Here is a 57,671-nt window from a genome sequence, read left to right as displayed (position 1 = left end):
ACAGCGCTATCGAGTGGTCACAGGATAACAATGCGCCGATCATGGCATACAAGAAAAGCAGCCGGAGCGCCGCAGAATACATGGAACTGGCGGCAGAGATTGCAGAACAGCAATAGGAGTACGGCAAAAAGAGTACAGAAGTCAGCGTACAGAAATGGAAAAGGTGAGTGTATGCATCCGGAATTGATCAGAGAATTGTCTGTGATCACGGAAGAAGAACAGATGATATTGGACGGAAGAGAGGGAATCGACCAGCACCTTTATACGGAGAAGAAGGAACTGATCGTGGACTGTGAGAAGCTTTTGAAAAAGGGGAAGCTGATCCAGGTCAGACCGCACACCCGTTTTGTAAATTTCCCAAAACACAGGCATAATTATGTGGAAGTGATCTATATGTGCCAGGGGACTACCACGCATATTGTGGATGGAAACCGGGTGGTTCTTGAGCAGGGTGACCTGCTGTTCCTCAATCAGAACGCAGTGCAGGAGATACTGCCGGCGGGAAAAGAAGATATTGCAGTTAATTTTATCATTCTTCCTGAATTTTTTAATATGGCGTTTTCCATGATGGAAGAAGAGGACAATATGCTGAAGGAGTTTCTGGTGGGGACGCTCTGTGGTAAAAATGAGAAAACCTCTTATCTGTATTTTCATGTGGCGGACGTGCTTCCTATCCAGAATCTGGTGGAGAACATGGTGTGGACCATTTTCTATGACCTGTCGAATAAACGCAGCTGCAACCAGATTACCATGGGACTGTTATTTCTTCAGCTTCTGAATTACATGGATAAGATGGAGACGGGCAGCAGGCAGTTTGACAAGGAACTGACTGGAGTTGTGCTGAACTATGTGGAGGAGCACTACCGGAACGGAACACTGTCTGAGCTGGCGGAAATGCTTGGTTACGATGTGTATTGGCTGAGCCGGGAGATCAAGAGACGCACAGGCAGAAACTATAAAGAACTCCTGCAGGCGCGGCGCATGAGCCAGGCCGCCTACCTGCTGTCCAGTACGACACTGCCGGTTGCTGATATTATAGAGTCTGTAGGCTATGACAATACCAGTTATTTTTACCGGAAATTTAAGGAAAAGTACGGTATGAGCCCTAAGGAATACCGCGAGAGACAATAGGCGGGGATGAAGGTCCCTGCTTTTCTTAATGGTAAAAAGCTGTTTTTATGAAAGAATATATTTATTGTAAGAAAGGAAAAGAGGCCGCTATGGAAAAATGTAATTATGCCTGCGATCTTCATACGCATACGACACGTTCAGATGGAGCAGATACCCCGCCGGAGGTGATCTGCCGCGCTGCCGCCCTGGGAGTCCGGGTGCTGGCCCTGACAGACCACGATGCCGTTCCGGAGCAGAGATATATGGATGAGGATGGACATCAAACTGATCTCCTGGAACTTGCCGAAACGTTAGGAGTAAAGCTGCTGTTGGGCACCGAGATTTCCTGCGAGACAGATGTGGAGGACGTGCATATAGTCTGTCTTGGCTGCAGATGGGAGGATGCATGGTTTGCAGAGCTAGAGCGGGAACTTTCCAGATCCAGAAGCGAGGGATATCAGAAACTGCTGAAACGTCTCCGGGAGGACGGGATGCATATTACCTGGGAGGAAGTTCTCGATAACGGAGGGCACCCGGTGAGTGAGGCGCATGTCCTGAAGAAGATGATATTTGAACAGATGGCAAGGAAAGGCTATGCAAAGGACTGGAAGCAGGCTAAGCTTATGGTAAGAAATACGCCGGGATACCAGATAAAGAGGAAGAAGCCGGATCCTGCTGCATTGATCCGGGAGGTGCATCGTGCGGGTGGGATTGCGATATTGGCACACCCACTGCTTATTGCGGAACAGCCCGAAACAGACGGAACTATCATGACAAGGAAAGCGTATATCGACCGGCTCGTAGAGGCAGGACTGGATGGAATTGAGGCCTGTTATACCTATGACAAGACCAGCTATGAAGGCGTTTTGACCAAGAGCGAGGCGGAGGCTTATATCCGGGAGAATTATGCGGATCGGGTAGCCATTATGTCGGGCGGATCGGATTACCATGCGGATCAGAAAAAAGGAGCGGCGCATCCGAGGGAACTTGGAGAATGCGGGGTTACAGAGGAATATTTTTATGGGAACCGGACGCTGGCTGCGCTATTACAACGTAATATATAAAGCATTGGCCCTTCGGGAAGATCCGCAGTTAACTGATAATAGAAGCTAGATCTCGTAATGAAAAAGAAGGCGTCGGGAAACCAGAGCCATTGACAGGAAATTTGACAGAATTTTGGAGCAGACGTATGAATGACAAAAACAGGCTAATATATAAGATAGATGAAGAAAATGTATATATATTAGCCTGCCGCTATCATTATGGTGAGAACTAATCAGCTAGTTGGAACAGGAAATGAATCTGCCGGGCCTTTTACAGTGGAAAAGCCAACGGCTGTATTCAGTTATTTGCTGGCAGCCACAGCTTTTGTTTCTATTTCATCGTCGCCTTTATGTAGCCAGTCGGTAAGCGGTTTCCCAAAAGGCTTGGTCAGAAGTTTCACAATCTGTCCGATAGCAATGGCCGCAATGACCGTCCCTTCACGTACAACGACTCCGTCGCCGATAAAAGAGCTAAGGCCTCCTAAAAATGCGATCTGCAGGATGATAGCGATCACAACCATAGAAGTGTCTGCGATAGACTTACAGTTTCCAAAAGGTTTTCCTGTAACCGTTGCTATGGCTCCGGCAAAGCCCTCCGCCGGCATAGGAGGCCACTGGGGACGCAGGTATATAAAAACACCAAGGGCGCTGATGACCAGGCTGATTGCCAGATACAAAAGCTGCATGGGGTAATTCTGAGGGCGTGGGAAGTTGAGCAGCAGATGGCCGAAGGCATTTGGGTCAGTGCCTGTAAAGTCTATCAGCCAGCTAAAAATGAATGTAACAATAATACCCAGTGCGTTTGTTACTTTAAAGCGTTTCCGCAGGATAATGAGCTGCAGAACAACTAACAATATATAAATAATCATTGTTGTAACACCAAGGGTAAATCCCCAGATCTGTTCACATGCCCGGGGAATGGAACTTACCGGAGTAATTCCCAGATTTGACATCTTGGAAAAATTTACGCCTATAGAGATTAGAAATAAGCCAAATATATAACAAACAAATTGTTTTACTAAATTAACCGGTTTGGATTTTATCATACCGGATCCTCCTTTATATTTTCATTCATAAATAAATACACATTACCCGCGATTTCCTTTAAGCCTTCTTTGTCTAAAATATTAATTTGTTTTCCGGATTTTTCAATCAGCCCTTCATCACAAAAATTTTTAATACAATAGAAGAACTGCCGCTTGCTGATATTCGTCTGCAGGCAGATACTCTCAGCTTTTTCTTCAATATTAGTTCCATCTTTCGCTAGTTTTAAAATCCAGTAGGCCAGTACCTCATTCGAAGGGAACAGCATACGGAGCATCGCCAGCTTGTACATTTCGTACACACGGTCCGATGTCTTCAAATAGAAATACAGGGAAAAGTTCTTGTCACTTAACAGCTCCTTTTTGCAGGGGGTAAGCCTCAGCAGCTTACAGTCGGTGGCTGTCCGGACGCCGCAGTTAAAATTCATATTGCGCATTTGGGAGAATTTTCCTATAAATTCTCCGGGCCCTAATGAATCGACTAAGAATTCCCGTCCGTTAAAGTCCACAGTAAAGCACGAAACTTTACCCTCTAATATATAATACAATTCAATATCTTTCTGCTCCTCTAAAGGAATAAAAACAACTTTCTTTTTTAACTCAACAACTGTCAGCATTTCTAAAATATGCCTGGGTATAATTTCCTCTAATATATTCCCCGTGCTCATACTTAAACCTCACTCTCATACAAGTATAAAAACGAACCCTTATGAAGTACTGCAAAGCTATCTGTTTTTCGGGTCATTTTCAACTCGAATACAATAAATAGTTTCACTTTAGGAAAATGAAGTTCATTTTCCTATACAACCATACCCCTCACAAACTTCTGCGCCCATTATTTTGCAGCTTGCTGCGAACCCGCCCTGCAGGGGTATGCAATACGGGGGTGCACATTGGGTATATAATATTTGTAAGGGAACTGTATACTTATATTTTACACCAACAGCCAGACTTTTTGAAGCCCAGTACCTGCCGGCATATATACGCCGAAAGGCACTGGCTGTTGATTTTTTCGGTTTATTTAAATGGCAGCCTATAAGGAGAATTCCTGTTCTGATCGAAGAATCAATTCATCGTGAATTGTATCGGTAAGGTCTGTCCAGTACGCACTGTAACCTGCTACACGAACGATCAGATCTGTATAATTTTCCGGATGCTGTTTGGCGTCCTTCATAATTTCATTGCTGATCACATTGAACTGAATGTGCTTACCGCCTAGGTCATGTAAGTAAGTTCGAATCAGAGCATGCAGTTGTTCACGGCCTTCCATAGTCTTTAGAGACTCAGGAGTAAACCTCATATTGAACAGCACACCATATAACTCGGTATGGTCTACGCGGCCCGCTGATGCAATAACAGCCGCCGGGCCTTCGCAATCCGTTCCCTGTTTGGGAGATACAGCACCATCTGACATAGCTTCCCATGCGCAGCGTCCATCCGGAAGAGCTCCAGTCTTAGCTCCCGTTCCTGCATGGAATCCAAGGGAATGAGGCGCGACTTCAAAATGGTGCCCAAATGCGGAAGGAATCTGATACCATACATCTTCAATGATTCTGTAACCTTCATCTACAAGGTCGTCAACTTCAGCGATATCATTGCCATATTTAGGAAGAGCAGACAATTTTGCATGAAGCTCTTCATAACCTTCCCAGTTTGCATCAATAGCTGCCATTAATTCTTCTTTGCTGCAGATAGGATCCTCACAGAAGATATAATTTTTAAGAACATAAGCCACATTGCCGAAGTCCTGAACGCCTACCGGAACGATATACTGTGTATTATCATTATGAACCGCACCGCCCAGGCTGGTTACTTTACCACGCTTGATACAGTCATCTGTAAATGCAGACATCATAATATCCGGGAAGGATTCTACATGCTGGATACGGCATTGGCGGTTACTGCTTGCAGAATAATCCCCCCAGTATGCCCACTGTGCCTTGTATGCTTCAATAAACTCTTCATATGTCTTCATCTGAAAGAAATCACCTGTTTTAGGCCCGAGCTGCTTATTCATGCGGACATCATAACCGTTACGGAGTGCATATTCAAGCATCTTGCCACAGTTGATTACAATTGGCCATACAGAGCTGGTCTTACCGGGAACCCCATGAAGCACACATCCGCCGATGGCATAATCGCGGGCTTCCTGTACCGTGTACCCACGGCTGAGCAGATACTGAATACTGTTATCATCACCCATAAATGCCGGGAATCCCATGCCAAGTGCTACAATTTCCAGCGCACGTTCCATGAATTTTCTGTCAATGTTTGCATGGTAGCGGACGGAAAGGGTTGGGTGCGGTGTATGAACGCGCTCAGCAGCATCAAGCCACAGATAAGATAAACGGTTTGTTGCGTCGCGTCCTGTGATCGGATCAACACCACCAAGGATACAATTATGGAAATGTGACTCTGAACTTAAGTTTGGTGTCATGAGATCCGGCCAAAACTGGCGCTTGCCCATGACCTTGCACCGGAAGCATTCGAGAAGCTGTGTGGCATATTCTTCATCGATGTAGCCTGTTTCAATATCTGATTGGAAGCAGGGATATAAGAACTGGTCAACACGGCCAAAGCCCATTCCATATGTACGGGTATCATAGAAGATCATCAGGATTCCAAAATAGAATGACTGAAGAGCCTCCTGGAATGTTTCTGCCGGATACTCCGGAACCCGCATGCACACCCTTGCAATTTCCTCAAGTTCTGCCTTACGAATCGGATCTTTCTCCGCTGCCGCTTTTTCTGAAGCAAGTGCTGCATAACGATGTGCATATTCAATACTTCCTTCCAGCATTAACTTAAGTCCTAGCCAGAACTCATGAGCACGGTAATCCTCATCTGTTAAGATCACAAGTTTTTCAAGCTGCTCATCAATATCGGCAATTAGTCCTTTAACACCCTTTGATACGATTCTTGATATATCCGGTACATTCCATGCCTTTTCAGCATACACCTCTGATAGGAAGTTGCAGACCCACGCACCCTGCTCACCGACACTCTCTGCAAAAGCGACCTCCTCTTCACCAAGATACTTATACCACATTTCTTTACCGCCCGCATTTTGGAACTTATGGGCGATGTCTTTTGCCTGCTGCGCCTGTTCAGGGCTTTCGAATGCAAAGAATTTTCCGCTTCCCTTCCACCCATATTTATCGACATAATCACTGACCCATGTGGCAGCCAGGTCCGGGAACCACTCAGGCCCCATTGGCTTAGCACTGAAATCACCAACTAATAACTGCTCATCATCAATATAAATTGGGATATCTTTCAGTATTTTTGCAATGGAATATCCACGTTTACGATAAAATGAATATCCGGCGTATTCTTCATAGGCGTCTGCAAGAAGCTGGGCGCGTGCCATAGACATTGTCTGTGTATAGCGCAGAGGATTTAATCTTTCCCAAATAGTTTCACCACGAGTTTTTTCATGATATTGCTTATAGGTAACTTTTGTCATTTCATTTCCACCTTTCTCATATTGAACATTAATATCTATATTCTTACCTGACCAAGGGCCCTTTCGATCTGGCAAATAGAAACTGAATGGAATCACGCGTTTAAATAGATTCACGTATTGCATTTAATTCGGCCAGATATTCCTCTGACTGACGTTTATTTTTCGGACAGATTCCCGGCATATCAAGACGGTCATATTTGTCTTCGCCAAGATTGTTATATCCTAAGAGTTCATGGCATTCTCCCGGGCTAAGTCCAAGCTCATCCCTAATGAAATGGGCAATTGCTGCAACTGATTCCGGAGAATCATTGAAGCCGGGGATCAGCGGTGTACGGAATTTCAGCTTTTTTCCCATCTTTACAAGACGCTTTGCATTTTCTAAGATTCTTTCGTTTGAAACTCTCGTCCCCATCATGTGTTGATCCTTGTCCATATGTTTCAAATCATACATGATAAAATCACAATGTTCTGCAATCGCCCTTACCGTTTCCCAGGGGAACGCCCCTTCCATTTCTACAGCAGTACGTATGCCTTCATCATGAGCGGCCTTTAAAAGATTGATTGTAAAATCCGGCTGCATTTCACAGGCTCCGCCTGAAATTGTCATGCCGCCCCCGGAATTACAAAATAAGTTGTAATCTCTCCTGACCTTATCGATGACCTGTTTCACGGTCATTGGTTCGCCTGCTACTGAGCGGGCTTTGTTGAAACATGCATCGACACAACTTCCGCATACAGTACAGAGTGAACGGTCTGTTACGACAGCGCCATCTGTAAAATAGACTGCTTTCTGCGGACAGGCCTGCACACATCGGCCGCATCCCGTGCACCGGTCCTTTTTGACCATTAGCACTGGTTTCAGGCTCTGCGATTCCGGATTCTGACACCAATAACAGCGAAGGGGACATCCCTTTAAGAAAACTGTTGTACGTACCCCCGGGCCGTCATGTGTAGAATACCTCTGAATATTAAAAACCTGCCCGACGAGTTCTGCGTTATATATCGTACTCATGTCACACCTCCTTTCTCTTAAAATTTATTTCTATTTTATTTACGTAATTATGCTGTTTTTAAGTTTAATTAACTGCTGCAATTGATTTGTATGTATGGCAGCATCAAAATTTTTTATGGTCAAAGTGCCTTATGTGTTTCCGGATATTAGGTGTATTCTATAAGATTTAAACAAATATAAGAAGTGCAAACTGCGTCGTTCTGTATTTTTTTAAAAATTTTTTTCGGTCAATTGTTCAATATTATTAATCCTGCCGTTCATTTAATTCCATTTACTTATTTACAAACGAAAGCTAAAATAAACATAATGTAAATGAAAGTTCCGCGGAATATGAATGTACTTCGAAAAAACAGATTTTTTATAAGGAGGAAAGAGTTATGAAGAAAAAGTTAATGAAGGTTGCCGGAATGCTTCTGGCAGTGTCCCTTATAACCGCAGGCTGCGGTTCTTCGGCCGGCAGTTCTTCGGATGAGGGAAAAGAGAGCAGTGGGAATAAGAAGGCAGAAAGCGTCACCCTGACCGTGGAGGCAAGCCAGGAGATCGTAAATAATATCCCATATGCTTTCAGCGAAGAAAATATAGCGGCCTTTGAGGAACAATATCCGGAGATCAAGGTAGAGCTGGTGCTGAACCCGGATGCGCAGAACACATCGATCATTCAAACAAAGCTGGCTTCAGGACAGCCGTCAGATTTAGTTTGTTACAATAAGGTTTCCGCAGAGAATGAACTGGAAGTTGCGAAAAATTGTGTTGATTTATCGGACGAGCCGTTCGTGGAGAACCTTGCAGACAAAGAAATCCTGACGGCACCGGACGGGAAGATCTATGGGTTTGCATTTGCAGTGAAGACCGGCGGCATGGGGGTTGTATATAACAAAGATCTGTTTGAGGAAAAAGGGGTGCAAATTCCCAAGACATATGAGGAATTTCTGGCAGTCTGCGAAAATTTAAAAGCACAGGGAATTACGCCGTTTTACGGGCCATTTAAAGATGTGTGGACATTCCAGATGTGGACGACCTCAACCTGGGGTTATTATGCAGCCAAATCTGAGCCGGATCTGTGGGACCGCCTGAATGCTAACGAGATTGGCTGGGACGAGGTACCCGCATTCAGGGAGAGCCTGGAGAAAGCATATGATCTGTATAAAGACGGATATATGCAGAGCACGGTACTTTCCGACGATTACAACAGCATACCGGCGGCAATGAGCAGCGGCGATTATGCCATGACAGTGGGCTCAAATACCACGGTAAGGGATTTACTGAATGCTTATCCGGATATTCAGTTTGATATGTTCCCCTATCCTGTATATGAGGGGGAGGACGAATATCTTACCATCAGCCAGCTGGATGCAGAGTTCTTTATTCCAAAAGATGCAAAGCATATCGAGGAGGCAAAGAAGTTTCTGAACTTCATGGCACAGCCCGAGCAATGCGATACGGCTCAGAAGGCAGCCTCTTTTGTTCCGAACGTAAAAGGTGCCAAGGAACCTGAATTTGACGAATTTGAAGGACGTTTATATGAAGAATACAATAAGACAGGGAAGACAGTATTGGAAATGAATGCCTATATGAAGGTTGACTTAAACGATCTCTGGGTATATTTCCAGGATATGTTTGCGGGAGCGAAGACACCGGAAGAAGTGCTTTCTTCCTGGGATGCTACTTTTGAAGAACTGATGAAGTCAAAAGGCATAGAAAATTTCTAAACCGAAAAACGAATATAAGGCACCGGACAGTCCGGAAGGAGCGTATGAAAGGCGGGCTTCTGTCAGACTGGGCGGTGCCTTTCTTCTTAATTTCCTTCGATATAATCATGATAGAAAGGCAAGGTGCATCACAATGCGACGGACCAGACACTTATATACATATCTGCTAATCCTGCCGGCACTGCTGATATTTGGAATCTTTTTTGTGGTACCCAGCATCTACGGAATATACTATTCCCTGACAGACTGGACGATAGGGAAGGATACCATCAGTTTTGTGGGGCTTGAGAATTATAAGACGATTTTTCAAAGCGGTGAACTGAAACATGCCATATATAATACCTTCGTATACGCCATTATTGTGGTGATCGGGAAAAATGTCAATGGGCTTCTGCTGGCGCTGGCGGTAAACACAAAGACAAAACTGCGCGGATATTTCCGGGTGATTTTCTTTCTGCCATGCGTGATCTCTACGATCATCATTGGGCTTGTGTTTGTGCCCATTTTACATCCTAACGGAATTCTGAATGAATTTCTGGGGCATGTGGGCCTTCAGGCCCTGCAGCAGGAATGGCTGGTGGATACCAGGATCGTGATGGTCTCCATAGCGGGGGTGTCAATCTGGCAGTGGAGCGGGTATCATATGGTTGTTTATCTCGCCGGCCTGCAGGCAATACCGGCGTCTTATTATGAAGCGGCGAAGATAGACGGGGCCAGCGCCCTGCAGAGGTTTACGAATATTACGTTTCCGATGCTGGCCCCTGCATTTAATATTAATATGCTGTTAAGCCTGATCGGGGGGCTTAAGGTATTCAGCGAGCCTTATGCACTTACGAACGGAGGACCCGGAAATGCGTCTCAGGTAATTGCACTGGAAGTGTTCTCTAAGTTTGGAAGAGGCCAATGGGGGCTGGGCACCGCATTGAATGTTACGCTGGCGGTTTTCGTCTCGATTATCTGTATTCCGGTGCTATATAATATGCGGAAAAGGGAGGTGGAGGAATAATGTATGGCAGAAAAAAAGAGAAAATAACGAAGGTACTTCTGCAGATCGTGCTGATTCTGATTTCTTTGGTTATTGTGATTCCGCTTCTGATTATGCTGCTGGGGGCTTTTAAGAATTCGGCAGAAGTAACAGCGTTTGATCTGACACTTCCGGAGCAATGGCTGGTGGAAAATTTTAAAACCGTCTTTGAACAGGGGAAATTACTGCTGGCATTTAAGAACAGTATTCTGATCACCATAGCTTCCACCGTGATCACAATATTCACAAGCTCACTGGCATCCTTTATTCTTGCCCGGCGAAAGACCAGGTTTTCCAGATTCTTGTATTATTTTTTCTTTATCGGCACGATTATCCCGATGCAGATTATGCCTACGATTCGTTTATTTACGGTGCTGGATATCTATGGCGGTTATCTGAATGTTATCATTTTATATACGGCGATCAACATCCCCTTCAGCTGTTTTCTGTACACCGGATTTATACGGGGGATTCCGGGGGTGCTGGATGAATCCGCATTTATCGAGGGGGCATCCACACTGCAGACGTATTTCTATATCATACTTCCGCTCCTGAAATCATGTAATATCACCGTATTGATTCTTCTGTTCACAGGAATATGGAATGAAATCAATATTCCGCTTTACTTCTTAAACGACCCGGCAAAGAGGACGCTGCCCCTTTCTGTGTATCAGTTTTTCGGAATGTATGGGGGGAGTAACTGGAATCTGGTGTTTGCAGACCTGACACTAGCGGCGCTGCCGGTGATCCTGCTGTTTTTGTTTATGCAGAAGCAATTTATCAGCGGTCTGACAGAAGGAGCGGTAAAAGGCTGATGTTTGACTTTTCAGTGTTATTTGGGATAATAAAGGAGGAACAGTCATGCAGACCAGGAGGAGAGAGATCAGTATGAATTTTAAGTTCAGGACAAAACTATATGTCGTATTTTCTGTTATTATCTTATTTGCAGCAGCATCTTTCAGCCTGTTTATCCGAATGCACATCTTTAAACAGATGGAAGAAGAGTCAGCCCATAATGATATGCAGCTATGCATAAAAATATCCGAAAATGTAGACACCTATATCGAAAAAATGGATGATATTACGAAAAAACTGATCTCAAATCCGGGACTTCTGCAGATTATGCGGGAGGTGAAAAACAATCCCAAAGCACTGTCGGACTATGAGGAATTAAAGAGGAACCGAGAAATCGCAGCCATTGTTTCCAATGCGATTACGCTGACCTCTTTTCCTCATGTCAATGTATATCTTTACAGTCAGGATGGTTCTTTTTCTTATATATACAACCAGCACAAAAGCAATTTTGAATCTGCCCTTACAATGGAGGATAATGGAGAAAAACTGGGGAGGAAGGAGCTTGTTATCTATGCGGATCATGACAGCGGCGCCCCGGATGAACAGGGTGCAACGATATCATTTATCCGTGCGGTCTTTGATGTAAGCGCCAACAGATATGGTTATATTGAGGTGCAGTCAGATTATAAGAAGCTGGATGAAATCTGCAACATTAACCATATAGGCAATGTATTTCTTTTGAATGATAAAGGCGATATCGTATATCCGTCCAGTTCCGTTTCTGCAGAGGAGAGCGGTTTATTAAAAAGAAATTTGGCACAAAAGAATAAAAGCGGTGTATTTAGCCTGGAAAACCATATGTACTTTTATGCCTCATCAGATTATTCGGGGATCACGACTTATATACAGTATCCAAAAGATACGATATATTCCTCAATGAAATTACTGCAGCATACTACAATTATCTTTTTTGTGTGCGTGACGGCTGCTGCAATTCTGATGGTAGTTGTATTTTCGCGGATGCTGGTAAAGCCTCTCCAGGAACTGCGCAACAGCGTATTGAAGGTTACCTATGAGAATATGGGGCTGAATCTGGAGGATGTCTCTAATAATGAAATTATCGAGCTTAAAGATGCGTTCCAGAAGATATTGGATGATCTGAAATTAGCGGCTTTCAGAGAAATCGAGTCCAATAAGGCGGAGGCAGGGGCGAGGCTTTCTGCCCTGCAGGCGCAGATTTCCCCGCATTTTATCCATAATGTTCTGTATTCGATCAGCATCTCTGCAAGAGAAGGCCGCACAGAGGACGCACAGGCCATGTGCAAACAGCTTTCGGACATGCTGCGCTATACGGTGAATTCCAATGCACATACGGTAACACTTGGAGAGGAGATACAATACATTACAAATTATCTTGCACTTCAGAAGCAGTACTATGAAGATTTCCTGCAATATCAGATTGAGGTGCAGGAGGAGGCGCGTTCCATCCTGATCCCCAGGCTTTGTATACTTCCATTTGTAGAAAATGCCATACAGCATGCTTTTGAGGGACAAAAGCCGCCCTATCATATCTGTGTAACGGCAATCGCCAGCGACGGGAAATGGAGAGTTGAGGTCAGAGACAATGGGAGAGGATTTTCAAGGGATAAAATTAAAGAGATCGAAAACAGGATGAAAGAAGAAAGCCTGGTCATCAATATGGAAGACAGCCCTGAGGGGGAACCAGGCATGGGAGGATTGGGGATTCTGAACACACTCCTTCGGCTGAGAATCTTTTTTGCGGGAGATTTTGAATTCAGTATCAAGAATAATTCTCCGGCAGAAGGCGCTGCAGTCTGTCTGGGCGGCAGATTCATATCTGAGGATGAGTAGTGTCTAATAAGTTATGGAAAACGCAAATACTAACAAAAGGGGTCTGACCCCTTTGCACAGGGGGAGGGATGAAACATGTATAAGTTTCTTGTTGCGGAGGACAGCAAAGTCATCTTAAGAGACATTGTCCATCTCATAAATGAAGCGGGCTATGATTCCGTTATTAAAACGGCATATGACGGGGAAACTGCTCTGGAGCTTTTAAAAGACTTTGAGCCGGATATCATCTTTACGGACATCAAAATGCCGGTCATAGACGGGCTGACACTCATCCAGAAGGCCAAGGCGCTTTATCCGGGGGTTAAAAGCGTTATTATCAGTGGATATGCAGACTTTACCTTTACCCACGAGGCTCTGATGCTGCAGGTAGACGACTATATCATGAAGCCTGTGGATGCAGGGGAGTTTGCAGTGATTTTAAAGAAGCTGACCATGAAGGCGGACAGCAAAAAGGTAGAGGAGGAAGAATCCGCCCTGCAAAAGATGATTCAGGAAGGCATTGGAGCAGAGGAGAGCGGATTCCCGGGACGTTACATGCTCTCTTTGGTACGGGTAGGGCTTTTTCAGCAGTATGCGGCGCCCTTATCAAAGGAACTGGTCAAAGAAATCATGACAGAGAACAAGGCGGGGCCGGATGTTCGGACAGCAAACACCAGACTGAACAGTGAAAAAATCTTGATGTTTAATCTGGAAAGGAGTTCCCCAAAGAGGATTATGCTGTTAAATAATTTACTTTTATCGGAACTGCGGAAGAAGTATACACGCGTTAATATTATCTGTTCGGGCTGTCTTACGGATATTACCCAGCTTCATATGCAGTATACGCATCTCTCTAACCGGCTGGGAAGAATGGTGATGCTGGACTGCAGCAAAGTCTTTGAGGATGAGAAGTATACGGAGGTGAGAGAGCGCTATATCCGGCAGAAAGAGGAGATCGAAGTATTCCGCAGGAAAATAGAATGGATTCTGAAAAATAAGGCTGCAGATGATTACCACAAAGAAATCCATAAGAATATTCTTTCCTGGGAAGAAAAGCATTATACCGTGGTGGTACTGCGGAAATTCCTTTTGGCGCTGCTGGATGAAATGTTCGCGGCAGCAGGCGGGAATGGAGAACTGGCGGATGAGCCGGGTACGTTGGCGGATCAGATACTGAATGACTGCAGAAGGTACGGGGAACTGGAAGAATGCCTGCAGGGGTACGGCGAATTTATGTCGGCCTCAAAAGAGGACAAAAGCGGAGTATCGATGGAGGCTGCGTACAAATTGGCCGAATATATGCAGGCGAATCTGTATAAGAACTTATCTCTGCAGGAAATAGCGGATTATTTTGATATCTCGCCGTCCTATATCTGCAGGCTGTTTAAAGTATATTACAGTGATACCCCGATCAGTTATTATAACAGGCTTAAAATCAATGAAGCAAAAATGATGCTGGAGGAATACGAGAACATACGGGTGAAGGATATTGCAGAGATGCTGGGGTTCAGTGATCAGTATTACTTCAGTAAAGTGTTTAAACAGCAGTATGGAGTCAGTCCAATCGTGTATAAGTCGCAGATGCAAAAGGATATTGCGGACGAAACGGGCGGCTGAAGATAAAGCTTGAGACTGCCGGAAAAAGTGGGCCTTAGCGCAGTGGGCCGATACGTTCAAAATATTCCCTCCCTCAGTCTATGATATTCCATTTACCATCAGCCCTGCGGGACGTATAATCTGTTCATAAAACCTAGCGATCCATCCGGCATCGGACGCCGGCAGGCACGAGAGGAAATTCTGAATCATATGAAGAGAGGACAAGGAGGATTTTATGAGCAGTTATGGTATGAAAGCAGTGGAATTTGCCCTGAAATATCCACCCATGGGAATTGAAAAAAGACGAGAGCTTCTCCCTTATAAAAGTGTGAGCAGCCTGTATCCGGCTAAGGCGGATGAAGATGTTCTGGTGACTGCAAACGGGAGGCAGAGAATTGATATTGTGGGGGACCCTTATCATGAACGCGTAATTTACCGCCGTGAAAGGATCATGGATATGCGCTGGAAGGACACTCCAGAGCCGCCGGATGTGGCTTATGCGATCCCGGAAGCGAGAAATTATCTGAAACAGGGGAAGTTTGAAGAGGCTGCAAGGGTGATGGACGAAGCAACGAAAGCAGCGGGGTATGATCAGTGGATAGACAGCCGCCCCTTTGGCGTTGAATTTCCGCGCCTGCATCCGCGTCTCCATTCGGTGATTGAGCTGCTGACCGAAATCGAAGAAGGAAAGGAGCGCTGCGATTATCTGCGGTATCTTGATATGATGTCGGGAGAAGCAGTGGTGCGCATACAGGACGAAAAAGGAGGCGTTCTCCGCAGGTCTTTCGTTTCCTTTGATAAAGAGGCGGTTGTGCAAAAAACAGAGCGCCTGAATAAAGAGCAGTTTGATATGAACATACGCTTTGTTGCACCGGGGGGGTACGATCTTCCCGACCATTTCGACCAGTTTGTGCTTGTTACCTATAACGATATGTATCGGATAGAAGGCAGCGATGTGGAAATCAAGACAACGCCCGAAAGCTGCACGGTATCATTGGCATATGACCCGCAGTTCGGTGAACGTGGGTACTGCTGCTGTTCTGTGATCCGCACGGATGGAAAGGTGTCCTGCAGAGAGGGCGGTTATCTGCAGGTGGAGGGAGCAAAGGAGATCACCATTATTTCCCGGACCGTAAAATATGAAGAAGCATACCGCCATTCTCTGGCAGAGCAGGTGCTGGAGGAAGTGAACCAAATCCAGGATTCCTATGAAGATATGCTGGCGGCAAACCGGGCATATCTGGAGCCTTTGATGGAACGCTCCGTGATACGGCTTGACGGGGATTGGGCTATGGCGGCAGAGGAACTGCTCAACGAACAGCACGGCGGCGGTGAGTTAAGTGCTATGATGCTGGAAAAGCTGTACGATATGGGACGTTTCTTTATGATAACGGACACCGGAGATGATCCGCCGTCCCTGTTCCAGCATAATATTAATACCAACCTGCAGGTGTGTTCCGGGAACATGACAGGGCTGCCTGAAATCATGGATACATATTTCAAATTCTACGAGGACAAATTCGATGACTTCCGCCTGAATGCAGAGCGTTTCTACGGAGCGAGGGGTGTACTTGGAAACATTCACTGTGATTATAATTCAGGTAAGTTCTATCAGTTTTCAATTGTATATCCACATTACTGCTGGACCGCATGTCTGGGATGGATATATAACGAGTTCTGGGGGCACTATCTGGTGACAGGTGACAAAGAATTCCTGCGTGAACGTATTGTCCCGGGACTGAAGGAAATCGCATTATTTTATGAAGACTATCTCTCTGATGTGGATGAAAATGGAAAGGTAATGTTCTATCCGAGTTATTCGCCGGAAGATCCTTCTATGAATGATTATCACGTACCCTTCCCGAAGGACGTCTATGCAATGAATGTGAATTCGCTGATGGATGTGATGGTATGCAGAGAGGTACTGGATAACCTGATGGAGGCGTGTGAGGTTCTTGGCCTGGACGAACCGGATCTTCCGAAATGGAAAGCGCTCAGGGGCAGGCTGCCGGACTATCTGATGGATGAGGACGGGGCGATTAAGGAGTGGTCCTTCAAGTATTCAGGGGAAAACTATGATCACAGGCACGTCTCCCACCATTATGATATCTGGCCGGGGAGGGCTGTCTCACCGGAGAAAACGCCGGAGCTTGTAAAGCCGTTTATCCTTTCCAACCGGAAACGGGGGCATCAGGATGATTCTGCCCATGGCGTCATCCATCGGTATTTTACGGCGGTAAGGCTGGGCGATCTGCCGGATGCCATGCATAACCTCCGTACCCTGATGGAGCACGGCTACGTAACACGTACATTGAACACTGTGCACTATCCATACCGGGTATTCTGTCCGGACCTGCTGGGGGCTATGCCGGCAATTGTCCTGGAAATGCTGGTATATTCCGATGAAGGTTTTATAAAGCTGCTGCCTGCAGTTCCCGGGGATTTAAGCAAAGGAAATCTGGAAGGAATGTGGCTTTATACATTTGCTAAGATTGAGAAGATGAGCTGGGATATGGATGCCGGAAAAGCGGAGGTTGAAATATTTAGTATGGAAGACCAGGTGATTTATGTTTCTTTCCCGGTGGGCTACAAGGAGATGCGGGTTGACGGGAAGCTGTATGATAAAGACGAAAATGGAGCCGATATAGAATTTAAAAAGAATGCAGTGGTTCATTTAGAATATTTATTCTGAGCAAAGGGCACCCCGTAATGCATGCCCCTGTGGGGCGGGTTTGCAGCAAGCTGCAAATTAATGTATGAAAAAGGAGGCGGAATATGGAACGGCTGGAAATATGCAGACCGGCAGAAATAAAAGAGGTACAGATTCAGGATACTTTCTGGTCACAGTATATGGAATTAGTAAGGGATACGGTGATTCCCTATCAGTGGGAGATTCTGAACGACCGGGTGCCGGACGTTGAGCGAAGCCATGCGGTTCGGAATTTTAAAATTGCAGCAGGCATGGACAAAGGCTGTTTTTATGGGGAGGTGTTCCAGGACAGCGACCTGGCAAAATGGCTGGAGGCTGCGTCATACTGTCTGGAGAGCGCTCCGGAGCCTGAGCTGGAAGCCGTCATGGATGAGGTGATTGATCTTATAGCCGCGGCCCAGCAGGAGAATGGGTATCTGGATACCTATTTTTCGATAGGGAATCAGGAAAAGGAATGGACCAATCTGTATGAATGCCATGAGATGTATTGCGCCGGACATATGATGGAGGCGGCGGCTGCCTATTACAGAGCGACAGGAAAGAGAAAGCTGCTGGACGTGATGTGCAGATGTGCGGATCATATTGCGGAACATTTCAGGAAAGGGGGACAGAAGGGGTATCCGGGCCATCAGGAGATAGAACTTGCGCTGGTTAAACTATATGAAGCGACGGATAACAGGGAGTATCTGGAGCTAAGCTGTTATTTTTTGGAGGAGCGTGGCAGGGAACCGAATTATTTCGTATGGGAATGGGAGAATTTACGCCAAAAATGTTCCTTTAAGACAAACCTGCCGGTGGAGAGTCCTGACCTGGTTTATAACCAGTCACATTTGCCTGTGCATGACCAGACTTCGGCAGCAGGCCATGCAGTCAGGGCAATGTATATGTATGCGGCAATGGCGGATGTGGCAAGGGCCGCAGGCAGCAGGGAAATGTACCAGTCATGCAGACGGCTCTGGGAAAATGTGGTGGAACGGCAGATGTATATTACCGGGGCGATAGGCTCCACGCGGACAGGAGAGGCTTTCACCGCGGATTATGACCTGCCCAATGAGACAGCATATGCGGAGACGTGCGCCTCCATCGGATTGATCTTTTTTGCGCATCGAATGCAGATGATAGAGGCAGACGGGATATATGGGGATGTTATGGAAAAGGCATTATATAATGTAGTTCTAAGCTCCATGTCGCGTGACGGAAGACATTTCTTCTATGTGAATCCGCAGGAAGTCTGGCCTCTGGCTAATGAAAAGAATCCGGACCGGAGGCATGTGCAAACAAAACGCCAGAAATGGTTTGGCTGTGCGTGCTGTCCGCCTAATATCGCAAGACTGCTCTCTTCTCTGGGAAAATACGTGTATTCCTATGGAAAACATACGCTGTACGTCCATCTCTATATAGCCGGGGAAGCAAGGATAAAAACAGGCCATGGTGAATTCTTCGTACGGCAGAACGGCAATTATCCGTGGGACGGTGATATCCGGCTTACGTTGTGTTCAGTGCCGGATGCGGACAGCAGGATTGGGGTGCGGATCCCGGGATGGTGCCGTGAGTTTGAAATACGGCAGAATGGAAAAAAGGTAGAATGCCGGGTGGAAAAGGGGTATGCATATCTTGAAAATGGCATCCGGGCGGGAGATGAGATACATCTGCTGTTCTTTATGGCCGCAGAACTGATCCAGGCAAATCCAAAGGTTCGGGCAGATGCCGGAAAGGCTGCAATTCAAAGAGGGCCGGTTGTGTACTGTCTGGAAGAGGAAGACAACGGAAGCAATCTTTCGGCAATTCGGTTAGATACGGACTGTGGACTGCAGATTGCTGAAACTGTACTGCCCGGCGGCATACCAGCAATTACGGCAAAGGGATATCGTACGGAAGAAGACGGATGGGCGGCGGGGCTCTACCGGCCATATATACGGCAGGAGAACGAAGTGACAGTAAAAGCGGTACCCTATTTCCTCTGGGGGAACAGAGAGCCGGGCGAAATGCTGGTGTGGGTGCGCGTGTAAAGGAGGAAGCCAATGATACATTATCGGAATCCAATCATCCCGGGATTTTACCCTGACCCGAGCATTTGCCGGGTGAAAGAAGACTACTTTCTGGTGACCAGTTCCTTTGAATACTTTCCAGGAATCCCTCTGTTCCACAGCCGGGATCTGGTTCACTGGGAACAGATTGGGCATGTTCTGACCAGAAAAACGCAGGCATTGCTGGAAAAGTGTCCGGCTTCCGGAGGCATATGGGCGCCTTCAATACGTCACCATAAAGGCAGATTCTATGTGTCAGCCACGAACTTCAGCCATGGAGGAAATTTCTTTGTCTGGACAGACGATATTTATGGAGAGTGGTCTGACCCAATGTGGATGGAGCAGGGCGGGATCGATCCTTCCCTGTTCTTTGACTCTGACGAATGCGTATATTTAACAAGCACCTATGACCTGCCGGACAGCCAAGCGATTGGGCAGTGCCGGATGGATATCGATACCGGGAAGAGGCTTTCCGATACGAAGATCATCTGGGAAGGGAGCGGAGGCAAATATCCCGAGGGCCCCCACATGTTTAAGCGGGAGGGATGGTACTACCTGCTGGCAGCGGAAGGTGGAACGGAGTACGGTCATATGGTTACGATTTCAAGAGGAACCTCCCCATGGGGTCCGTTAGAAAGCTGTCCGCATAACCCGATACTGACCCACCGTGATACGATGCTGCATCATTTTCAGGCAATCGGGCACGGGGACGTAACCGATACAAAAGAAGGGGACTTCTGGATGGTATTCCATGGGATTCGGACAAGCCAGTATATGCTCCATCATCTGGGCCGGGAAACCATGCTTGCCCCTGTTACATGGGACGAAAACGGATGGCCTGTGGTGAATCAGGGGGAAAAGATTCTGAAAAACATGGAGGTCATGCGGCTTCCGGAGGAAGATTATGAGATCAGATTGGAGGATCCGGATTCCTTTTATGGTTCTGTCTTGCCTAAGGTGTGGAATTATTTGAGGAACCCGGATCTGAGCCGGTACAGCCTTACTGACAGGAAGGGAAGCCTTAAGCTGGCCGGTGGGGATGAGACATTGGATGAACTATGTTCACCTGCATTTGTGGGGCGGAGGCAGCAACACTTTTGTATGCGGGCTGAGGTATGGCTGGATGCCGAACCGCAGGGCCTGCAGGAGCGTGCGGGATTAACGGTTTATCATACGAATGAGCACCATTATGATCTTGCTGTATCATGCAGGGAGGGGAAACGGTGTGTAATTCTGTATAAAAGGGTGGGCGATATGCAGACGGAGAGCCAGCCCTTATTTTTGTACGGTCCGGGAAAAGTGCTTCTGAGGATTGAATCTGATGAACTGGAGTATCGTTTTCTTGCGGGAAGAGATGAGAATCATCTGCAAATGGCAGGCAGCGGGAGGACACAGCTTTTATCAACAGAGTGTATGCCCATGACCTTCACCGGATGCTATGTGGGGGTGTTTGCTGAAAAAACAGACGCTTGGTTTGAGCGGTTTCAATACCGTCCGATATAGAGGATGGGGGAAAAGCATTGCTATGCACGGCCTATAGCCCGTACAAAGTTACAAATAAACCACCCCGCCCATGATATGAAAATCAACTAGCCCCTATTCATATATTTTCTTTCCATAATATGGTATAATTAGTTGAAAAAAATATTAAAGTCAGTAGTATAGAGGAGGATTCTTATGAGATTTGCATTTATCATTATGGGAGAGGATTTTGATTCACTGAAAGATTGTGCCAGTATACACGAGGGAGCGGTGCAGACAATAGGCGTATCAAGTGTGGAAGAAGCATGCGAAGTATCAAAAAAGCTATATGAAGAAGGGATAGATTGCATTGAACTCTGCGGTGCTTTTGGAGAAGCGGGAGCTAAATCAATTATTGATGTTACAGAGAATAAGATTCCGGTCGGATATGTGACTCATCTGCGGGAACAGGATGAGATTTTTGAAAAGGTGTTCAGCGGAATGTTATGATAACCAAGGTGCAGCCCATAACTCATGCTCTTCGGCAATGCTGCAGAAGAAGGTATTTAATAGATTTAGAATGAGTATATGAGAATAATTTAAGGAGTGCAAATAAGGACGCTGTGATAAATAAATAGCGTCCTTTTTTTGTACCCCGTTACCAACTATAATAGACTTACAATTGAAAAAGTATGAAGAAAATATAAGGAGGCACAACATGGAGAAATGTTATTTGGCCGTTGATATCGGGGCATCCAGCGGACGCCATATGCTTGCATATATGGCCGAAGGCAGGATGCGTCTCGAGGAAGTGTACCGCTTTCCGAATGGCATGGATAATAAGGACGGTACCTTGTGCTGGGACGTAGAGCGTTTATTCAATGAGATCAAAAACGGGCTGAAAAAGTGTAAAGAGCTCGGAAAGATCCCGGTTTCGATGGGGATTGATACCTGGGGCGTTGATTATGTGCTGCTTGATAAAGAAGATAAGATTCTGGGAGATACCGTAGGATACCGTGACAGCCGTACCAATGGGATAGACAAGAAGGTATACGAGAAGATCACTCCGGAGGATTTGTATGCAAGAACAGGAATCCAAAAGCAGGTCTTCAATACCATTTACCAGCTGATGGCGGTGAAGGAGAGTCATCCGGAACATCTGGAGCAGGCGGAGGCAATCCTTATGATTCCGGATTATTTCCATTTCCTGCTGACCGGTGTTAAGAAGAATGAATACACCAATGCCACAACAGGGCAGCTGATTAATCCTACGACAAACGACTGGGATTACGAGATGATCGATATGCTGGGATATCATACAAAAATGTTCCGTCCGGTATCTATGCCGGGCACTGTGGTTGGCAATTTCACAAAAGAAATCCAGGAAGAAGTTGGCTTTGACTGTAAAGTCATACTTCCTGCCACTCATGACACCGGCTCAGCAGTACTGGCCGTTCCGACCAACGATGATAATGCAATCTACATAAGCTCGGGTACCTGGTCACTGATGGGGATCGAAAGAAAAGAAGCAGACTGCTCTATGGAAAGCATGCAAGCCAACTTTACAAACGAAGGCGGCTATGACCACAGATTCCGCTTTCTAAAGAACATTATGGGATTATGGATGATCCAGTCAGTAAAAAAAGAGTTTGCGGAGGATCTGTCCTTTGCAGAAATCTGCGACAGGGCGTCCAAAGAAACGATTCCATCCATAGTAGACTGTAATGACGACTGTTTCCTGGCACCTGAGAGCATGATAAAGGCAGTGCAGGATTTCTGCAGCAGAACAGGACAGCAGGTTCCGCTGACCGTTGGAGAGATTGCGGCAGTCATATACAACAGCCTTGCAAAATGCTATGGCGATACCGTGAAGGAGATCGAAGCAATCACAGGCAATACATACGACACGATCTACGTAGTGGGCGGTGGCGCCAATGCCGGATATTTGAATGAGTTGACTGCAAAATATACCGGAAAGAAAGTTTCGGCAGGCCCCACCGAGGCAACTGCAATCGGCAATGTAACCGTTCAGATGATGCATGATGGCGTGTTTGCAAGCCTTCCAGAGGCGCGGATATGTATCGATCGGTCATTTGATATAAAGAAGTACGATGAAAATGGAAAACAATTCTGACAATGAGATGCAAAGGGGTCAGACCCCTTTGAAAAATGAAGGAGGATTTACGATGACAACGAAGGAAAGATATGAATCAGCGAAAGAGATCTATGGGAAAATTGGTGTGGATACTGATAAGGTTCTGGAAACATTAAAGTCTGTTCCGATTTCTATGCACTGCTGGCAGGGGGATGATGTTGGTGGGTTTGACAGTGAGGGGGCGCTTACAGGCGGTATCCAGGCTACAGGAAATTATCCTGGTAAAGCAAGAACACCGGAAGAACTGATGGCAGATATCGACAAGGCTTTGAGCCTGATACCAGGAACACACAGAATCAATGTTCATGCAAGTTATGCTATTTTTGAAGAAGGCGAATGGGTAGACCGTGATAAGCTGGAGCCAAAGCATTTTGCTAAATGGGTGGAGTTTGCTAAGGAAAGAGGTCTTGGATTGGACTTCAACCCGACCTACTTCTCACACCCGAAGGCCGATGAATATACTCTGACAAGCCCGGATGAAGAGATCCGTAAGTTCTGGATCGAGCATGGAAAAGCCTGCATCCGCATCTCTCAGTATTTTGCTGAGGAACTGGGAACGCCTTGTCTGATGAACATCTGGATTCCGGATGGTTTTAAGGATATTCCGGCTGACAGGCTTGGACCGAGAGCGAGATATAAAGATTCTCTGGATCAGATTCTGGGAATTGACTATGATAAAGAAAAAGTGCTGGTATGCCTGGAGTCTAAGGTGTTTGGTATTGGCCTGGAAGCTTACACAGCAGGTTCAGCAGAGTTTACGATGAATTACGTGATGAACAAGGGGATTGTGCCTCTGATGGACAATGGACATTATCATCCGACAGAAGTAGTTTCTGATAAGATTTCATCTATGCTTCTCTTCAATGATAAGATTGCTCTTCATGTAACAAGACCAATCCGCTGGGACAGTGACCATGTAGTACTGCTGGATGATGAGACAAAAGAGATTGCAAAAGAGATTGTAAGAAATGATGCTCTAAACAGAGTGATCATCGGCCTTGACTTCTTTGATGCAAGTATCAACAGAATCTCCGCATGGGTAGTGGGAATGAGAAATATGCAGAAGGCTCTGATGTGTGCGATGTTAAGCCCCAATGCACGGCTGAAAGAACTGCAGGATACACAGCAGTTTACAGAGCTGATGGCAATGCAGGAAGAACTGAAATGCTATCCGTTTGGCGATGTATGGAATTATTTCTGCGAAATCAACAATGTTCCGGAGAGAGAAGACTGGTTTAAAGAAGTTCAGAACTATGAGGCGGAAGTACTTTCTAAAAGAGCCTAACCTTAGATGATCTTTAGCAAAACTGTTGCTTTTGTGGAGATTTTCCTCCACTTAGAATCAAAAATAAATACCTTACCAAAGAAATGGCTCAGATACCGTTACTATGCGCGGCTCCTGTGCCGTGAACAGTAACGACAGCGGTTCGGTATAAGAAGAAATCTAAAATTGACATTTAAAGCAAATTTGTTATAATATACTTAACAAGACAGCCGGGATTGATAGATGAAGTCTATCCGTACCGGGTAAGATGTTATTTCAAAGAGTAATCGCCTATCCTACCAAGACGGGGCGATTACTTTTTTTGCTTATCATAGAAACTTTTCACAAGCGTAATGATAGCAATAATCATCAATACAAATGTAAATAAGTTATCGTATGTAACATACATAAGCACCACCCCTTTCGTTATACTCCGAAACGGATGGATCCGCCCTCCCGGCTGCCTGGGTAAGTATACTATTTTTGATGGGGTTATTCAGGACTGCCCGGCTGATCTATTCCTTAAGCCGCTTCAAATCCAGATAAAGTCCTTCTACCGTATGCACACGTATTCTGTCAGAAAAGCCGTATTCCTCCATTGCCTCTGTTTCATTCAAACGAAACAGGCAGACTGTTACCGTCTGTTTCTGTCCGTCAATAATCCAGTACTCGCGGACTCCCAGCTCTCTGTACAAATGAACCTTTTCAGAACAATCCAGCTCTTTGCTGTCAGGTGAGACGACTTCCGCAGCGAAAACAGGAACTTCTGTAATCTTATATCCAATGATTCTGCCGGGATGCAGAATTATGGCAATATCGGGAATCAGTATAGTATTTCCTCCATTGAGGTAAAAACGAATGGGAAAGGTAACAGCTTTGCAGGGAGAAAAAGATTCTTTGCCATATGATACAATCTGACAGAGTAATTCCGTGATGACAGCCTGATGCATAAATGAAACAGGAGGTCGGGTTAGAATATATCCGTTCATTAGCTGGGTATGAAGAGAAGAAGGCAGCAGTTCATAATCCTGGCGGGAGCACTGCCCCTGCTTTTGGGCAATCCAGTCAGGTAAACAGCTTTCCGATTGTGCGCCATTTAACACAGGCTTCCTAGCATTATCATTTGTCTGGCTGTCCTGGGAAAGATCTTTAAAATTACTCATGGAGCGCCTCCTTTACAGTTGAGAGTACTCTTGATATAGATCCATTTTACATGCAAAGGCAGGCAGAGTCATGCAGTTACAAACTGCTTGACATACTAAGCAGTAGCTAAATTTGTGCCGCCTGTGTTATGATGGAAAGGGAAGGAAGTGAGGACGGATGAAAGAAAAACAGAATAAAGCGGGAGGCGGTTCGGCGGAGGGGGAACGAAAAAAAGAAGATCTATCCAAGATAAGCCGTTACCCCGGGATTCAGATGGCAAGAACAGGAAAGTGGCTGCGTTTCGTCTGCAAGATTCAGAACATACCCGTAAAAAAGATCTGCGAATGCCTTGGCCTGGGATGCCCCCAGTCGGTCTATGGCTGGTTTGGAGGGAGAACACTGCCATCTCTGGATAACTTCTACACGTTAAGCCAGATGCTGCACATGCCCCTCGATGAGCTCATCATAAACTGGGATGAGCAGCTGCCCGGAGGGTTTTGCAAAAGGGTGGGGAAGGCCGGCATAAGAATCCTGTCATACCGCCTGAAGCTTTAGTATGCAAGATAACTGATGTGACCGGCTGAATGTTCCATAAAGAGTTCAAGATGGAACACTCAGCCGATCACATAATTCATCAGACATCCTGACGGGATCTCTCCAGAAAACATTTGAAAGCCTTCAAAGAATAATTCATGATCAGAGAATCAGGCATCCCGGCAAGCCGCGCCAGTTCCAGCGAAAAGGTAAAGTCTCCGACATGCTTTGTGCCGTGGCTGTCACTTGCGAATATAACCGGGTAATGATAATGTCTGCATAGATTTAAGATCATCAGATCGTTAAACCGGGTATCTCCCCGGTAGCCGTCAGGGCTTAAGGAACTGTTGTTTATCTCCAGAAGAACATCATATTTCATGGCCGCCTTTACAATTTCCAGATAATCAACCGGATACTTTACATCATCACAGTGTCCGATAATACGGACATAGGGATTTTTCATGGCGGCAATGTATGCGGCTGTATTCTCCTCCATGGTGCCGGGTTTTTTAACCGGTTTATGAATGCTGGCGATTACATAATCCAGTTTTGCAAGTATGGAATCCTCCAGATCCAGCTTTCCTTCATTATTTAAAATATTTGCTTCCGCACCATAAAGCATCTCCACTCCCAGACGCTCCTTTTGGGCATAGAACAGGCTGCGAAAATAAGATGGCTTTCCGCCGCCGCAGGTGGCAGGGCCGTGGTCGGATATTCCGAGCATTTTCAGATTCCTGGAAGCAGCGGCTTTTGCCATGTCTGTGATGGTTGCAGTAGAGGCATGTCCGCTTGCTATTGTGTGCGTATGTATATCAAATTGGAAAGAAGACATAATCATTAGGCCTTTCTATCTATAATTAATGAACACTTTCATCAAAAAAATCCTAATATATAGTATGCGCGATGCTCTTTGGTTTGTCAATAAAAAACTAAAATAAAAAATGAAAATACCAATAAAAACAACAAAATTAGTGTTGGGATTGGTTGGATTCACATATAAAAATCGTTAAAATCATGTTGCTTCGTGTTGACTTCTGAGTATTGTTCAAGTATAATAATTAAGACTGGGTGGAGATTCATTAAAACCCGGCGGGGGATGCATATTGCGGCTTAAGCAGATGCTGCAGTGCGGCCGCCGCAGGCGGAGCTTTGATTTATCTTCGGAAGGTTAATATTCTATGTGTAGATGCAGGCTGTATTTATACATAAGGAAAGGAGTAACAAAGCAAATGGGACTATATACCTATGACAGTACGGACATACCAAAGTCAGATCGTATTCCAAAGCTTGTGGAGAACCTGTATGCCAAGATGCCGGAGATAGAATCAGCCAGAGCCGTTCTTTTGACGGAATCCTATAAGCAGACAGAGAGCGAGCCGGTGATTATCCGCCGTGCAAAGGCATTTCAGCATATTTTGGAAAACATTCCGATTATCATCCGTGACCTGGAGCTGATTGCAGGCAGCACAACGCTTGCGCCAAGAGGCTGTCAGACATATCCGGAATTTTCGTATGAGTGGCTGGAAGAGGAATTTGAAACCGTTGAGAACAGAAGCGCAGATCCGTTCTATATATCAGACCAGACCAAGGCGGAGCTGAAGCAGGCCAATGCATATTGGAAGGGAAAGACAACAAGTGAGCTGGCCACCTCCTATATGGAGCCTGAGACACTGCTTGCTATGGAACATAACATTTTCACACCGGGCAATTATTTTTATAACGGCGTAGGCCATGTTACGGTGAAGTATGGCGAAGTCCTGGAAATTGGATTTTCCGGTATAAAGGCGAAAGCGGAAGCCGAGATGGCAAAGCTGTGCCTGGCCGATGGTGATTATCAGCAGAAGTCGAGATTTCTGGAAGCAGTTATGATCAGCTGTGATGCTGCCGTTACATATGCCAGGCGTTATGCGAAGCTGGCTCTGGAGGAGGCGGAAAAGTGTTCGGATATGACACGCAAAAAAGAGCTGCTTCAGATCGCCCAGAATTGCGCAAATGTTCCGGAAAAAGGGGCATCGGGATTTTATGAGGCATGCCAGTCATTCTGGTTCGTACAGCAGCTGCTTCAGATAGAATCCAGTGGACATTCAATCTCTCCGGGAAGATTTGACCAGTATATGTATCCTTATTATAAGAAGGATTTGGACAGTGGAAAGATAACAAGAGAATTTGCACAGGAACTGATGGACTGCATCTGGGTGAAGTTAAATGACCTGAATAAGTGCCGTGATGCTGTCTCAGCAGAAGGGTTTGCAGGATACAGCCTTTTCCAGAATCTGATCGCAGGCGGTCAGAATGAGGAAGGGATTGATGTGACGAATGATCTATCATTTATGAGCATTGAGGCATCCATGCATGTTTACCTTCCGCAGCCTTCCCTGTCCGTGAGAGTATGGAACGGTTCGCCTCATGAATTCCTTATTAAAGCGGCGGAGCTGACCCGTACGGGTATCGGCCTTCCGGCGTATTACAATGACGAAGTGATTATTCCCTCCCTGGTGAGCAGAGGCCTGACGCTGGAGGATGCAAGGGATTACAATATTATTGGCTGTGTTGAGCCGCAGAAGGCAGGTAAGACAGAGGGCTGGCATGATGCGGCATTCTTTAATATGTGCCGTCCGCTGGAGCTGGTTTTTAACAACGGTAAGGATAAAGGGGTGCAGGTAGGACCGCAGACCGGGCGGGTAGAAGATATGAAGACCTTCGGAGAATTCTACCATGCATATAAGATCCAGATGGATTACGCGATCAAACTTTTGGTGAATGCGGACAATGCCATTGACGTTGCCCATGCAGAGAGATGCCCCCTTCCGTTCCTTTCTTCTATGGTCGATGATTGTATGAAGAAAGGGAGAACGGTGCAGGAAGGCGGAGCAGTCTATAACTTTACCGGCCCTCAGGGATTCGGAGTCGCGAACATGGCGGATTCCCTGTATGCAGTGAAAAAGCTGGTTTACGATGAAAAGAAAGTTACCATGAAGGAACTCAAAGAGGCCCTGGCTACAAACTACGGCAAAGGCTTAAGCGGTGAGGATGTTGCGTCCATGACTGCAGAGATTGCAGGCGGCATGAAAGCGTCCGGACAGGCTGTCACTGAGCGGGAGGTTGCAGCAATTCTGAAGACGGTAGTAGCCGCTTCAGAGGCTCCGGAAGTAAAAGCAAACGGAGAACGTATCCTCAAATTGATCGAGGAAGTTCCGAAGTTCGGCAATGATATTCCGGAAGTGGATGCTTTTGCAAGAGATGTGGCCTATACATATACAAAGCCTCTGCAGAATTATAAGAATCCAAGGGGCGGCATATTCCAGGCGGGCTTATACCCGGTATCTGCCAATGTTCCGCTGGGGGCACAGACAGGGGCCACGCCGGATGGGCGTCTTGCACATACACCGGTTGCCGACGGCGTTTCACCGTCCGCAGGGAAAGATATAAGCGGCCCGACGGCGGCAGCAAATTCTGTCTCCAGGCTGGATCACTATATTGCATCCAACGGGACACTGTTTAACCAGAAGTTCCACCCATCCGCATTGAGCGGCAGGAGAGGGCTTGAGAACTTCGTAGGCCTGATCCGTTCCTACTTTGACCAGAAGGGAAGCCATATGCAGTTTAATGTAGTCAGCCGCGAAACACTGCTGGATGCACAAAAGAATCCGGAGCAGTACAAGCATCTGGTTGTCCGGGTAGCCGGATACAGCGCTTTGTTCACCACGCTTTCCAAGTCGCTTCAGGATGATATCATCCGGAGAACGGAGCAGGGCTTCTGATGGAAGAGAGGAATCGCAGCATGGAAGATTATTTAAATACAAAAGGCCGCATTTTCGATATACAGAGATATTCGATCCACGACGGCAACGGAATACGGACGATTGTATTTTTGAAGGGCTGTGTTCTGAGATGCCGGTGGTGCTGTAATCCGGAGTCACAGAAGTACGAGATCGAGACCATGATGGTACAAGGGGAGCCAAAGGTAATCGGAGAGGACGTCACCGTAAAAGAAGTGATGGAGACGGTCGAGAAAGACCGCACCTATTACCGCAGGACCGGAGGCGGCCTGACGCTGTCGGGAGGCGAGAGCCTGTGCCAGCCCGAATTTGCCGCTGCACTTTTGAGGGCGGCATCTGAAGCCGGAATCAGCACGGCGATGGAAAGCATGGGATGCGCCGATTACAAAGTAATCGAGGGCCTGCTCCCGTATCTGGATCAGTACCTGCTGGATATCAAACATATGAATCCGGCAAAACATAAAGCATTCACCGGGCGCTCCAATGAACTGATGGTGGAAAATGCGATGAAGATTGCAAAATCAGGCATGACGGAACTGAGCATCCGGGTACCTGTTATTCCAGGGTTTAACGATACAAAAGAAGAGATCCGGGATATCGCAGAGTATACAAAAGCGCTGGGCAGCGTAAAAAGGCTTCACCTGCTTCCCTACCACAGACTTGGCCAGGACAAGTACGAAGGACTGGGAAGAGAATACCTGATGGGGAATGCAGAGCCGCCGTCAAACGAAACGATGGAAATGCTGCTCAAAACTGCAGAACTGGCATCCGGAATTGAATGTCAGATAGGAGGCTAAGAAACATGAGTTATGAACAAATGCCGGAAAGAATCGTACAGGAACTGGTTCCCGGTAAGGAAATAACAATCGCCCATTTGATTGCAAGTCCGGATATCACACTGTATGAGAAGCTGGGACTGGACCCAAGGGTGGAATACAGTAAATCGGCAATCGGCGTACTGACAATCAGTCCCGCAGAAACCGCTATTATTGCGGCAGATATTGCAATTAAAGCGGCGGGAATCGAACTGGGCTTCGTAGACCGCTTCAGCGGTACTTTGATAGTAACCGGCACGATTTCAGAAACAGAGACCGCGATCCGCGCAGTACTGGATTATGTGAGGGATAAGATGGGCTTCTCTGTATGTGAGATAACAAGGACTTAATAAATATGAAGAAAATCGTATTGATGGGCAGGAGTGAATGTGGGAAAACCACATTGACCCAGGCACTAAAAGGTGAAAAAATCCAGTATCACAAAACACAGTATGTGAATAACTTCGATGTTATCATAGATACCCCGGGGGAATACGCCCAGACCAAGCATCTGGGATACGCCCTTGCGTTATACTCCTATGAGGCGGATGTTGTCGGGCTTCTGATATCGGCTACAGAGCCGTATTCCCTTTATCCGCCATGCTGTACAGCCATGTGCAACCGGGAAGTCATCGGCATTGTAACTAAGATCCATGATAAGAATGCAAATGTAGAGCGCGCCGAGAGGTGGCTCAGGCTGACAGGCTGCAAGAAAATCTTCTTCGTTGACTCGAAAAATTATGAGGGAATTCCGGAAATTCTGGAATACTTAAAAGAAGAAGGAGATGTGCTTCCGTGGGAGCTGGAAGAGGCTGAAAAAAAGATGGAGAAAACAACAAATCCAACACAATAATAAGTTGACTACTGTGGGATTGTGTGGTAATATCGAGTTAGAAACAACAAAAAACAAATGTTTAGTTTTGTTTTAAGAATCCAAGGAGGAAAAAAAGGATGCAAAACGAATACGAAATCAAAAAAGAAATGTGTGAAATCGGTAAAAGAGTGTACAACCGCGGGATGGTTGCTGCTAATGATGGAAACTTCTCTGTTAAATTGAATGACAATGAATTCTTATGTACGCCAACAGGTGTCAGCAAAGGATTCATGACACCGGAATATATCTGCAAAGTAGACGCTGAAGGTAATGTACTGCAGGCAAACAAGGGGTTCAGACCTTCTTCAGAGATAAAGATGCACATGCGTGTATATAAAGAAAGACCGGACGTAAACTCCGTAGTACATGCTCACCCGCTGTACGCTACAACATTTGCTATCTGCGGTATTCCTCTGACACAGCCGATCATGCCGGAAGCTGTTATCGCTCTGGGATGCGTACCGATCGCAAAATACGGCACACCTTCTACAATGGAGATTCCGGACGCTGTTTCTGAGCACTTACAGTACTTCGATGCAGTTCTGCTTGAGAACCACGGAGCGCTTGCATACTCAGACAGCCTTCTGAGCGCATACCACAAGATGGAATCCCTGGAATTCTACGCACAGCTTCTGTATCAGTCAAAGATGCTTGGCGAGCCACAGGAGTTCAACAAAGAGCAGATGGACAAGCTGTATGAAATCAGAAGAAAAATGGGACTGCCAGGAAAACATCCTGCAAACGTATGCCCGAACGCAAAAGCCGGCAAGCCAAGCTGCCACAGCTGCGGAGGATCATGCAGTGCTGCTGCACCGGAAGCTTCCACTGCAGATGCTGATTTAGTTGCATCTATCACAAAGAAAGTGATGGATCAGCTGGGACTGTAAGAAAGCTTACCCAAAGGGGATTCCCAAAAGAACGCCCCGCGGGCGGAATCAAAATATATTTAGGAGACTGCTATGAACGAACAGGATATTACCAATGCCGTAAAAGCGGTATTGGGCCAGATGAAGGAAAGTGGTTCTCATCACGAAAAAGGACATGTATGCAGGTGCCACAAGCATAAGATGACATTGAAGGCTGCCAATGCACTGATCGAAAAAGTGACTGCAAAGGCTGCCAGCATGGGCGTCAATGTGGTGGCCGCCGTGTCAGACCAGGCGGGCAGGCCTGTTGCGGTTCAGAGTATGGATGGGGCCTACATAGCAAGCTTTGATATTGCGATCAATAAAACATTTACTTCAGCGAGCCTCAAGATGTCCACGGAGGCGCTTAGCCATCTAAGCCAGCCGGGACAGCCTTTGTACGGAATCCAATTTACGAATGAAGGGAAGATCGTTATATTTGGCGGCGGGGAGCCGCTGGAAGCAGATGGAAAAATAATCGGGGCCTTGGGTGTGAGCGGCGGTACCGCTGAAGAAGATACCGCAATAGCCGCTTATGGCAGAGAAGTTTTCGAGGAGGTATTAGCGTGTCTGTAAATGAACAGATGATCCAGGACATCGTTTCAGAAGTCATGGCAAAGATGCAGATTGCTTCCGAAGTATCAGGAAACCACGGCGTATTTGCTGATATGAATGAAGCGATTGAAGCTGCGAAAAAAGCGCAGAAGATCGTGGGCAGAATGTCCATGGATCAAAGAGAGAAAATCATATCCAACATCAGAAAGAAGACAGTTGAGAATGCCGAGATACTTGCACGCATGGGTGTACAAGAGACAGGCATGGGAAATGTCGGACATAAGATTTTAAAACATCAGTTAGTTGCTGAGAAGACGCCGGGAACGGAAGACATCACAACAACTGCATGGTCAGGGGACAGAGGCCTGACACTGATAGAAATGGGGCCGTTTGGTGTGATCGGTGCGATTACTCCATGTACCAATCCCAGTGAGACCGTACTCTGTAATACAATCGGCATGCTGGCCGGCGGCAATACAGTCGTATTTAACCCTCATCCGGGAGCAATCAAGACATCGATCTATGCGATCAACATGATCAATGAAGCTTCTCTTGAGGCAGGCGGCCCGGACAACATCGCATGCACGGTAGAGAAGCCGACACTGGAATCAAGCAGCATCATGATGAAGCACAAAGAGATTCATCTGATCGCAGCAACAGGCGGCCCGGGAGTTGTAACAGCGGTTCTTTCCTCAGGCAAGAGGGGGATCGGAGCAGGGGCAGGCAACCCGCCGGCGCTTGTAGACGAGACAGCGGATATCCGGAAAGCTGCAGAAGATATTGTAAACGGATGTACATTCGACAATAACCTGCCATGTATCGCTGAGAAGGAAATCGTAGCTGTGGATTCTGTCATTGACGAATTGATGCACTACATGGTCAGCGAGCAGGGATGTTACCTGGCTTCTAAGGAAGAGCAGGATGCCCTGACAGCAGTTGTCCTGAAAGACGGCAGACTGAACAGAAAGTGTGTGGGAAGGGATGCAAAGACCCTTTTGGGAATGATCGGTGTAAGCGTTCCGGACAATATCAGATGTATCACATTTGAAGGCCCGAAAGAGCATCCATTGATTGCAGAAGAACTTATGATGCCGATCCTTGGCGTAGTCAGAGCAAAAGATTTTGATGATGCGGTTGAACAGGCTGTATGGCTGGAACACGGCAACAGACATTCCGCACACATACATTCCAAGAACGTAGACAACATCACGAAGTATGCAAAAGCCATTGACACTGCGATTCTTGTAAAGAACGGCCCGTCTTATGCGGCACTTGGATTCGGAGGCGAAGGCTTCTGTACATTCACAATCGCCAGCAGGACAGGGGAGGGTCTTACAAGCGCAAGCACATTCACAAAGAGAAGACGCTGCGTCATGTCAGACAGTTTATGCATTCGTTAAGACAGGAGGAAATAAAATGGAAATGAATTCTGCAAATGTAGAAGCAGTCGTGAAACAGGTACTGGAAAGTATGCTGGGCGAAAAGGCTGCTCCTGCAGCAAATACAACAGCAGGAAGCCAGGCAGTTCCAAAAACTGCTCGTGTGGCTATGCTGACAGCACTGGAACACTATGACATCAAAGAATTCCCGATCCCTGAACTGGGAGACGGAGACATTCTTGTAAAGGTTGAAGGATGCGGCGTATGCGGTACTGACGCCCATGAATTCAAGAGAGACCCGTTCGGCCTGATCCCGGTTGTCCTTGGACATGAAGGAACCGGAGAGATCGTAAAGATGGGCAAGAACGTAAAGATCGACAGCGCAGGAAAAGAACTGAAGGTCGGTGATAAGGTTGTTACCTGTATGATCTTCAAGGATGATCCGGACATCACAATGTACGATCAGAACAAGCAGAACGTAGGCGGCGCTGATGTATACGGACTTCTCCCGGATGATGATATTCATCTGAACGGATGGTTCTCCGATTACATTGTGGTTCGCGAGGGTTCTACTGTATTCAACGTAAGCGACCTGGACCTGAAGTCCAGAATTCTGATCGAACCATGTGCAGTACTGATTCATGCTGTAGAGAGAGCTAAGACAACAGGAATCCTGAGATTCAACAGCAGAGTTGTCGTACAGGGATGCGGACCGATCGGTCTGATCTGTATCGCAGTTCTCCGCACAATGGGCATCGAGAACATCGTAGCTGTAGACGGAGAGCAGAAGAGACTTGATTTTGCCAAGAAGATGGGAGCTGAGCGCTCTGTAAACTTCAAGGATTTCAAGGGAATTGAGGCTCTGGCAGACGGCGTTAAGGCAGCGTTTGACGGACATCCGGCAGACTTCGCATTCCAGTGTACAGGATCACCGGTTGCACATGCCAACATTTATAAGTTCATCCGCAACGGCGGCGGACTTTGCGAGCTGGGATTCTTCATCAACGGCGGAGACGCTACAATCAACCCGCACTTTGACCTGTGCTCTAAGGAAATTACATTAGTTGGTTCCTGGGTATATACATTAAGAGATTATGCGACAACATTCGATTTCCTGAAGAGAGCAAAAGGAATCGGACTTCCGATGGACGACCTGATCACACATGAATTCCCGCTGGATCAGATCAACGAGGCTCATCAGACGAACCTGAAGATGGAAGGTCTGAAGATCGCTATTGTAAATAAATAGCAGCAATCCCAAAAAGGAGAATTGACATGGGAGAAGCAGTAGGCATGTTGGAAGTATTCGGACTGGCAACAGCGTTTGCAGCGGCGGATGCCGGATGTAAAGCGGGCGATGTGAGTCTGGAGACTTTTGACAAGAATAAACCGGCAAATGCAGATGAATTACCCGTACCGCTGATTGTTATGATCAAGTTTCGCGGAAGCGTATCCGATGTTCAGGCAGCATTAGACGCAGCGAAAATGAAAGCAGAAGAACTTGCAGGAGTTGTAGCTGAATACGAAATTGCAAGACCGACAGAGGATACGGAAAAGATGCTGAAGCTGAGCGGTTTAGATAAAGGCAAACCAAATAAAATCTATGTAAAAGAAGTTTAGGAGGAAATGAAAATGGCACAATTAGCATTAGGAATGGTAGAAACAAGAGGACTTACAGCAGCAATCGAGGCTGCAGATGCAATGACAAAGGCTGCTGAGGTTACATTGGTAGGAACAGAGAAGATCGGTTCCGGACTGGTAACAGTTATGGTTCGCGGAGACGTAGGAGCTGTTAAGGCTGCAGTTGAAACCGGCGCTGACGCTGCAGGAAGACTTGGCGAATTAGTAGCAACACACGTAATCCCGAGACCACACAACGACGTAGAGAAAATTCTTCCTACTGTATAGGAACCGGAGATGACTGCAGTTCTTCCTGTCACTGAAACAGGGAGCAGCAAGAAGAATGAGTAAAGGAGCAGTCTCATGGGACAGGCGTATGGATTTTTTGAAATCCCAAGTGTGACGGCAGCGGTGGTTGCCATTGATATCATGTGCAAGACAGCAGAAGTGCAGCTTGTCACCTGGGAAAAAAAGTTAGGTGGAAGACTTGTAACCATCATTATCCGCGGAGACGTATCAGCTGTATCGCAAGCCATTGAAACTGCTGCTGCAAACGGAATTAAAGAACCAGTAGCGCATGTGGTGATTGCAAATCCTCACAGGGAGATACTGAAGCTGATCAATAACAGCGCGAACCGGGTAAGTTAGGAGGCAGTTAAATGGCAGAAGATAATAAACCAAGCGGCGAGGAGAAGGCACCAGACACTTCCAAGCCGGAAGGTGCAGCCAAAAAAAGCACAGCCAGGTCGGCCGGTACTGCAAAGAGTACGGCGAAAAAGACAACAGGCGCTGCGAAAGCTGCATCCACCAGAAAAACGACGACTGCGAAGGCACCGGCCAAAACCATCCAGCGGGTGAAACAGTCGGCGCAGCAGGCAGAACAGGTAGAAGAAAAGATTCAATTAAAGGAGGAAAAAAGAATGTCACAGGAAGCATTAGGAATGGTCGAAACAAGAGGTTTAGTAGCATCAATCGAAGCAGCAGATACCATGCTCAAAGCTGCTAATGTAGTATTAGTAGGAACAGAGAAGATCGGTTCCGGACTGGTAACAGTCATGGTTCGTGGAGATGTTGGAGCTGTTAAATCTGCAGTTGAATCAGGTGCAGAGGCAGCAGGAAGACTTGGCGAGTTAGTAGCAACACACGTAATCCCAAGACCACACAGCGATGTAGAAAAAATTCTTCCGGCAGTGAAATAATAAGCGTTAGCATATTGTTCAGTACAGGACTGTGCATTTACTGCACAGTCCGTACGAAAGCGCTGAACAGCCAAAAGCAAGCCCCATCGCCGCAGGCGATTTTCATGGGCTTGCGGCGTATCTGTCCATGTTCTTGAACAGATACGTTCAGCTAAAGATTTACGGCCTTACGTCTCTTCCTCAGGCAGATGCGTAAGGCCTGTGAATACTTAATGAGGAGAATTGATATGGACAATAACAATGTAGCATTGATTACCAAAATGGTACTGGAAGCAGTTGAGAAGCAGAAAGCTTCCGGAGATACGGGATATCTTGTGCCAATCGGAGTATCCGCAAGACATATCCACCTCACACAGGAGCACGTTGAAGCCCTGTTTGGTCCGGGATATCAGTTGACGAAGAAAAAAGAGCTGATGGGCGGTCAGTTTGCATCAAACGAACTGGTGACAATTGTCGGCCTGAAGCTTAGAGCGATAGAGAATGTAAGGATCTTAGGACCTGTAAGAAGCAAATCCCAGGTGGAGGTGTCTGCAACAGATTCCATCCGTCTCGGAGTAAAGGCGCCGATCCGCGAATCCGGCAACACTGCTGGCTCAGCAGCGATTGCAGTCGTTGGGCCAAAAGGGGCTATTTATCTGGATGAAGGATGCATTATTGCAAAAAGGCATATTCATATGTCACCGAAAGATGCAATGGCAGCCGGTGTTCATGATGGGGACATTGTATCTGTGAAGGCAGACAACGAGAGAGGAACCGTATTCAACCATGTTCAGATCCGTGTTGACGACAGCTTTACTCTTGAGATGCATATCGATACAGATGAAGCGAACGCAGCGAAAATTGCGACAGGAGATACCGTAAGAATCATTAAGTAAAATACCCCGCAGCAGACGAAGGGGGATTCATCCCACAGGCTTTTTTACGGTGCCGGACAGTTCCGGCACTGGCGCGCCGTCTGTGCGGGGTAATTGTACTAGTATCAAACACTGAAGATTATAGTTGCAGGAGGGTTACTGTTCAGACCGTGCCGTGCACCTTGCTGCACGGCATCGGAGCCGATAAAGTGATGGCCATCGGGCATCTGCCCTTCGCCGAAGGCGACTTTAAATGGGCAGATGCCGTTACTGTGCACTCCCGAAGGGTGTGAACAGTAACGCATGAGGAGGAGTTATGCTGATAGGAAAAGTAAAAGGAAGTGTTGTTTCAACACGCAAATGTGAGAATCTGGTCGGCAATAAGTTTATGATTGTGGATGTCTTAGAGCATATGCAGAATGGTGCGAATCAGCTGATTGCGATTGATAAGATTGGTGCGGGTATAGGTGAGTATGTGTTGGTAGCACAGGGCAGCGCAGCCAGAATTGGTTCCGGAATGCCAGATGCACCTATTGATGCAGCAATTGTTGGAATTATTGACGATGGAACAGGACTGGAGTAATGAAATGATGGATATGAAAGAATTGAGCAGCATATTGCAGTTAAACGGTATAGTTGGTGCAGGTGGTGCAGGTTTTCCTACATATGCAAAGCTAGATGAACGTGCTGAAACAATCATCCTGAATTGTGCAGAGTGTGAACCGCTTCTTCGGCTGCACAGGCAGCTGCTTGAGAAGTATGCACAGGAAATCGTTGAGACCTTCCATATGATGGGGCAGGTTGTAGGTGCAAAAGAAGTAGTCATTGGAATTAAAAAGGCTTATAAAAAGACAATTGAAGCTCTGGAGGAAGTCATTGGTGAGTATCCCGAGGTCAGGCTTGGGCTGCTGGATGAAGTATATCCGGCCGGAGACGAAGTTGTTTTGATCTATGAAGTGACTGGTAAAGTAGTAAGGCCGGGAGGGCTCCCAATCGAGAGCGGTGTAGCCGTATTCAATGTGGAAACTGTATACAACGTATACAGAGCGCTTAACCAGCAGGCTCCGGTAACAGATAAGCTGGTATCTGTCGTGGCTGAGGTAGAGCGCCCGGTAACGGTGCGGGTGCCGATCGGAACGACGATCGAAGAGACCGTCAGGCTGGCAGGCAATGTCACTGCAAGGGATCCGGTATATTTTATCGGAGGCCCGATGATGGGATTTATCGGCAGCGGCTCACAGCCGGTTACCAAGACGACAAATGCCGTGCTGGTACTGCCGGAGGAACACCTGATTATCCAAAAGAAAAGAAGAAAATCATCCATCGATTTAAAACGTGCAGCGGCTTGCTGCTGCCAGTGTACGATGTGTACGGATTTGTGTCCGAGAAACCGGCTTGGACATCCGATAGAGCCGCATTTGTTCATGCGTGCGGCAACCTGTAAAGATTTACAGGAACCAAACATATTTATAAATACCATGTTTTGTTCTTCCTGTGGTCTGTGCGAAATGTATTCCTGTATGCAGGGATTGTCACCGAGATCATTAATGGCAGAATATAAAGCGGGCCTGCGTGCCAACGGGCTCAAACCTCCGCAGGGCGTCATACCCAAACCGGTGGGGGAAGAGAGAGAGTACCGGAAGGTGCCGATGGAACGCCTTATGGCAAGACTGGACCTTACAAAATATGACAGGGAGGCGCCTCTTGATGAGACTGCAGTTCCTGTAAGAAAAGTGAAGATTCTGTTAAGCCAGCACATAGGCGCACCTGCATCTGCAATTGTAAAACGTGGTGATAAAGTAACGCAGGGACAGATGATAGCCGAACCGGGCAAAGGCTTGAGCGTGGGAATACATGCGAGCATAGACGGTACGGTTCGTGAAGTAAATGAGAAATATATAATCATAGAAACGCAGGAAGGACGTGCAGGCAATGAGTAAGGCAATTGGAATGGTAGAATATAAGACTGTTTCAGCAGGTGTTGTAGCAGCAGATGCTATGGTAAAGACTTCTGAAGTTAGTATCATTGAGGCCCAGACAGTATGTCCGGGGAAGTATATCGTAATTATCTCAGGAGATTTGAGCGCGGTAAACGCTGCGGTTGAGACTTCCAAAGCACTGCATGGGAAACATCTGATCAACAGTTTTGTACTCGGCAACCCGCATAAATCTATTTTCCCGGCAATCTATGGGGCTACTAAGATCGATGATGTATCAGCTCTCGGTATTATGGAGACTTACGATGCAACCTCTATCATTGTGGCTGCAGATGAGGCTGCGAAGACAGCGATTGTTGATCTGATTGAACTTAGAATTGCCAGAGGAATGTGCGGGAAATCTTATCTGATGCTGACAGGCGATGTGGCAGCCGTAGAAGCTGCTATCGAGAGGGCAAAGGCTGCAGTGGCAGACCAGGGAATGTACCTGGACTCTTCTGTGATCGCGCATCCGGATGCTCAGATCCGCGAAGCGATATTATAATCATTCGCAATTGTTCAGCACAGGATTGTACATTTACTGCACAGCTGCATGATTCGAAACAAAGATTTGCTGTATAGTCCGCTGCAGTGTGTAGAGAAGGACACTGAAGGGCAATATGACCGGGAGGCAATGTGATGCTCGCAATAGAGAGACGGAATGAAATATTAGAAAAGCTTCAGGCTGAACGGCGTGTAGTGGTAAGTGAGCTGAGCCAGATATATGATGTGTCTGAAGAGACAATCCGGAGGGATCTGGAAAAATTGGTGAATGACGGCTATGCCATAAAAAGCTATGGCGGAGCTGTTATCAATGAAAATGTGAACATCGATCTTCCATTTAATATCCGAAAGAACCGCAACGTTGTCGGAAAACAGCGGATTGCGGATCTTGTAAACAAAATGGTCCACGATGGCGACAGCATTATGCTGGACGGCAGCTCAACAGCAGTTTATATCGCAAAGGCATTAAAAGAGAAAAAAAACCTGACGCTGATCACAAATTCAATTGAGATTATCATTGAATTGTTTGATGTGCCTGACTGGAGCGTGCTGTCGACCGGCGGCGTATCCAGGGAAGGTTCGTTTGCGCTCGTGGGGCCGCAGACGGATAAGATGCTTCGTTCTTATCACGTGGATAAGTCGATTATTTCCTGCAAAGGGGTTGACCTTGCTTCCGGTCTTACAGATTCGGATGAGCTTCACGCGAACAACAAGAAAACCATGCTGGAATCAGGAAAACAGAAGATTCTGGCAATAGACAGCAGTAAATTTGATCAAATTGCGTTTACAGCGATCGGAATGCTGGAAGATATCACGACCGTTGTTACTGATGAAAAACCCGAGGCCAAATGGCTTCAGGCATTTGAAGAGTTAGGGATAGAGTGCATCTACCCGGAATAAAGGAAAAACACTATGAAAAGCTTTGAGATTAAGACTAAAGTATATTTTGGCGATCAGGCGCTGGATCGTCTGGCAGAAATTCCATACAGCAAGGTACTGGTAATCACTGACCCGTTTATGGCTCAGAGCAGTATGATTAATCTGATTACCGATCCTCTTAAAAAGGGAAAGATAGAGTTTGACATTTTCAAGGATGTTGTGCCGGATCCTCCGATCGAAAAAATCAGTGAAGGTGTCAAAAAGATGCTGGAATATAAGCCGGACGCGATTGTCGCAGTCGGCGGGGGATCTGCCATTGATTCCTCCAAATCAATCCGTGAGTTTGCACTTCGTGTGGACAATTACGGGGAAGTCGGACTGATCGCAATCCCGACAACAAGCGGAACTGGTTCAGAAGTTACATCCTTCGCGGTTGTATCCGATCCGAAAGAACAGATGAAATACCCTCTGGTTTCCAGAGATCTGACACCGGATGAGGCAATTCTGGATGCCGAGCTTGTTAAGAGTGTGCCGCCGTCAATTACAGCGGACACCGGTATGGATGTATTTACGCATGCGCTTGAGGCCTGTGTAAGCACAAACAGAAACGATTTTTCAACGGCGCTTGCAGAGAAAGCAATCGAAATCTGCGGCGTATTCCTGCTCCGTGCATATCTGGACGGAAATGATACCCATGCGCGCCAGAAGATGCATTCCGCATCCTGCCTGGCAGGGCTGGCATTCAATTCCGCGTCATTGGGACTGAACCATGGAATGGCGCATCAGCTTGGCGCAACATTCCACATCCCCCACGGACGGGCAAACGCAATGCTGCTTCCCCATATCATTGAGTTCAACAGTGATATCAACAAGCACAGCAAGAGCCGTACGGAGTACCTGCCGGCTGTGAAAAGATACTCCACAGTGGCACAGCTGCTGGGACTGAGCAGTTATAACAAGATCATGACGGTAAGATCACTCGTGAACTGGGTACAGTTCATGTTGAAAGAGATGGATATACCGCTCTCCATATCACAGATGGGGACAATCTCCGAAGAAGAGTACTTCAATGCCATAGACCACATGGCAGATGGGGCAATGGCGGATGGGTGTACGGATACAAATCCGCGCGTGCCACGGAAGGCAGATGTAGTACAAATATACAAAAACCTCTGGTAACGGGTGGGGACGGAGGGGATTTGGCTGGTATGGGGGCGCTGAGTAAGAGCGGCGTCTGCCGCCTGCTGTGGGTTTCCATGCCGTTGCTGCCGACTGGCCGTGAGGCTAAGAATATCTAACAGAAAAAATAAGGAAAAGTAAGGGACATGCCGCAGTTGGCGTGAATGCCGATGCATTCACACCGCCGGCGGCAACAGCATTTGATTTTGTGAATCAAATGCTGCCCTCACTTTTCCTTATTTTTTCTGTAAGATATTCTAAGCGTCACTATATGTCCGCAGCAACGGCATGGAAACCCACAGCAGGCGGCAGACGCCGCTCTTACTCAGCTATGCGCATCCGGGTGGCAAAGCCCCTCCTTCCCGGAAGGCCTTGTATGGGAGCGGCGGATGGAATTGGGAATGAGGTGGCTTTGTGGGCTGGGGAAGTAAATTTTATGTATAGGCGGATTGATCCACTGCTCTGGCAGGGATTCTTCTCCCGGGTAGGTTTTGTGCCGACTTGATGAACGCAGCCTGAGTGGAGCGGGAGGGGACGGAGGCGGATTGGGGTATGCTGATTTTGGAAGCCTTTAGTGTGCTGTAGAAGTGCTTACTGCGAAAAAGCCGCATCTTATGGAGGAAAACTGATTTCCGAATCAGTTTTCCAGAGCGTCTGAGCTTAGAAAGCATCGGCTTTCTAAGTGAATACGCTCGGTGCCATAAGATGCGGCTTTTTCGCAGTTAGCACTTCTAAGCTAAGCGGCCGGTTTCCAAAATCAGCATACCCCAATCCGCCTCCGTCCCCTCCCGCTCCACTCAGGCGTCCCCCATCTTCCGCTCGCAAAATCTGCTCACTAGTCCCATTTGACGGGGGGCTGGGGAGTGTGTATAATTGGGATATGAAAAGAGAAGGCAGAAGACAAAGGAAATTGTATATTGATATTATTGCCGTTATTGCCGTGACTGTTTTGCTGGCAGTCTTTTTTACGTGGAAGTTTCAGCAGTCTTCGGAGAGGAAGGTTTTGAATACTCTTTCTGAGATATCTTGTCAGAGCGTGAATGTGATTCAGGAGGAGGTTAAAAAGAATAAGACGCTTTTGACGAATCTGGCTATTTATATTAGTGAGGGGGATACGAAGGATATTGATGTGCTGATTGAGCGGCTTGTGAATGTGGATAAGATGAACGGGTTTAAGCGGATGGGGATTATCCGGGATGATTATTTTGGAAAGGCTACCGATGGCAGGGGATTTGTTCCGGATCGGGAGAGTATTCAGGAGCGGTTCCAGGCTGCTATGGAAGGGAAAACGGTGGTTTCGGACCGTCTCAAGGACTTGGATGACGGGAAAGACGTTACTCTTTACAGCACTACGATTAATTGGCCGGATGGTACAAGGTATGTGTTGTTCGGTACATATGGGATCGAGTATTATAAGGAGATTTTGTCCGTATCGACATTCGGAGGGGAAGGGTACAGTTACATTATTCGAAAAAATGGGGACTGTGTCATTGACTCTAAAAACAAAAATGGGAACTCATTTGAGAATTATTATGATCATATTATTGAGGAATCGGAGGGGAACAGAGAGGGCATACGGCGGCTTCAGGAAGATATAGATGCCTTCCGGGACGGATTCGTGACTTTTCAGACGGAAAAAGGCAGCCGCTATGTATATTATCAGCCTCTGGAGATCAATGACTGGTATCTGATGAGCGTGATACCGGAGGCGGTAGTTGAGACTCATATCAATGGTCCTATGGCTACGGCCTATGCAATCCTGCTGGTGTGTCTGCTTGGAATCCTGTATCTGGCATGCAGGGTGTACCTGATCCAGAAGGCGGGCAGGAAGATGCTGGAGCGGGCGGCGTATGTAGATGAAGTTACCGGAGATGCTTCGTACGCTAAATTCATGCTGGACGCCCAGAAACTTCTGCATACATATACGGACAAAAAGTATGCCCTTGCTGTATTGAATATAAAGAGGTTCCAGTACATCAATGACCTGTATGGTTATGAAGAGGGAGACCGGGCGCTGAAACGCGTGATGAAGGCGCTGAGGGAGGCGGTCGGAACCTATGAGTGCGCGGCAAGAATGCAGTCCGATCATTATGCCGTATTACTGGTTTACGAGGATCAGAATCAATTGCAGGAGCGGCTGGATATGATTCTGGAAAAAATCGAATGTGAGGCCGATAACCGCGTGGGGGGTACCCCTTATGTGCTGAAAGTGCAGGCCGGGGTCTATATGGTGCAGCAGCGGGAGGAAATGCTGGAATCCATGTTGGATCGGGCGGCTATGGCGGCGCGGTCGGAATATAACCCGGAGATTAATTCGTGTAATTTTTACAGCGAGACCATCCGCCGCCGTATGCTGCGGAATCGAGAGATAGAGGATCGCTTTTCGGAAGCGCTTAAAAACCAGGAGTTCTACCTGTGTTACCAGCCCAAATTCCAGGTGGAAGTACAGCGGTTCTGCGGCGCCGAAGCCCTGGTCAGATGGGAAGATCCTAAAACAGGGGCTATCAGCCCGGCGGAGTTTATTCCTGTTCTGGAACACAGCGGCAGCATCGTGGAACTGGATGAGTTCGTGCTTGAGATGGCTTGCAGCCAGATACACCGGTGGCTTCAGGAAGGAATTGAGGTTCTGCCTGTCTCGGTTAATGTATCGCAGCTGCATTTATACAGGCTGAATTTTGTGGAACGGTATCTGGAAATCATTGACCGTCATCAGATCCCGCATGAGCTGATACAGCTGGAAATGACCGAGACGGCGCTGTTCTCCAATGAAGACATTCTTTCCGAAAGCCTGGAAGAACTCCGCAGCAGGGGAATCCGGATATTAATGGATGATTTTGGCTCCGGATATTCATCGGTTACGATGCTCAAGTCTATGCCGATTGATATCCTGAAGATTGATAAGAGCATGGTTGATTCCGTGGAAGACAATGAAAAAGTAAGGCTGATCCTGAGCAGTATTATCAGGCTCGCACAGTCGCTTCATATCAGCGTAACCGCGGAGGGCGTAGAAAATAAAGCACAGTATGAGATATTAAAAAGTATGAAGATAGATGACATACAGGGTTATTATTGCGCCAGGCCAATGTCGGCAGATCAGTATGCTTGTATTTTGAAATCACCTCAAAAAAAGTATGAATTTTAGAAACGTTCGTATTCCTGCGATGTGCATGGAAGCTTTAATCCCTCCATGCCTTTCTGTATGCCAGTGGGGTGGTGCCTTCCCTGGCCTTAAAAAGATTGATAAAATGCGTCACATTGTTCATTCCGGATTCAAAGGCAATCTCACTGACCGGAAGATCGGAATACTTCAGCAGCTCTTTTGCATAGGAAATGCGGGCAGTGATAATATATTCGTGGATCGTGACGCCGATATATTTTTTGAATTCTTTTAAGATATGATAGCGGCTGCGGTGGGTAAATTCTTCAAAATATGACAGCGGGAGGCCGGATTTAAAATTCTTATCTATTTCCCGCACGATTTGCCTGATATAATCGGGGATCAGAAAGGTATCTGCATTATTTGTAGCTGTTTGCAGCAGCAGTTCTGTCAGCATACCGTTGATTAAATTGGATGTGACCAGCTCGGTGGTCAGATCCTTTTTTTGATTGAGCGCAATAATGCGCCAGAGTGTGCGCTCCATGAAAAATTCATCGCGCACGCTCAATATCTGAAACCCGTTTCTGGTAAATTCCTTGTAATAACCCAACGCACTGTTTCCGTTAAAATGAATCCACAGGATCTCCCAGTCTTCCTCCCGGTCCGTACGGTAGAGATGGTGCTGTTCGCAGTTGATATAAAAACACTGCCCCTTTGTAATTGGATAAGTCTGCCCTTCATATTCCAGATATCCTTTGCCCGATACCGTGTAAACAATCAGGAAGGAGTCCAGATTCTCCCGTTCTGAAAAATAGGGGTGGAACGTTTTAAAATAACCTACCTCCTGCGTATAGAAATAGGTGGATCGTGCCGTACTGCTGGGCGTGAGTATCATCCGGATGGAGTCTTCACTCCAGGTGTGGGAGCCGCGCTCCAAAACCTTTGTGTTCTGCCTCATAATGTCACCACAATATTCTGTTATTTTTAAACAATTTGCTTGGATGCAATCTCTATTTTACAGGAATATAATGGGTTTGTAAACACGAATAGAAACAATACTAATATATTATTTTTATCATGAAAACAGGAGGAAAGACGATGAATACAAGAAAACAAGTAAAAAAACCAAGAATCGGAATTTATTCTATGGGACTGAAGCATTACTGGGGGCAGTTTCCGGGTCTGCGGGAACGTCTGATAGAATATGGGGAATTTATCGCAGGTAAAGTACAGGAATTCGGGGCAGATACCTGCTTCTATGGGTTGGTGGACTGTGAACAGGAAGGGATAAAAGCGGGAGAGTATTTCAATGAGAACCATGTGGACCTGATACTGGCTCATTCCGCGACTTATGTTACGAGTGCATCGGTGCTCCCTCTGCATCAGATCTGCAGCGCACCGGTCGTGATTCTGAACCTGCAGCCTGCGGCAAAGATTAATTATGAGAAGACGACCACCGGGGAATGGCTGGCACACTGCGGTGCGTGCCCGGTGCCTGAGCTTTCCAATGCCTTCCACCGTGCAGGAATCAAATACCGGGTTGTAAACGGCCTGTTGGGACTGGACTATACTCCGGAGATATCTCTCGCCAATGAAGATACCGCACAGCGCCCGGAGGCGAAGCGGGCGTGGAGGCAGATTGAAGAGTGGGTACAGGCCGCCAAAGTAAAATGCGGCCTCAGGGGTGCCAGATTCGGGTTCCTTGGCAATACCTACAGCGGTATGCTGGATATGTACAGCGATTTCACCATGTTTCAGGCACAGACCGGCGCCCATCTGCAGGTATTGGAAATGTGTGATCTGGACAGGCACCTGCAAAGTGTGACAGAAGAAGAGACAGCGGCAAAAAGAAAGGAGATCGAGGCGTTTTTTACGATAAGTGAAGATGCGGCGGCAGACCCTCTTGCCCAGAAACCGACGGATGAGCAGATGAACTGGTCGGCCAGAGTGGCTGTGGCACAGGAGAAACTGGTGGAAGAGTTCGGTCTGGATGCATTAACCTATTATTATCATGGGGCGCCCGGAGGACATTACGAAGAGGTGCAGGGAGGCTTTATAGTCGGGCATTCTCTTTTAACGGCCAGGGGAATTCCGTGCGCCGGTGAGGGAGACCTGAAAACCTGCCTTGCGATGAAGATATGCGACATTCTTGGCAAGGGTGGGAGCTTCTGTGAAATTGTCACGGCAGATTATGAGGACGGCACCATTCTACTGGGGCATGACGGCCCGTTCCACCTGGAGATCGCGAAAGGTAAGCCAATCTTAAGAGGGATGGGGCTGTACCATGGAAAACAGGGGACCGGCGTATCTGTGGAAGCCAAAGTGCGCACCGGTGACATTACTAACCTGGGATGTACCCAGACGGTGGACGGAAAGCTCAAGTTTATCATAACGGAGGCTGAGTCGACGGACGGCGATATCATGACCATAGGAAACACCCAGACCCCTGTTAAGTTCAAAAAGGATCCGGATTCCTATATGGATGAATGGTTTGCAGAGGCACCGACACATCATTTTGCAATGAGCATCGGGCACAATGCATCCCTTTATGAGAAAGTGGCAGATCTGCTGGAGATACCGGCAGTGGTACTGGATAAATAAAAGTATATGAAAGTTCAACAGGCGCGGGGCCGGCTTATTAACTCATGATTGTGGGTTAAAGCACCTGGCGCCTGTATTCTTCTGGTGTATAACCGAACCGTTCTTTAAATTCGGCAAAGAACTGCTGCGTGTCGCTGTATCCGCATTCCGCTGCAATCTCGTATATATTTATTTCCGGGCGGGACAGCAGGGTCATAGCCTGGATAAAATGGCTTTCTTTCAGCAGATCCTCCGGACTGCTTTCTTCTTTGGCGTCTGCGATTCCATCCTTGGGATAGCGTGCAGGCAGACGTATCTCCACCTCGGTGCCGCTGCCGCGGGTACTGGAATAGGTCAGCCCATACCCTGGACCGTACATCAGCTGCAGCCGGCGGTGTGTGTTATAGACCGCAATCTTCGAACCTTTTCCGCCGGAGGGGCCGTGTCCGGTCAGTATGTCATCCAGCTTTTCTTCGGAGATGCCTACTCCGTCATCGGAAATCAGAATCACAATATCCTCCTCCTCCAGCCATCCGGTAAGGACGATAGTTCCCTGTTTGGAGTCCTTTTCCAGAATGCCGTGCAGGACACAGTTCTCAATGACCGGCTGGAAGGTCAGTTTTGGGATCGAGTACTCGAGCAGATTATCCGGAATATCGATCAGAAAATCTATGGTGTCATGAAAACGCATATTCTGCAGCTGGACGTAGATAGAAACATGCTCCAGTTCATCTGCTATGGTGCTGAGGCTCTGCTTTCTGCTCAGCGTCAGCTTATAAAAACGGGACAGCTTCTGGACCGCCGAGGTTACATCCTGGGAGCGGCCCTGCTGGGACAGCCAGTTGATCATATCCATTGTATTATAGAGAAAATGTGGATTGATCTGGGCCTGCAGAGAATTAAATTCCGCTACCCGCAGATCCTCGGCGGCCTTGGCCTGCTCATCCATAAGCTGGTTAATCACGCGGGTCATATAATTATAGGTGGAGATCAGATCCCCGATCTCATCGTAAGTGTCTGCGTCAGGCAGTGCCACGGGCGGCCCGATCCGCGACTTTGCCATCTGATTGATGACGGCGGACAGCCTGTTTGTAATGGAATGGGAGAGCAGCGTGGCAATGAGGAATGCGATCAGGATACACGCCACATAAACCAGAATAAAGCCCGCCATAATTGTAATGCTTTTCGTAATCATGGGCTGGGACGGCATGGCGACGACCATGTACCAGTCCGTATTTTTTATGCTGTAAAAGCCGGCGTATACGTCCTCCCCCAGAACCCGCTTTAAGATAAAGTTATTGGAGGACATAAAATGTTCCTGTACCTCATCATATCCGAAATGATAGGCGCCGGATAATGCCGGATCCGATGTGGCCACAAGACTGTCTCTGTCATTAATGATGTAAGCCACGTTGCTGCTGGAAGAGAGGTTGTCTTTTAACAGGCTGTCGAAATAATCCTGGGAAAAATAGATCGCCATGTAGCAGGGGACCCGCTCACCCTCATAAATAATACTTGATTTTGTTATGTATGCCATCTCCCCGTTATGCCTGATCTCATAGGAGCCGAGATAGAAAGACGGACAGAAGAGCGCGCGCAGTGACGGAGCCCCGTTAAATATCCCATACCAGTAGGTTCCCCAGGCATTATTGATCGGAAGGATGGTATTGCACATCGGATAATTTGAAAAGATACGATCTGTCCGTGGAATATCTATATACAGTTTAACATCTGTGATCAGAGAGTCATCAGTGGCTTCTTTGATTGTTTCCATAAAGCTGTCTGCAGAATCTGTATCTGCAAGGCTGCTCAGTGTTTCTGTCCGGGCGGAGCTGACAATCTGGTGGTAGAACTCTTCCCCCGTAATCTGGTCGTGTAAACGGAGGATGCTGGAAACCGCATCCTCAATCATCGGGGCCGTCTGCGTGGATGCATTCTGTTCCGTACGGATGGTGTCTGCAATGATCATGTCGTAAAGTTTCGTATAGAAAAAGACTGCAAGCACAATCATGGGGATCGTTGCGATCACCAGATGTGTAATCGTAAACTTGGTCTGAAGCTTCAGGTTCTTATACAAACTGCCGCTCTTCTTTGTATGTAATTTCATCCCAGCATCTTCTCCCTGTATTTGGACGGGGTCAGCCCCGTGAATTTTTTAAAGCTTTTGCTAAAATAATTGCCATTGCTGTAGCCCACCTTAGAGGATATATCTGTAATCTGATAGCGGGCGTCGCTTAGCAGCTGCATCGCCTTTTCCATGCGGTATTCTGTCAGATACTGATTGAGGGTCTGTCCTGTCTGGCTCTTAAAATAGGTACAGACATAAGAGGCAGACAGATATACATGATCGCTGATCTCCTTGATGGAGAGCGCATCGCTGGCATAATTCCGGCTGATATAATCCTTGATCAGAAAAATCGTGGAATCTTCCGGAACATGGGCGCTGATGCCTGCAAAAAACTGCTCCGTCCTGGTGACCAGCAGCTGGTGAAGCTCCTGGTAAGTAAAACAGCGTTCCAGATGGTCAATGATACTTTCCTCTGTACTGGTCTCCGAAGGATCATGGCTCAGCTTCAGCGTCTGGCGGCAGTCATTGATACTGATAAAAAGCTTGTAGTAGATATCCTTGACCTGGTTGGGCAGAAACACCCTGTTTTCAGAATAACACCGATAGAGCCGGCTCAGAAGTTCGATGCAGGCAGCCTGATCTTTGGCAAGAAGCGCATCCTTAAAATCTACCGCAATCTTTTCCGTCTGTTCCTGTGCACCTGGTTCCATTCCCGGTGCGGTTTCCATGTCCGATGCAGCAAGAAGCGTACCCGGGCTGAAAAAGAAACTGCTCTGGAGCATAACCACCGCGGTCGTATAAGAGTGATAGACCCGGCTGATTCCGCTCACCGTGTCTCCCCGCCCGATAAAATAATCACCCAGGGGAAGAAACTGCTCTTTCAGACAATTCTCAACAGCAGACAGTGCAATTGGGGAGGGCGCGCTGTTTCCCATAATATGGAACACATGATATACGGCGTGGATCTGTATGTAAAATACATGCAGGTGATAATGCGTAAGATAATCGGTCAGGTCATCCCGGATATTGCGCAGAAGTACGCCGTCAGGTTCGGAGGTTTTCAGCCTGACGATATAGGTTGTAAAACTGCTTCCCGGCATCAGGCGGAGAGAAAGCTCTTCGGTCAGGCTGGTGATTTGTCCGGTATTCTCCTTATAGGGTTTGGTCAGAAGCAGTGCAAGCTGGGAGGCAGTCTCCATAGAATACAGGTTTTCGTTCTGTCTGGTGCGCAGATTCTTTTCACGGCGTTCGATGGCTTCCAGCACGGCCTCTTTGATTTCCTCCGGATTTAGAGGCTTTTCTACATAATTGATCGCTTTCAGTTTGATGGCCGCCTTCAGATACTCTTTGTCAGAATAACCGCTCATAAAAATGACGCTGGTATCCGGAAGAAACTCTTCCAGACGTTCGACCAGCTGGATCCCGTTCATGCGCGGCATGCGGATATCACACAGAATAATATCCGGTTTCTGCGCGCGGGCAATATCCAGCGCGTTCACTCCGTCATCGGCCTGAAAGATCTGCTCGATTCCCAGTGCGCTCCAGTCAAGAGACGCAATCAGTCCTTCACGGGTTAACTCTTCATCATCCACAATCAATAATTTCATCGTATCGTTTCTCCTTCGTAATCAGATCGTCCTTTGCCCTGATGTGCTGGGCATGGAGAATCCGCATGCTGGCAGGGGCTTACGAACAGGCCCCCTCAAAAATAGAAGTTTCATCATATTCATACTATATGCTATCATTCTAACAAAATCCATCTGTGAAATCTAGACTTTATTCTGCAGCTCTGCTGCAGACCCGCCTGAAGGTTAACACAAAAAAAATTTACCCTTAATCGAAAAATTTTGCTGTTTTAGAAAAAAATTAGAACTGTTACACTTATTTTAGAAAGGAAAAGGAGGGAAACACGGTGTCTGAATATGTTTTGGAATTAAAAGGTATCACAAAAATATTTCCTGGCGTTAAGGCTTTGGACAATGTGCATTTCCAGCTCAAAAAGGGTGAGGTCCATGCATTGATGGGCGAGAACGGAGCCGGTAAGTCTACATTCATCAAAGTCATAACCGGAGTACATAAAGCAGAAGAAGGCGAGATGTTCCTGGACGGCAGGAAGGTTGACTTCAAAGGCCCCAGGGATGCGCAGGCAGCCGGCATTGCAGCGGTTTACCAGCATCCGACATCTTATCCGGATCTGACAGTAGCAGAAAATATCTTCATGGGCCACGAGATCATCAGCAAAGGCATGATCCAGTGGAAGAAGATGAATGAGGAGGCAGGCAAGCTCTTGGCGCAGCTGAACGCCGACTTTAAGCCTACCGATGAGATGGGAGCTTTGAGCGTGGCACAGCAGCAGATGGTGGAGATTGCGAAGGCGCTTTCAACAAATGCCAGAATCATTATTCTGGATGAGCCTACCGCAGCGCTGACCAAGAATGAGTCTGAGGAACTGTACCGGATTGTTGATAAGCTGAAAGAAAGCGGTGTTTCCGTCATCTTTATTTCCCACCGTTTTGAGGATATGTACCGCCTGGCAAGCACGGTTACCGTGTTCCGGGATTCACAGTATATCGGCACTTATGATGTGGACGGAATCACCAATGCGGATCTGATAAAAGCAATGGTCGGACGTGAGATCAAGGATTTGTTTCCAAAGCCGGAAGTGCAGATCGGACCCGAAGTACTGCGTGTGGAAGGACTCTCCAGACTTGGATATTTCAAGAATGTTTCCTTCAGCGTGCATGCAGGTGAGATCGTAGGTCTGACAGGACTGGTTGGAGCAGGGCGGACCGAGGTCGTGGAAAGTGTCTGCGGCATCACAAAGCCGGATGCCGGAAAGGTATTTCTGGAAGGCAAGGAAACGCATATCAAACAGCCGTCCGATGCGATGAAGCAGGGGATCATCCTTCTTCCCGAAGACCGTCAGAAAGAAGGACTGATCATGAGCTGGGGCCTGGGCAGAAACGTCACACTTCCGACCATGGGCAAATATGCAAAGCATGGTTTTAATAACGAGAAGAAAGAACGCGAAATTGCGAAGAAGCTCCTCGAAGATGTGGATACAAAAGCAGTTACGATTTTCGATCCTGCGACATCACTCTCAGGAGGTAATCAGCAGAAGGTCGTAGTAGCAAAGGCGCTCGGCCAGGAGATGAAGGTTGTCATCATGGATGAGCCGACAAAAGGTGTGGACGTAGGAGCCAAGGCAGAGATCTATCAGATCATGGGCGACCTGGCAAAACTGGGATACGCGATTATCCTGATCTCCTCCGAAATGCCGGAGATCCTTGGCATGAGCGACAGAATCGTCGTGATGTGCGGCGGAAAAGTAACTGGTGAACTGAACCGTGATGAGGCGACCCAGGAAGGAATTCTTGAGCTGGCAATGGAAAAATCAAAATAGGAGGAAATGGGAAAGATGAAAGAAAATAAATCTATCTGGAAAAAAATCACCGGCTCCCGTGAAGCAAGCCTTCTGATCGTTTTGATTATCCTCTGTGTGGTCATTTCATTCAGAAGCCCTTCGTTCATGACGCTAAAATCTATATCAGATATGCTGAAAAATAACGCGGTTATCATGATCATGACGCTGGGAATGCTGGGAGTGCTGCTGCTTGGCGGCATCGATATCTCAATCGCATCCACGCTTGCATTTTCAGGAATGACAGTCGGGATGCTGCTGAAATATAACATCGTAGAAAATGCGTTTCTGCTCTTTGTGATTGCAATCGGAATCGGAGCGCTGTGCGGGCTGGTAATCGGACTTGTCATCGCAAAGGGAAAGGTACTCCCGATCATTGCAACGATGGGATTCATGTACATATACCGGGGCATGGCCTACATGATCGGAAACAGCCAGTGGGCAAGTGCAGAGAACCTGGGTGAATTCAAAAACTTTGCCCTGGGCAAGGTACTGGGAATTAATAATGTTGTATTAATCATGTTTGCATGTTATATTATATTCTTCATTGTTATGAAATGGACGAAGGTGGGAAGAAAAGTATATGCGGTAGGAAGCAACCGTGAGGCGGCTGCAATATCCGGTATCAATACGTCCAATGTGGAACTGATGGTTTATACGGTAATGGGAATTCTCGCCGGACTGTGCGGAGCCCTGGCCGTAGCGGTTTACTCTTCCGCACAGCCCAATATGCTGTACGGAAAAGAGATGGATGTTATCGCAGCCTGTGTAATCGGCGGTGTCAGCATGACTGGCGGGCGCGGAAGCGTTGTAGGAGCATTCCTTGGCTCTCTGATCCTGGCGATTATCGCAAAGGCACTTCCTCTCGTAGGAATCGACTCGATTGCACAGAATACAGTAAAGGGTGTTATCATATTAGTCGTTGTAATCCTGAACGTCGTAACACAGCGTGTAATGGATAAAAATAATCTGAAGGGAAGGGAGATGTAATCATGGCAGGAAAATCCGGAAGAACCATAGCCAATGTGCCAGAGAAGTCATGGAAAAAGACGGTTCTCAGCTGGGAAGGCATGCTGGTAGTATTGTTTATCTTAATCAACGTTTTTTGTGCAAGTATCTCCCAGAGCTATCAGGTATCCAATGTACTCAGAGAGATGCCCAAATATCTGACAGAAGTGTTTCTGATGCTTCCCATGGCATACATCCTGATACTTGGAGAAATTGATATTTCCGTAGGCGCTACGGTCTGCCTGTCAGCCACGATGACATGCATGGTATGCAACAAAGATATGCCGTTTATCTTAGTCGTTCTGACCGCGCTTGTGGTCGGCACGGTCTGCGGACTGGTGAACGGGCTGATCCTTACAAAGTTTACCGAACTGCCTCCTATGATTGTAACGCTGGGAACGCAGATCGTATTCAGAGGAATTGCGGAGATCGCTCTTGGAAGCGGCGGATCCATATCCTTAAGCAACGCTGACGGGTTCCGCATGATCGCAGGAAAAGTGGGGATGATCCCTTATATTCTCTTCGTAGTGATTATATTTGCAGTCATCTTTACCGTTGTACTCAGCAAGACGACATTCGGAAGGAGTGTATATGCCATAGGCTCCAACAGGCTGGCAGCTTACTATTCAGGAATTCATGTACAGAAGATCCGCCTGATCATCTATATGGCAATGGGATTCATGGCCGGGCTTGCAGCGCTCTTCCTTACATCCGTACTTTATGGAGCCAACACCACGACAGGAAACGGTTTTGAGCTTGATGCCATTGCAATGGCGGTATTCGGAGGAATCTCAACCGCCGGGGGCAAGGGTAAGTTACAGGGCGGAATCATATCCGCATTCATCATCATCTGCCTGAGAATCGGTCTTGGACAGATCAACATGAACCCGCAGTTAATTCTGATTATATTAGGCGCTCTGCTGATTCTGGCGGTATTACTGCCAAATATCGGAGGCGAGTTAAAGTTAAAGAAAAAAACGGCAGCAGTTAAGTAGTCTGTTTCTGATAACTTGTTTTTATCTTATAGGAAAGTTCACCTATAAGATAAAAAAGCCTTCCAGGCGGGTTGCGCACTGCGGCGTAAGATGTAGATGTCGCGGTGCGACCGCCGCAGGCGCGAGTTTCGCAAGCGAAACTCTATTCTTATTAATCTGATACCGGGCGCCGGGAAAGGCGCTTTGTATATAATAAAATTCCATAGGGAGGAAAGAAAGCATGAAGAAAAAAGTTTTAAGCGTACTGTTATGTGTAGCAATGGCGGCAACACTGGCTGTAGGATGCGGCTCAAAGGATGAGGGCACTACAGACGGCGGTTCTGACGCAAAGACAGAGGACACTGCAAAAGATGACAGCAGTGATTCTGGAAAGAAGACTTATGCAATTGTCACAAAATCAGCAGGAAATCCTTACAATGAAAAAGAGGCAGAAGGATTCCAGGAAGTAATCGAGGCAGAAGGCGGAGAATGCATCGTAAAACATCCTGAGGCTGCTACAGCGGATGCACAGGTATCTGTTATCCAGTCACTGATTTCCCAGGGAGTAGATTCTATCTGTATCGCTGCAAACGATGAGAATGCACTTCAGGCAGCACTGGAAGAAGCAATGGATGCAGGAATCAAAGTATCCTGCCTTGACTCTAAAGCGAACCCTGACAGCCGTCAGACATTCGTAAATCAGGCTGGAACAACTGAGATCGGCCAGGCTCTGATGGACGCAGTTCTGGACATCACAGGCGGAGAAGGACAGTGGGCAATTCTTTCAGCTACATCACAGGCAACAAACCAGAATGCATGGATCGACGCTATGAAAGAGATCATGAAAGAAGACAAATACTCCAAACTGGAACTTGTAGAAGTTGCATACGGAGATGACGAGCCGCAGAAATCAACAGACCAGACACAGGCTCTGTTATCCAAATACCCGGATCTGAAAGTTATCTGCGCACCTACAACTGTTGGTATCAATGCAGCAGCTAAGGTACTTCAGGACGAGAAATCATCTGTAAAACTGACAGGACTTGGACTGCCTTCAGAAATGGCTGAATACATCGGTGATGACGACGCTCATTCCTGCCCGTATATGTATCTGTGGAATCCGATCGATGTTGGACGCCTTGGGGCTTACACATCAATCGCATTAGTTGACGGAACAATCACAGGAGCAGTAGACGACACATTCACAGCCGGCGACATGGGCGACTACACAGTAGTAGAAGCATCAGACGGCGGAACAGAAGTCATCCTCGGCGCACCGTTCAAATTCGATCCTTCTAACATCGACGAGTGGAAAGACGTTTACTAAAATTTTACAAACCCATAAATAAGTAATATAAGCGGGCCAAAATGGCTCGCTTATATTACTTATGATTCCAAAAAGACGCTGCTTGCACAAGAAATCCGGGTGAAAAGATTCCGGATAAATGCAGGATATCTCACTGGACAGAAGCCGTGGTAAGTGATATTCTGGAAACAGCACAAAGGGCATGTACATAAGAATGCCGAGACATGAAAGGAGACAACATGATCAGAAAAAGTTTTAAAATGAAATTATACCCGGGAATGGAAAAAGAGTATGAAAAGCGCCATAATCAATTGTGGCCGGAGATGAGAGATATGATCCATGAATACGGCGGATCCAACTATTCGATCTTCCTCGATAAGGAGACCGATATTCTGTACGGCTATATAGAACTCGAAGACGCAGAAAAATGGGACAAGAGCGCGGACACAGAGATCTGCCGTAAATGGTGGGACTTCATGGCGGATATCATGGAGACCAATCCGGATAATAGTCCTGTATCTACCGATCTTTATCCTGTATTTCATTTGGATTGATATAAACATCGTGCATATGTATTGGATCTGCAATAAGGGGACTGTCGGGAAACAGACGGCTCCCCTTCTCTATGTTAAGAAACACATGAGCCTCTATCCGGTTAAGATTTTAAGTTGTTTCTATGTTACTATTCACAGTCGATTAGGGCATGACAAATAGAGCGGGTGTCATTTCCGCTTGATTTTTCATATTTGAATCGAC

49 protein-coding genes (1 of these 49 running past the window's edge) are annotated in these 57,671 nt (G+C 46.9%); 40 read left to right on the top strand and 9 right to left on the bottom strand.

The features are described from left to right. The 3 genes from GKG43_RS07790 to GKG43_RS07780 form a co-directional block, all read left to right on the top strand. On the top strand, positions 1 to 116 hold the final stretch of the coding sequence (locus GKG43_RS07790) for an AAA family ATPase (RefSeq protein ID WP_050640146.1). It extends 670 nt beyond the left edge of the window; only the last 116 of its 786 coding nucleotides appear in the window; the start codon falls outside the window, past its left edge; the stop codon is at positions 114 to 116. After that, positions 100 to 1,131 carry an AraC family transcriptional regulator gene (locus GKG43_RS07785; protein ID WP_330377641.1) on the top strand — a complete coding sequence of 344 codons (1,032 nt, stop codon included), beginning with the start codon at positions 100 to 102 and terminating at the stop codon, positions 1,129 to 1,131. The genes GKG43_RS07790 and GKG43_RS07785 overlap by 17 nt, the downstream gene beginning before the upstream one ends. A gap of 89 nt (positions 1,132 to 1,220) precedes the next feature. Then, the gene (locus tag GKG43_RS07780) at positions 1,221 to 2,174 is read left to right on the top strand and encodes a PHP domain-containing protein (RefSeq protein ID WP_055153346.1); all 954 of its coding nucleotides are present in this window, start codon (positions 1,221 to 1,223) and stop codon (positions 2,172 to 2,174) included. 281 nt (positions 2,175 to 2,455) lie between these two features. Here the strand turns inward: GKG43_RS07780 and GKG43_RS07770 are convergent, their stop codons facing one another. The 4 genes from GKG43_RS07770 to GKG43_RS07755 all read right to left on the bottom strand — a co-directional run bounded on the left by GKG43_RS07770 (position 2,456) and on the right by GKG43_RS07755 (position 7,674). Continuing rightward, positions 2,456 to 3,199 carry a DUF6198 family protein gene (locus tag GKG43_RS07770; RefSeq protein ID WP_055153288.1) on the bottom strand — a complete coding sequence of 248 codons (744 nt, stop codon included), beginning with the start codon at positions 3,197 to 3,199 and terminating at the stop codon, positions 2,456 to 2,458. Next, positions 3,196 to 3,864 carry a Crp/Fnr family transcriptional regulator gene (locus tag GKG43_RS07765; RefSeq protein WP_050640144.1) on the bottom strand — a complete coding sequence of 223 codons (669 nt, stop codon included), beginning with the start codon at positions 3,862 to 3,864 and terminating at the stop codon, positions 3,196 to 3,198. Before GKG43_RS07765 ends, GKG43_RS07770 begins: the two co-directional genes overlap by 4 nt. A gap of 365 nt (positions 3,865 to 4,229) precedes the next feature. Then, positions 4,230 to 6,662, bottom strand: coding sequence for a pyruvate formate lyase family protein (locus GKG43_RS07760; RefSeq protein ID WP_173020088.1), 2,433 nt, complete (start codon positions 6,660 to 6,662; stop codon positions 4,230 to 4,232). A 100-nt stretch (positions 6,663 to 6,762) separates the two neighbouring features. Then, positions 6,763 to 7,674: a glycyl-radical enzyme activating protein gene (locus GKG43_RS07755; RefSeq protein ID WP_129878935.1), complete on the bottom strand. Its 912-nt coding sequence runs from the start codon at positions 7,672 to 7,674 to the stop codon at positions 6,763 to 6,765. A 377-nt stretch (positions 7,675 to 8,051) separates the two neighbouring features. Between GKG43_RS07755 and GKG43_RS07750 the strand changes: the two genes are divergently transcribed. From GKG43_RS07750 to GKG43_RS07700, 11 genes are all read left to right on the top strand, one after another. After that, entirely contained in the window at positions 8,052 to 9,383 is a 1,332-nt protein-coding gene (locus GKG43_RS07750; RefSeq protein WP_129878934.1) for an ABC transporter substrate-binding protein, read from the top strand. Positions 9,384 to 9,516: 133 nt separating this feature from the next. Next, on the top strand, positions 9,517 to 10,389 hold the full coding sequence (locus GKG43_RS07745) for a sugar ABC transporter permease (RefSeq protein ID WP_055153296.1): 873 nt from the start codon (positions 9,517 to 9,519) through the stop codon (positions 10,387 to 10,389). Next, positions 10,389 to 11,222 (top strand): carbohydrate ABC transporter permease, encoded by an 834-nt coding sequence (locus GKG43_RS07740; protein WP_055153298.1) that lies wholly within the window; start codon positions 10,389 to 10,391, stop codon positions 11,220 to 11,222. The genes GKG43_RS07745 and GKG43_RS07740 overlap by 1 nt, the downstream gene beginning before the upstream one ends. Positions 11,223 to 11,268: 46 nt before the next feature. Further along, positions 11,269 to 13,074 (top strand): sensor histidine kinase, encoded by a 1,806-nt coding sequence (locus tag GKG43_RS07735; RefSeq protein WP_129878933.1) that lies wholly within the window; start codon positions 11,269 to 11,271, stop codon positions 13,072 to 13,074. A 75-nt stretch (positions 13,075 to 13,149) separates the two neighbouring features. Next, positions 13,150 to 14,670, top strand: a complete 1,521-nt coding sequence (locus GKG43_RS07730; RefSeq protein ID WP_055153301.1) for a response regulator — start codon at positions 13,150 to 13,152, stop codon at positions 14,668 to 14,670. A 214-nt stretch (positions 14,671 to 14,884) separates the two neighbouring features. Continuing rightward, on the top strand, positions 14,885 to 17,341 hold the full coding sequence (locus tag GKG43_RS07725) for a glycoside hydrolase N-terminal domain-containing protein (RefSeq protein WP_129878932.1): 2,457 nt from the start codon (positions 14,885 to 14,887) through the stop codon (positions 17,339 to 17,341). Between the two features lie 83 nt (positions 17,342 to 17,424). After that, on the top strand, positions 17,425 to 19,368 hold the full coding sequence (locus GKG43_RS07720; RefSeq protein ID WP_055153307.1) for a beta-L-arabinofuranosidase domain-containing protein: 1,944 nt from the start codon (positions 17,425 to 17,427) through the stop codon (positions 19,366 to 19,368). A gap of 12 nt (positions 19,369 to 19,380) precedes the next feature. Beyond that, positions 19,381 to 20,889, top strand: coding sequence for a glycoside hydrolase family 43 protein (locus GKG43_RS07715; RefSeq protein ID WP_129878931.1), 1,509 nt, complete (start codon positions 19,381 to 19,383; stop codon positions 20,887 to 20,889). A gap of 174 nt (positions 20,890 to 21,063) precedes the next feature. After that, positions 21,064 to 21,357 (top strand): DUF6506 family protein, encoded by a 294-nt coding sequence (locus tag GKG43_RS07710; protein WP_055153309.1) that lies wholly within the window; start codon positions 21,064 to 21,066, stop codon positions 21,355 to 21,357. Positions 21,358 to 21,565: 208 nt separating this feature from the next. Further along, positions 21,566 to 22,981 (top strand): rhamnulokinase, encoded by a 1,416-nt coding sequence (gene rhaB, locus GKG43_RS07705; protein ID WP_129878930.1) that lies wholly within the window; start codon positions 21,566 to 21,568, stop codon positions 22,979 to 22,981. A 52-nt stretch (positions 22,982 to 23,033) separates the two neighbouring features. Then, positions 23,034 to 24,287, top strand: a complete 1,254-nt coding sequence (locus GKG43_RS07700) for an L-rhamnose isomerase (RefSeq protein WP_050640132.1) — start codon at positions 23,034 to 23,036, stop codon at positions 24,285 to 24,287. Positions 24,288 to 24,781: 494 nt separating this feature from the next. Here the strand turns inward: GKG43_RS07700 and GKG43_RS07695 are convergent, their stop codons facing one another. Next, the gene (locus GKG43_RS07695; RefSeq protein WP_129878929.1) at positions 24,782 to 25,429 is read right to left on the bottom strand and encodes a Uma2 family endonuclease; all 648 of its coding nucleotides are present in this window, start codon (positions 25,427 to 25,429) and stop codon (positions 24,782 to 24,784) included. Between the two features lie 157 nt (positions 25,430 to 25,586). Here GKG43_RS07695 and GKG43_RS07690 point away from each other — a divergent pair, with 157 nt between their 5' ends. Beyond that, positions 25,587 to 25,964 (top strand): helix-turn-helix transcriptional regulator, encoded by a 378-nt coding sequence (locus GKG43_RS07690; RefSeq protein ID WP_050640130.1) that lies wholly within the window; start codon positions 25,587 to 25,589, stop codon positions 25,962 to 25,964. 79 nt (positions 25,965 to 26,043) lie between these two features. Here the strand turns inward: GKG43_RS07690 and GKG43_RS07685 are convergent, their stop codons facing one another. Further along, a complete protein-coding gene (locus GKG43_RS07685) occupies positions 26,044 to 26,781 on the bottom strand; it encodes a phosphatase (RefSeq protein WP_330377642.1) in 738 nt (245 codons plus the stop codon). 391 nt (positions 26,782 to 27,172) lie between these two features. Here GKG43_RS07685 and GKG43_RS07680 point away from each other — a divergent pair, with 391 nt between their 5' ends. The 19 genes from GKG43_RS07680 to GKG43_RS23680 all read left to right on the top strand — a co-directional run bounded on the left by GKG43_RS07680 (position 27,173) and on the right by GKG43_RS23680 (position 45,603). Continuing rightward, the gene (locus GKG43_RS07680) at positions 27,173 to 29,704 is read left to right on the top strand and encodes a glycyl radical protein (protein ID WP_050640129.1); all 2,532 of its coding nucleotides are present in this window, start codon (positions 27,173 to 27,175) and stop codon (positions 29,702 to 29,704) included. A gap of 20 nt (positions 29,705 to 29,724) precedes the next feature. Beyond that, positions 29,725 to 30,519, top strand: a complete 795-nt coding sequence (locus GKG43_RS07675; protein WP_050640842.1) for a glycyl-radical enzyme activating protein — start codon at positions 29,725 to 29,727, stop codon at positions 30,517 to 30,519. A 5-nt stretch (positions 30,520 to 30,524) separates the two neighbouring features. Further along, a complete protein-coding gene (locus GKG43_RS07670) occupies positions 30,525 to 30,887 on the top strand; it encodes a BMC domain-containing protein (protein ID WP_129878928.1) in 363 nt (120 codons plus the stop codon). Between the two features lie 5 nt (positions 30,888 to 30,892). Then, complete coding sequence (eutP, locus tag GKG43_RS07665) at positions 30,893 to 31,390, top strand: EutP/PduV family microcompartment system protein (protein ID WP_050640127.1); 498 nt, start codon at positions 30,893 to 30,895, stop codon at positions 31,388 to 31,390. Between the two features lie 98 nt (positions 31,391 to 31,488). Next, positions 31,489 to 32,298 (top strand): class II aldolase/adducin family protein, encoded by an 810-nt coding sequence (locus GKG43_RS07660; RefSeq protein WP_025656499.1) that lies wholly within the window; start codon positions 31,489 to 31,491, stop codon positions 32,296 to 32,298. 72 nt (positions 32,299 to 32,370) lie between these two features. After that, complete coding sequence (locus GKG43_RS07655; RefSeq protein ID WP_025656500.1) at positions 32,371 to 32,892, top strand: heme-binding protein; 522 nt, start codon at positions 32,371 to 32,373, stop codon at positions 32,890 to 32,892. Continuing rightward, the gene (locus GKG43_RS07650; protein ID WP_050640126.1) at positions 32,883 to 34,271 is read left to right on the top strand and encodes an aldehyde dehydrogenase family protein; all 1,389 of its coding nucleotides are present in this window, start codon (positions 32,883 to 32,885) and stop codon (positions 34,269 to 34,271) included. The genes GKG43_RS07655 and GKG43_RS07650 overlap by 10 nt, the downstream gene beginning before the upstream one ends. Before the next feature lie 16 nt (positions 34,272 to 34,287). Next, the gene (locus GKG43_RS07645) at positions 34,288 to 35,499 is read left to right on the top strand and encodes a zinc-binding dehydrogenase (RefSeq protein ID WP_129878927.1); all 1,212 of its coding nucleotides are present in this window, start codon (positions 34,288 to 34,290) and stop codon (positions 35,497 to 35,499) included. A 26-nt stretch (positions 35,500 to 35,525) separates the two neighbouring features. Then, positions 35,526 to 35,870 carry a BMC domain-containing protein gene (locus GKG43_RS07640; protein ID WP_025656502.1) on the top strand — a complete coding sequence of 115 codons (345 nt, stop codon included), beginning with the start codon at positions 35,526 to 35,528 and terminating at the stop codon, positions 35,868 to 35,870. 12 nt (positions 35,871 to 35,882) lie between these two features. Beyond that, positions 35,883 to 36,158 carry a BMC domain-containing protein gene (locus GKG43_RS07635; RefSeq protein ID WP_009003872.1) on the top strand — a complete coding sequence of 92 codons (276 nt, stop codon included), beginning with the start codon at positions 35,883 to 35,885 and terminating at the stop codon, positions 36,156 to 36,158. Between the two features lie 75 nt (positions 36,159 to 36,233). Then, positions 36,234 to 36,518, top strand: a complete 285-nt coding sequence (locus tag GKG43_RS07630; protein WP_055153319.1) for a BMC domain-containing protein — start codon at positions 36,234 to 36,236, stop codon at positions 36,516 to 36,518. A 272-nt stretch (positions 36,519 to 36,790) separates the two neighbouring features. Further along, the gene (locus GKG43_RS07625) at positions 36,791 to 37,069 is read left to right on the top strand and encodes a BMC domain-containing protein (protein ID WP_025656504.1); all 279 of its coding nucleotides are present in this window, start codon (positions 36,791 to 36,793) and stop codon (positions 37,067 to 37,069) included. 227 nt (positions 37,070 to 37,296) lie between these two features. Beyond that, entirely contained in the window at positions 37,297 to 37,944 is a 648-nt protein-coding gene (locus GKG43_RS07620) for a phosphate propanoyltransferase (RefSeq protein ID WP_025656505.1), read from the top strand. 295 nt (positions 37,945 to 38,239) lie between these two features. Then, positions 38,240 to 38,506 carry a EutN/CcmL family microcompartment protein gene (locus GKG43_RS07615; RefSeq protein ID WP_025656506.1) on the top strand — a complete coding sequence of 89 codons (267 nt, stop codon included), beginning with the start codon at positions 38,240 to 38,242 and terminating at the stop codon, positions 38,504 to 38,506. Positions 38,507 to 38,510: 4 nt separating this feature from the next. Then, positions 38,511 to 39,863, top strand: a complete 1,353-nt coding sequence (locus GKG43_RS07610) for a 4Fe-4S dicluster domain-containing protein (protein ID WP_330377644.1) — start codon at positions 38,511 to 38,513, stop codon at positions 39,861 to 39,863. Then, positions 39,856 to 40,404, top strand: a complete 549-nt coding sequence (locus tag GKG43_RS07605; protein ID WP_050640124.1) for a BMC domain-containing protein — start codon at positions 39,856 to 39,858, stop codon at positions 40,402 to 40,404. Before GKG43_RS07610 ends, GKG43_RS07605 begins: the two co-directional genes overlap by 8 nt. Positions 40,405 to 40,538: 134 nt before the next feature. Continuing rightward, positions 40,539 to 41,303 carry a DeoR/GlpR family DNA-binding transcription regulator gene (locus GKG43_RS07600; protein WP_050640123.1) on the top strand — a complete coding sequence of 255 codons (765 nt, stop codon included), beginning with the start codon at positions 40,539 to 40,541 and terminating at the stop codon, positions 41,301 to 41,303. A gap of 12 nt (positions 41,304 to 41,315) precedes the next feature. Continuing rightward, on the top strand, positions 41,316 to 42,461 hold the full coding sequence (locus GKG43_RS07595) for a 1-propanol dehydrogenase PduQ (RefSeq protein WP_050640122.1): 1,146 nt from the start codon (positions 41,316 to 41,318) through the stop codon (positions 42,459 to 42,461). A gap of 865 nt (positions 42,462 to 43,326) precedes the next feature. Further along, entirely contained in the window at positions 43,327 to 45,603 is a 2,277-nt protein-coding gene (locus GKG43_RS23680; protein WP_055153324.1) for an EAL domain-containing protein, read from the top strand. Between the two features lie 34 nt (positions 45,604 to 45,637). Here the strand turns inward: GKG43_RS23680 and GKG43_RS07585 are convergent, their stop codons facing one another. Then, a complete protein-coding gene (locus tag GKG43_RS07585; RefSeq protein ID WP_055153326.1) occupies positions 45,638 to 46,516 on the bottom strand; it encodes an AraC family transcriptional regulator in 879 nt (292 codons plus the stop codon). A gap of 140 nt (positions 46,517 to 46,656) precedes the next feature. On the opposite strand from GKG43_RS07585, the gene GKG43_RS07580 reads away from it, so the two are divergent. After that, the gene (locus tag GKG43_RS07580) at positions 46,657 to 48,159 is read left to right on the top strand and encodes an L-fucose/L-arabinose isomerase family protein (protein ID WP_055153328.1); all 1,503 of its coding nucleotides are present in this window, start codon (positions 46,657 to 46,659) and stop codon (positions 48,157 to 48,159) included. A 55-nt stretch (positions 48,160 to 48,214) separates the two neighbouring features. On the opposite strand, the gene GKG43_RS07575 is transcribed toward GKG43_RS07580, so the two are convergent. Continuing rightward, positions 48,215 to 50,245: a histidine kinase gene (locus tag GKG43_RS07575; protein WP_055153330.1), complete on the bottom strand. Its 2,031-nt coding sequence runs from the start codon at positions 50,243 to 50,245 to the stop codon at positions 48,215 to 48,217. Next, complete coding sequence (locus tag GKG43_RS07570; RefSeq protein WP_055153332.1) at positions 50,242 to 51,813, bottom strand: response regulator; 1,572 nt, start codon at positions 51,811 to 51,813, stop codon at positions 50,242 to 50,244. The genes GKG43_RS07575 and GKG43_RS07570 overlap by 4 nt, the downstream gene beginning before the upstream one ends. A 305-nt stretch (positions 51,814 to 52,118) precedes the next feature. Between GKG43_RS07570 and GKG43_RS07565 the strand changes: the two genes are divergently transcribed. The 5 genes from GKG43_RS07565 to rhaM all read left to right on the top strand — a co-directional run bounded on the left by GKG43_RS07565 (position 52,119) and on the right by rhaM (position 57,469). Further along, positions 52,119 to 53,609, top strand: a complete 1,491-nt coding sequence (locus tag GKG43_RS07565; protein ID WP_050640115.1) for a sugar ABC transporter ATP-binding protein — start codon at positions 52,119 to 52,121, stop codon at positions 53,607 to 53,609. Between the two features lie 15 nt (positions 53,610 to 53,624). Continuing rightward, positions 53,625 to 54,617 carry an ABC transporter permease gene (locus tag GKG43_RS07560; protein WP_050640840.1) on the top strand — a complete coding sequence of 331 codons (993 nt, stop codon included), beginning with the start codon at positions 53,625 to 53,627 and terminating at the stop codon, positions 54,615 to 54,617. 2 nt (positions 54,618 to 54,619) lie between these two features. Then, entirely contained in the window at positions 54,620 to 55,630 is a 1,011-nt protein-coding gene (locus GKG43_RS07555) for an ABC transporter permease (RefSeq protein ID WP_050640114.1), read from the top strand. Positions 55,631 to 55,850: 220 nt separating this feature from the next. Beyond that, entirely contained in the window at positions 55,851 to 56,936 is a 1,086-nt protein-coding gene (locus tag GKG43_RS07550; RefSeq protein WP_050640113.1) for a rhamnose ABC transporter substrate-binding protein, read from the top strand. A 218-nt stretch (positions 56,937 to 57,154) separates the two neighbouring features. Next, the gene (rhaM, locus tag GKG43_RS07545; protein WP_050640112.1) at positions 57,155 to 57,469 is read left to right on the top strand and encodes an L-rhamnose mutarotase; all 315 of its coding nucleotides are present in this window, start codon (positions 57,155 to 57,157) and stop codon (positions 57,467 to 57,469) included. Positions 57,470 to 57,671: the final 202 nt, after the last annotated feature.

This window comes from Eubacterium sp. BIOML-A2, assembly GCF_009680135.1.
GTDB lineage: Bacteria > Bacillota > Clostridia > Lachnospirales > Lachnospiraceae > Faecalicatena > Faecalicatena contortus_B.
This window is presented reverse-complemented; position numbering and strand designations above follow the sequence as displayed.

Bases quoted from the DNA above. Each gene is read 5' to 3' on its own strand.
- GKG43_RS07780 (WP_055153346.1), top strand. From the start codon at position 1,221: ATGGAAAAATGTAATTATGCCTGCGATCTTCATACGCATACGACACGT.
- GKG43_RS07770 (WP_055153288.1), bottom strand. From the start codon at position 3,199: ATGATAAAATCCAAACCGGTTAATTTAGTAAAACAATTTGTTTGTTAT.
- GKG43_RS07765 (WP_050640144.1), bottom strand. From the start codon at position 3,864: ATGAGCACGGGGAATATATTAGAGGAAATTATACCCAGGCATATTTTA.
- GKG43_RS07760 (WP_173020088.1), bottom strand. From the start codon at position 6,662: ATGACAAAAGTTACCTATAAGCAATATCATGAAAAAACTCGTGGTGAA.
- GKG43_RS07755 (WP_129878935.1), bottom strand. From the start codon at position 7,674: ATGAGTACGATATATAACGCAGAACTCGTCGGGCAGGTTTTTAATATT.
- GKG43_RS07750 (WP_129878934.1), top strand. From the start codon at position 8,052: ATGAAGAAAAAGTTAATGAAGGTTGCCGGAATGCTTCTGGCAGTGTCC.
- GKG43_RS07745 (WP_055153296.1), top strand. From the start codon at position 9,517: ATGCGACGGACCAGACACTTATATACATATCTGCTAATCCTGCCGGCA.
- GKG43_RS07740 (WP_055153298.1), top strand. From the start codon at position 10,389: ATGTATGGCAGAAAAAAAGAGAAAATAACGAAGGTACTTCTGCAGATC.
- GKG43_RS07735 (WP_129878933.1), top strand. From the start codon at position 11,269: ATGCAGACCAGGAGGAGAGAGATCAGTATGAATTTTAAGTTCAGGACA.
- GKG43_RS07730 (WP_055153301.1), top strand. From the start codon at position 13,150: ATGTATAAGTTTCTTGTTGCGGAGGACAGCAAAGTCATCTTAAGAGAC.
- GKG43_RS07725 (WP_129878932.1), top strand. From the start codon at position 14,885: ATGAGCAGTTATGGTATGAAAGCAGTGGAATTTGCCCTGAAATATCCA.
- GKG43_RS07720 (WP_055153307.1), top strand. From the start codon at position 17,425: ATGGAACGGCTGGAAATATGCAGACCGGCAGAAATAAAAGAGGTACAG.
- GKG43_RS07715 (WP_129878931.1), top strand. From the start codon at position 19,381: ATGATACATTATCGGAATCCAATCATCCCGGGATTTTACCCTGACCCG.
- GKG43_RS07710 (WP_055153309.1), top strand. From the start codon at position 21,064: ATGAGATTTGCATTTATCATTATGGGAGAGGATTTTGATTCACTGAAA.
- rhaB (WP_129878930.1), top strand. From the start codon at position 21,566: ATGGAGAAATGTTATTTGGCCGTTGATATCGGGGCATCCAGCGGACGC.
- GKG43_RS07700 (WP_050640132.1), top strand. From the start codon at position 23,034: ATGACAACGAAGGAAAGATATGAATCAGCGAAAGAGATCTATGGGAAA.
- GKG43_RS07695 (WP_129878929.1), bottom strand. From the start codon at position 25,429: ATGAGTAATTTTAAAGATCTTTCCCAGGACAGCCAGACAAATGATAAT.
- GKG43_RS07690 (WP_050640130.1), top strand. From the start codon at position 25,587: ATGAAAGAAAAACAGAATAAAGCGGGAGGCGGTTCGGCGGAGGGGGAA.
- GKG43_RS07685 (WP_330377642.1), bottom strand. From the start codon at position 26,781: ATGATTATGTCTTCTTTCCAATTTGATATACATACGCACACAATAGCA.
- GKG43_RS07680 (WP_050640129.1), top strand. From the start codon at position 27,173: ATGGGACTATATACCTATGACAGTACGGACATACCAAAGTCAGATCGT.
- GKG43_RS07675 (WP_050640842.1), top strand. From the start codon at position 29,725: ATGGAAGATTATTTAAATACAAAAGGCCGCATTTTCGATATACAGAGA.
- GKG43_RS07670 (WP_129878928.1), top strand. From the start codon at position 30,525: ATGAGTTATGAACAAATGCCGGAAAGAATCGTACAGGAACTGGTTCCC.
- eutP (WP_050640127.1), top strand. From the start codon at position 30,893: ATGAAGAAAATCGTATTGATGGGCAGGAGTGAATGTGGGAAAACCACA.
- GKG43_RS07660 (WP_025656499.1), top strand. From the start codon at position 31,489: ATGCAAAACGAATACGAAATCAAAAAAGAAATGTGTGAAATCGGTAAA.
- GKG43_RS07655 (WP_025656500.1), top strand. From the start codon at position 32,371: ATGAACGAACAGGATATTACCAATGCCGTAAAAGCGGTATTGGGCCAG.
- GKG43_RS07645 (WP_129878927.1), top strand. From the start codon at position 34,288: ATGGAAATGAATTCTGCAAATGTAGAAGCAGTCGTGAAACAGGTACTG.
- GKG43_RS07640 (WP_025656502.1), top strand. From the start codon at position 35,526: ATGGGAGAAGCAGTAGGCATGTTGGAAGTATTCGGACTGGCAACAGCG.
- GKG43_RS07635 (WP_009003872.1), top strand. From the start codon at position 35,883: ATGGCACAATTAGCATTAGGAATGGTAGAAACAAGAGGACTTACAGCA.
- GKG43_RS07630 (WP_055153319.1), top strand. From the start codon at position 36,234: ATGGGACAGGCGTATGGATTTTTTGAAATCCCAAGTGTGACGGCAGCG.
- GKG43_RS07625 (WP_025656504.1), top strand. From the start codon at position 36,791: ATGTCACAGGAAGCATTAGGAATGGTCGAAACAAGAGGTTTAGTAGCA.
- GKG43_RS07620 (WP_025656505.1), top strand. From the start codon at position 37,297: ATGGACAATAACAATGTAGCATTGATTACCAAAATGGTACTGGAAGCA.
- GKG43_RS07615 (WP_025656506.1), top strand. From the start codon at position 38,240: ATGCTGATAGGAAAAGTAAAAGGAAGTGTTGTTTCAACACGCAAATGT.
- GKG43_RS07610 (WP_330377644.1), top strand. From the start codon at position 38,511: ATGATGGATATGAAAGAATTGAGCAGCATATTGCAGTTAAACGGTATA.
- GKG43_RS07605 (WP_050640124.1), top strand. From the start codon at position 39,856: ATGAGTAAGGCAATTGGAATGGTAGAATATAAGACTGTTTCAGCAGGT.
- GKG43_RS07600 (WP_050640123.1), top strand. From the start codon at position 40,539: ATGCTCGCAATAGAGAGACGGAATGAAATATTAGAAAAGCTTCAGGCT.
- GKG43_RS07595 (WP_050640122.1), top strand. From the start codon at position 41,316: ATGAAAAGCTTTGAGATTAAGACTAAAGTATATTTTGGCGATCAGGCG.
- GKG43_RS07585 (WP_055153326.1), bottom strand. From the start codon at position 46,516: ATGAGGCAGAACACAAAGGTTTTGGAGCGCGGCTCCCACACCTGGAGT.
- GKG43_RS07580 (WP_055153328.1), top strand. From the start codon at position 46,657: ATGAATACAAGAAAACAAGTAAAAAAACCAAGAATCGGAATTTATTCT.
- GKG43_RS07575 (WP_055153330.1), bottom strand. From the start codon at position 50,245: ATGAAATTACATACAAAGAAGAGCGGCAGTTTGTATAAGAACCTGAAG.
- GKG43_RS07570 (WP_055153332.1), bottom strand. From the start codon at position 51,813: ATGAAATTATTGATTGTGGATGATGAAGAGTTAACCCGTGAAGGACTG.
- GKG43_RS07560 (WP_050640840.1), top strand. From the start codon at position 53,625: ATGAAAGAAAATAAATCTATCTGGAAAAAAATCACCGGCTCCCGTGAA.
- GKG43_RS07555 (WP_050640114.1), top strand. From the start codon at position 54,620: ATGGCAGGAAAATCCGGAAGAACCATAGCCAATGTGCCAGAGAAGTCA.
- GKG43_RS07550 (WP_050640113.1), top strand. From the start codon at position 55,851: ATGAAGAAAAAAGTTTTAAGCGTACTGTTATGTGTAGCAATGGCGGCA.
- rhaM (WP_050640112.1), top strand. From the start codon at position 57,155: ATGATCAGAAAAAGTTTTAAAATGAAATTATACCCGGGAATGGAAAAA.